58 protein-coding genes (2 of these 58 running past the window's edge) are annotated in these 55,874 nt (G+C 64.6%); 22 read left to right on the forward strand and 36 right to left on the reverse strand.

The window, feature by feature from the left end; all coding sequences use genetic code 11:
* The 3 genes in view from QTI04_RS12455 to QTI04_RS12465 are tightly spaced (at most 8 nt apart) and all read right to left on the reverse strand, a layout consistent with a single transcriptional unit that may run on beyond the window.
* Positions 1-932: the 5' portion of an aminotransferase class V-fold PLP-dependent enzyme gene (locus tag QTI04_RS12455; RefSeq protein ID WP_286615949.1), read on the reverse strand. It extends 256 nt beyond the left edge of the window; 932 of the gene's 1,188 nt are visible here — the first part of the coding sequence; it begins with the start codon at positions 930-932; its stop codon lies beyond the left edge, outside the window.
* A gap of 5 nt (positions 933-937) precedes the next feature.
* A complete protein-coding gene (locus tag QTI04_RS12460) occupies positions 938-1,873 on the reverse strand; it encodes a glyoxylate/hydroxypyruvate reductase A (RefSeq protein ID WP_286615950.1) in 936 nt (311 codons plus the stop codon).
* An 8-nt stretch (positions 1,874-1,881) separates the two neighbouring features.
* Positions 1,882-2,760, reverse strand: a complete 879-nt coding sequence (locus QTI04_RS12465; RefSeq protein WP_286615951.1) for a GNAT family N-acetyltransferase — start codon at positions 2,758-2,760, stop codon at positions 1,882-1,884.
* A gap of 223 nt (positions 2,761-2,983) precedes the next feature.
* Here QTI04_RS12465 and QTI04_RS12470 point away from each other — a divergent pair, with 223 nt between their 5' ends.
* The 9 genes from QTI04_RS12470 (at position 2,984) to QTI04_RS12510 (ending at position 14,511) form a co-directional block, all read left to right on the forward strand.
* The gene (locus QTI04_RS12470; protein WP_286615952.1) at positions 2,984-4,465 is read left to right on the forward strand and encodes an aldehyde dehydrogenase; all 1,482 of its coding nucleotides are present in this window, start codon (positions 2,984-2,986) and stop codon (positions 4,463-4,465) included.
* 210 nt (positions 4,466-4,675) lie between these two features.
* Entirely contained in the window at positions 4,676-5,341 is a 666-nt protein-coding gene (locus QTI04_RS12475) for a haloacid dehalogenase type II (protein ID WP_286615953.1), read from the forward strand.
* Positions 5,342-5,373: 32 nt separating this feature from the next.
* The gene (locus tag QTI04_RS12480; RefSeq protein WP_286615954.1) at positions 5,374-6,666 is read left to right on the forward strand and encodes an FAD-binding oxidoreductase; all 1,293 of its coding nucleotides are present in this window, start codon (positions 5,374-5,376) and stop codon (positions 6,664-6,666) included.
* Between the two features lie 71 nt (positions 6,667-6,737).
* Complete coding sequence (locus QTI04_RS12485; RefSeq protein WP_286615955.1) at positions 6,738-8,360, forward strand: ABC transporter substrate-binding protein; 1,623 nt, start codon at positions 6,738-6,740, stop codon at positions 8,358-8,360.
* Between the two features lie 34 nt (positions 8,361-8,394).
* Positions 8,395-9,351 (forward strand): ABC transporter permease, encoded by a 957-nt coding sequence (locus QTI04_RS12490; protein ID WP_286615956.1) that lies wholly within the window; start codon positions 8,395-8,397, stop codon positions 9,349-9,351.
* A 9-nt stretch (positions 9,352-9,360) separates the two neighbouring features.
* Entirely contained in the window at positions 9,361-10,266 is a 906-nt protein-coding gene (locus QTI04_RS12495; protein WP_286615957.1) for an ABC transporter permease, read from the forward strand.
* Positions 10,266-11,894 (forward strand): ABC transporter ATP-binding protein, encoded by a 1,629-nt coding sequence (locus QTI04_RS12500; protein ID WP_286615958.1) that lies wholly within the window; start codon positions 10,266-10,268, stop codon positions 11,892-11,894. Before QTI04_RS12495 ends, QTI04_RS12500 begins: the two co-directional genes overlap by 1 nt.
* A gap of 11 nt (positions 11,895-11,905) precedes the next feature.
* The gene (locus tag QTI04_RS12505) at positions 11,906-12,994 is read left to right on the forward strand and encodes a tartrate dehydrogenase (RefSeq protein ID WP_286615959.1); all 1,089 of its coding nucleotides are present in this window, start codon (positions 11,906-11,908) and stop codon (positions 12,992-12,994) included.
* Between the two features lie 38 nt (positions 12,995-13,032).
* Positions 13,033-14,511 carry an NAD-dependent succinate-semialdehyde dehydrogenase gene (locus tag QTI04_RS12510; RefSeq protein ID WP_286615960.1) on the forward strand — a complete coding sequence of 493 codons (1,479 nt, stop codon included), beginning with the start codon at positions 13,033-13,035 and terminating at the stop codon, positions 14,509-14,511.
* A gap of 331 nt (positions 14,512-14,842) precedes the next feature.
* Here QTI04_RS12510 and QTI04_RS12515 read toward each other — a convergent pair whose 3' ends face one another.
* The 4 genes from QTI04_RS12515 to QTI04_RS12530 all read right to left on the reverse strand — a co-directional run bounded on the left by QTI04_RS12515 (position 14,843) and on the right by QTI04_RS12530 (position 18,728).
* Positions 14,843-16,357 (reverse strand): FAD-dependent oxidoreductase, encoded by a 1,515-nt coding sequence (locus QTI04_RS12515; protein ID WP_286615961.1) that lies wholly within the window; start codon positions 16,355-16,357, stop codon positions 14,843-14,845.
* A 412-nt stretch (positions 16,358-16,769) separates the two neighbouring features.
* On the reverse strand, positions 16,770-17,792 hold the full coding sequence (locus tag QTI04_RS12520; protein WP_286616120.1) for an alpha/beta fold hydrolase: 1,023 nt from the start codon (positions 17,790-17,792) through the stop codon (positions 16,770-16,772).
* A 68-nt stretch (positions 17,793-17,860) separates the two neighbouring features.
* On the reverse strand, positions 17,861-18,238 hold the full coding sequence (locus QTI04_RS12525; protein ID WP_286615962.1) for a helicase SNF2: 378 nt from the start codon (positions 18,236-18,238) through the stop codon (positions 17,861-17,863).
* A 166-nt stretch (positions 18,239-18,404) separates the two neighbouring features.
* Complete coding sequence (locus QTI04_RS12530) at positions 18,405-18,728, reverse strand: hypothetical protein (RefSeq protein WP_286603062.1); 324 nt, start codon at positions 18,726-18,728, stop codon at positions 18,405-18,407.
* A 355-nt stretch (positions 18,729-19,083) separates the two neighbouring features.
* Here QTI04_RS12530 and QTI04_RS12535 point away from each other — a divergent pair, with 355 nt between their 5' ends.
* On the forward strand, positions 19,084-19,314 hold the full coding sequence (locus tag QTI04_RS12535) for a hypothetical protein (protein ID WP_286615963.1): 231 nt from the start codon (positions 19,084-19,086) through the stop codon (positions 19,312-19,314).
* 42 nt (positions 19,315-19,356) lie between these two features.
* Here the strand turns inward: QTI04_RS12535 and QTI04_RS12540 are convergent, their stop codons facing one another.
* From QTI04_RS12540 to QTI04_RS12640, 21 genes are all read right to left on the reverse strand, one after another.
* Positions 19,357-19,872: an antitoxin Xre/MbcA/ParS toxin-binding domain-containing protein gene (locus tag QTI04_RS12540; RefSeq protein WP_286615964.1), complete on the reverse strand. Its 516-nt coding sequence runs from the start codon at positions 19,870-19,872 to the stop codon at positions 19,357-19,359.
* A 202-nt stretch (positions 19,873-20,074) separates the two neighbouring features.
* Complete coding sequence (locus QTI04_RS12545; RefSeq protein WP_286615965.1) at positions 20,075-20,668, reverse strand: acyloxyacyl hydrolase; 594 nt, start codon at positions 20,666-20,668, stop codon at positions 20,075-20,077.
* 371 nt (positions 20,669-21,039) lie between these two features.
* Positions 21,040-21,711, reverse strand: a complete 672-nt coding sequence (locus tag QTI04_RS12550) for a LuxR C-terminal-related transcriptional regulator (RefSeq protein ID WP_286615966.1) — start codon at positions 21,709-21,711, stop codon at positions 21,040-21,042.
* Between the two features lie 14 nt (positions 21,712-21,725).
* On the reverse strand, positions 21,726-22,220 hold the full coding sequence (locus QTI04_RS12555; protein WP_286603056.1) for an Ohr family peroxiredoxin: 495 nt from the start codon (positions 22,218-22,220) through the stop codon (positions 21,726-21,728).
* Positions 22,221-22,354: 134 nt separating this feature from the next.
* Positions 22,355-23,110, reverse strand: coding sequence for an SDR family oxidoreductase (locus tag QTI04_RS12560; protein ID WP_286615967.1), 756 nt, complete (start codon positions 23,108-23,110; stop codon positions 22,355-22,357).
* A gap of 27 nt (positions 23,111-23,137) precedes the next feature.
* Positions 23,138-23,617 carry a carboxymuconolactone decarboxylase family protein gene (locus QTI04_RS12565; protein WP_286603052.1) on the reverse strand — a complete coding sequence of 160 codons (480 nt, stop codon included), beginning with the start codon at positions 23,615-23,617 and terminating at the stop codon, positions 23,138-23,140.
* 178 nt (positions 23,618-23,795) lie between these two features.
* Positions 23,796-24,803, reverse strand: coding sequence for a bestrophin family protein (locus tag QTI04_RS12570; RefSeq protein ID WP_286615968.1), 1,008 nt, complete (start codon positions 24,801-24,803; stop codon positions 23,796-23,798).
* A 12-nt stretch (positions 24,804-24,815) separates the two neighbouring features.
* Entirely contained in the window at positions 24,816-25,448 is a 633-nt protein-coding gene (locus QTI04_RS12575; protein WP_286615969.1) for a peroxiredoxin-like family protein, read from the reverse strand.
* Positions 25,445-25,669 carry a hypothetical protein gene (locus QTI04_RS12580; RefSeq protein ID WP_286615970.1) on the reverse strand — a complete coding sequence of 75 codons (225 nt, stop codon included), beginning with the start codon at positions 25,667-25,669 and terminating at the stop codon, positions 25,445-25,447. Before QTI04_RS12580 ends, QTI04_RS12575 begins: the two co-directional genes overlap by 4 nt.
* A gap of 36 nt (positions 25,670-25,705) precedes the next feature.
* Positions 25,706-26,698 carry an alpha/beta fold hydrolase gene (locus QTI04_RS12585; RefSeq protein ID WP_286615971.1) on the reverse strand — a complete coding sequence of 331 codons (993 nt, stop codon included), beginning with the start codon at positions 26,696-26,698 and terminating at the stop codon, positions 25,706-25,708.
* The gene (locus QTI04_RS12590; RefSeq protein WP_286615972.1) at positions 26,650-26,958 is read right to left on the reverse strand and encodes a hypothetical protein; all 309 of its coding nucleotides are present in this window, start codon (positions 26,956-26,958) and stop codon (positions 26,650-26,652) included. Before QTI04_RS12590 ends, QTI04_RS12585 begins: the two co-directional genes overlap by 49 nt.
* Positions 26,959-27,137: 179 nt before the next feature.
* Positions 27,138-28,811 carry an electron transfer flavoprotein-ubiquinone oxidoreductase gene (locus tag QTI04_RS12595; protein WP_286615973.1) on the reverse strand — a complete coding sequence of 558 codons (1,674 nt, stop codon included), beginning with the start codon at positions 28,809-28,811 and terminating at the stop codon, positions 27,138-27,140.
* An 82-nt stretch (positions 28,812-28,893) separates the two neighbouring features.
* Positions 28,894-29,313: a cupin domain-containing protein gene (locus tag QTI04_RS12600; RefSeq protein WP_286615974.1), complete on the reverse strand. Its 420-nt coding sequence runs from the start codon at positions 29,311-29,313 to the stop codon at positions 28,894-28,896.
* A 124-nt stretch (positions 29,314-29,437) separates the two neighbouring features.
* Entirely contained in the window at positions 29,438-29,923 is a 486-nt protein-coding gene (locus QTI04_RS12605) for an Ohr family peroxiredoxin (RefSeq protein WP_286615975.1), read from the reverse strand.
* 82 nt (positions 29,924-30,005) lie between these two features.
* Entirely contained in the window at positions 30,006-31,196 is a 1,191-nt protein-coding gene (locus QTI04_RS12610) for a bifunctional alpha/beta hydrolase/OsmC family protein (RefSeq protein ID WP_286615976.1), read from the reverse strand.
* Complete coding sequence (locus QTI04_RS12615) at positions 31,177-31,923, reverse strand: sensor histidine kinase KdpD (protein ID WP_286615977.1); 747 nt, start codon at positions 31,921-31,923, stop codon at positions 31,177-31,179. Before QTI04_RS12615 ends, QTI04_RS12610 begins: the two co-directional genes overlap by 20 nt.
* Before the next feature lie 326 nt (positions 31,924-32,249).
* Complete coding sequence (locus QTI04_RS12620; protein WP_286615978.1) at positions 32,250-32,858, reverse strand: glutathione S-transferase family protein; 609 nt, start codon at positions 32,856-32,858, stop codon at positions 32,250-32,252.
* Between the two features lie 83 nt (positions 32,859-32,941).
* Positions 32,942-33,964, reverse strand: coding sequence for a glycosyl hydrolase (locus QTI04_RS12625; protein WP_286615979.1), 1,023 nt, complete (start codon positions 33,962-33,964; stop codon positions 32,942-32,944).
* Positions 33,965-33,977: 13 nt separating this feature from the next.
* Entirely contained in the window at positions 33,978-36,230 is a 2,253-nt protein-coding gene (locus QTI04_RS12630) for a di-heme oxidoredictase family protein (RefSeq protein ID WP_286615980.1), read from the reverse strand.
* A 274-nt stretch (positions 36,231-36,504) separates the two neighbouring features.
* On the reverse strand, positions 36,505-36,705 hold the full coding sequence (locus tag QTI04_RS12635; RefSeq protein ID WP_286615981.1) for a hypothetical protein: 201 nt from the start codon (positions 36,703-36,705) through the stop codon (positions 36,505-36,507).
* Positions 36,706-36,884: 179 nt separating this feature from the next.
* Entirely contained in the window at positions 36,885-37,364 is a 480-nt protein-coding gene (locus tag QTI04_RS12640; protein WP_286615982.1) for a carboxymuconolactone decarboxylase family protein, read from the reverse strand.
* Positions 37,365-37,611: 247 nt separating this feature from the next.
* Between QTI04_RS12640 and QTI04_RS12645 the strand changes: the two genes are divergently transcribed.
* The 3 genes from QTI04_RS12645 to QTI04_RS12655 all read left to right on the forward strand — a co-directional run bounded on the left by QTI04_RS12645 (position 37,612) and on the right by QTI04_RS12655 (position 39,426).
* Complete coding sequence (locus QTI04_RS12645; protein WP_286615983.1) at positions 37,612-38,367, forward strand: SDR family oxidoreductase; 756 nt, start codon at positions 37,612-37,614, stop codon at positions 38,365-38,367.
* Between the two features lie 130 nt (positions 38,368-38,497).
* The gene (locus QTI04_RS12650; protein WP_286615984.1) at positions 38,498-38,956 is read left to right on the forward strand and encodes a carboxymuconolactone decarboxylase family protein; all 459 of its coding nucleotides are present in this window, start codon (positions 38,498-38,500) and stop codon (positions 38,954-38,956) included.
* Between the two features lie 65 nt (positions 38,957-39,021).
* The gene (locus QTI04_RS12655; RefSeq protein WP_286615985.1) at positions 39,022-39,426 is read left to right on the forward strand and encodes a cupin domain-containing protein; all 405 of its coding nucleotides are present in this window, start codon (positions 39,022-39,024) and stop codon (positions 39,424-39,426) included.
* Between the two features lie 53 nt (positions 39,427-39,479).
* Here QTI04_RS12655 and QTI04_RS12660 read toward each other — a convergent pair whose 3' ends face one another.
* The 6 genes from QTI04_RS12660 to QTI04_RS12685 form a co-directional block, all read right to left on the reverse strand.
* Positions 39,480-40,082, reverse strand: coding sequence for a response regulator transcription factor (locus tag QTI04_RS12660; protein ID WP_286615986.1), 603 nt, complete (start codon positions 40,080-40,082; stop codon positions 39,480-39,482).
* Positions 40,083-40,124: 42 nt separating this feature from the next.
* The gene (locus QTI04_RS12665; protein WP_286615987.1) at positions 40,125-40,826 is read right to left on the reverse strand and encodes a dienelactone hydrolase family protein; all 702 of its coding nucleotides are present in this window, start codon (positions 40,824-40,826) and stop codon (positions 40,125-40,127) included.
* 27 nt (positions 40,827-40,853) lie between these two features.
* Positions 40,854-41,720 (reverse strand): hypothetical protein, encoded by an 867-nt coding sequence (locus QTI04_RS12670; RefSeq protein WP_286615988.1) that lies wholly within the window; start codon positions 41,718-41,720, stop codon positions 40,854-40,856.
* Positions 41,721-41,758: 38 nt separating this feature from the next.
* A complete protein-coding gene (locus tag QTI04_RS12675) occupies positions 41,759-42,586 on the reverse strand; it encodes an alpha/beta fold hydrolase (RefSeq protein WP_286603244.1) in 828 nt (275 codons plus the stop codon).
* A 296-nt stretch (positions 42,587-42,882) separates the two neighbouring features.
* Positions 42,883-43,908, reverse strand: a complete 1,026-nt coding sequence (locus QTI04_RS12680; protein WP_286615989.1) for a LysR family transcriptional regulator — start codon at positions 43,906-43,908, stop codon at positions 42,883-42,885.
* Positions 43,909-44,052: 144 nt separating this feature from the next.
* Complete coding sequence (locus QTI04_RS12685) at positions 44,053-45,213, reverse strand: glutathione S-transferase (protein ID WP_336621885.1); 1,161 nt, start codon at positions 45,211-45,213, stop codon at positions 44,053-44,055.
* A 99-nt stretch (positions 45,214-45,312) separates the two neighbouring features.
* Between QTI04_RS12685 and QTI04_RS12690 the strand changes: the two genes are divergently transcribed.
* Together QTI04_RS12690 and QTI04_RS12695 are read left to right on the forward strand one after the other, a co-directional pair.
* Positions 45,313-46,692, forward strand: coding sequence for an amidase (locus QTI04_RS12690; protein ID WP_286615990.1), 1,380 nt, complete (start codon positions 45,313-45,315; stop codon positions 46,690-46,692).
* A gap of 28 nt (positions 46,693-46,720) precedes the next feature.
* On the forward strand, positions 46,721-47,620 hold the full coding sequence (locus QTI04_RS12695; RefSeq protein WP_286615991.1) for a tryptophan 2,3-dioxygenase: 900 nt from the start codon (positions 46,721-46,723) through the stop codon (positions 47,618-47,620).
* 43 nt (positions 47,621-47,663) lie between these two features.
* Here QTI04_RS12695 and QTI04_RS12700 read toward each other — a convergent pair whose 3' ends face one another.
* Entirely contained in the window at positions 47,664-48,095 is a 432-nt protein-coding gene (locus QTI04_RS12700; RefSeq protein ID WP_286615992.1) for a hypothetical protein, read from the reverse strand.
* Between the two features lie 278 nt (positions 48,096-48,373).
* Here QTI04_RS12700 and QTI04_RS12705 point away from each other — a divergent pair, with 278 nt between their 5' ends.
* From QTI04_RS12705 to QTI04_RS12730, 6 genes are all read left to right on the forward strand, one after another.
* Positions 48,374-49,090, forward strand: a complete 717-nt coding sequence (locus QTI04_RS12705) for a nitroreductase (protein WP_286615993.1) — start codon at positions 48,374-48,376, stop codon at positions 49,088-49,090.
* 59 nt (positions 49,091-49,149) lie between these two features.
* Positions 49,150-50,100: a ring-cleaving dioxygenase gene (locus tag QTI04_RS12710; RefSeq protein ID WP_286603022.1), complete on the forward strand. Its 951-nt coding sequence runs from the start codon at positions 49,150-49,152 to the stop codon at positions 50,098-50,100.
* A 45-nt stretch (positions 50,101-50,145) separates the two neighbouring features.
* Entirely contained in the window at positions 50,146-50,781 is a 636-nt protein-coding gene (gene wrbA, locus QTI04_RS12715; protein WP_286615994.1) for an NAD(P)H:quinone oxidoreductase, read from the forward strand.
* 138 nt (positions 50,782-50,919) lie between these two features.
* Entirely contained in the window at positions 50,920-51,831 is a 912-nt protein-coding gene (locus tag QTI04_RS12720; RefSeq protein ID WP_286603020.1) for a LysR substrate-binding domain-containing protein, read from the forward strand.
* 116 nt (positions 51,832-51,947) lie between these two features.
* Positions 51,948-53,066 carry an iron-containing alcohol dehydrogenase gene (locus QTI04_RS12725; protein WP_286603019.1) on the forward strand — a complete coding sequence of 373 codons (1,119 nt, stop codon included), beginning with the start codon at positions 51,948-51,950 and terminating at the stop codon, positions 53,064-53,066.
* Entirely contained in the window at positions 53,063-53,851 is a 789-nt protein-coding gene (locus QTI04_RS12730; protein ID WP_286615995.1) for a tryptophan 2,3-dioxygenase family protein, read from the forward strand. The genes QTI04_RS12725 and QTI04_RS12730 overlap by 4 nt, the downstream gene beginning before the upstream one ends.
* 13 nt (positions 53,852-53,864) lie before the next feature.
* Here the strand turns inward: QTI04_RS12730 and QTI04_RS12735 are convergent, their stop codons facing one another.
* Positions 53,865-55,058: an MFS transporter gene (locus QTI04_RS12735; protein ID WP_286615996.1), complete on the reverse strand. Its 1,194-nt coding sequence runs from the start codon at positions 55,056-55,058 to the stop codon at positions 53,865-53,867.
* A gap of 146 nt (positions 55,059-55,204) precedes the next feature.
* On the opposite strand from QTI04_RS12735, the gene QTI04_RS12740 reads away from it, so the two are divergent.
* Positions 55,205-55,874, forward strand: partial view of a helix-turn-helix domain-containing protein gene (locus QTI04_RS12740; protein WP_286615997.1) — the 5' portion only. The gene runs 86 nt beyond the window's last position; only the first 670 of its 756 coding nucleotides appear in the window; the start codon lies at positions 55,205-55,207; its stop codon lies off the right edge, out of view.

Genomic DNA, 55,874 nt, shown 5'->3' on the forward strand with positions numbered 1-55,874 from the left:
ACCCAAAAGCGGGTCAACTCGCGCAAGCGAGCGTGCACGGCATGGACGCCGATTTCGCGATGGATCTCGATGGCGGGAGCGATGCCCGCCTGCAGCGCGGAGTTGTAGGTCCCCAGGTTCCAGTGGTCGAACTTGTCGATGCGATCGGGCACGTCTTCGAACGGCGCCATCAAGGGCCAGGTGGATGCAATGCGGTCGCGGCGCGCGATCAACATGCCGTTTCCAACGGGAGCCCCCAGCCACTTGTGGAGGCTGGTGACGAAGAAGTCGCAGCCGAGCGTCCGGAAGCTTACGGGCATCTGCGCGAAGGTCTGCGCACCGTCGACCAGGGACAGCACGCCACGTTCGCGCGCCAACTCGCACAGTCGCTCGGCGGGAAGCACGCGCCCCGTCCAATGCAGCATGTGCGTCAGCTGCATCACGCGCGATCGCGGCGTCAGCGCCTTCGAGTAGGCGGCGACGATCGCGTCGTCATCGTCGAGCGGATCGAAGCGCACCGTCAAGACCCGGATGCCATCCCGAGCGGCGCGCTGCTGCCAGCCGCCGAGAGCACTCGGGTAGTCCCACTCGGAGACCACGACTTCGTCGCCAGGCTGCATGGGAAGGCCGAAGATGACTGTGCTGAGTCCCTCCGTCGAGTTTCGGTTGAGCGCGATCTCGGCCGGATCGCAATCGACCAAGGCAGCCAGCGCGTCTTTGATCGAAGGCAGATTCGCATCGAGCCGGGTCCACATGTTGACGTCCGGGTTGCGGCTGACGAGGCGGAAGGCCTCGATCGCCGCCTGCTCGACGGCGCGTGGCGGCGGGCTGACGGCCGCGTTGTTCAGATTGAGCAGCGGCTCCTGCGCCGGATAGCGAGCGCGCACCTGCTCCCAGCGCTCCTCGTTGGCATCGAGCGCGGCTTGACCGGGCATTGCGTCGGGGTGCGTCATGAGCCTCAGTACCCGCGCGCGCGATCGATGAGGCCGAGCATCGGTTCGCCGTCCTCGAAGCGCCGCAGGTTGTCCAGCACCGCCTCGGCTGCGCTCAGTGGCTGCGTCATGCTCGCGATGTGCGGTGTGAGCTGGATGTTCGGATGGCGCCAGAAGGCATGCGCCGGCGGCAGCGGCTCGGGGTCGGTCACGTCGAGCACGGCATCGCCGATCTGGCCGCTGGCCAATGCGGCCAGCAGGTCGGCCACGACGAGCTGCGGCCCACGGCCGACGTGTACCAGACCTGCATCGGAAGGCAGCATCGAGAACAGCCGCGCATCGAGAAAGCGGCGCGTCGAATCGGTGAGCGGCAGCAGGCACACGAGGATGTCGGTGCGTGCGAGGAAGACAGGCAGTTCGTCGGCGCCCGCATGGCATTGCACACCATCGACTGCGTGCCGCGACCGGCTCCATCCCGCGCAATCGAAACCCATGCCGACGAGCTGCGCCAGTACGGCCTGTCCCAGCGAACCGAGGCCGAGAACGCCGACGCGCCGTTCGCCCGCCGGCCGCACCGGCAGCGGGCGCCACTGGCCCTCTTGCTGCTGGCGCCGGTAGCGTGGCATGTCACGATGCAGGCCGAGCACCGCGTGCGTCACGTACTCGACCATGCCGCGCACGATGCCGGGCTCCACCATACGCACCACCGGCAATGCGGGGGGCAGCGCAGCGAAGTCGAACTGGTCCACGCCGGCGCCGGAGGAGAACAGCACCTCGAGATTCGGAAAACGCATCGCGAGATTGTCCGGCGGCTCCCAGGCCGCAAGGAAACGCACGCGCGTCGGATCACCGACGTCGGGCCAGATGCGAAAGTCGATCTCGGGCGCGCGGTGCCGGAACACCTCGGCCCACTGGCGGCCTCGCACCGGATCGGATTTGTAGAGGAAGGTGGTCGTGCCCATGACCGGCCTCAACCGATGGCCTGGGTCACGATGGCGAACAGCGCCGGTCCGCCAGGCGGCGTGGCGAGTGGCGCGCCGCGCACCATCGTCGTCGGTGCGTCGACGCGCGGCAGGCCGAGGTCTTCGAGCCAGTCGACCAGCCCACTGTCGAAGTCGACATCGATGCGTGTGAAGTGGCCGGCGTTGAGACTGACGAGGTGCGCGATCAGCGCCTTTGCACCCCCCACGTCGGGTGCGACGACGGGGCCGATGGCGTGCCCGCGTCCGAAGCGGCGCAGCATCGCGAAGCCGCGCGGCTCGTTGTCATGGTCGAGCACCACGCAGGCATCGGCGGTGGCCAGCAGGTCGGCAATCAGCGCATCGCGCGGCATGCCGCGCGCCGCCGCATCGAGCGCCTGCAGCGCCTGTGCCTCGTGCACGCCGGCCGGCCGCAGCCGCCAGCCCGGCCGCAGCGCGACGAGCGGCGCCGGCTGCGCGACGCTCTGGTGCTGCCTCAGTTCACCGGTGCGCGCGAAGCCCAGCCGCTCGTACAGGCCCCGCCCTTCGGCGGTGGCGTGCAGCAGCACGGTGTGGTCGTCCAGCCCGTCGAGCAGCGCGCTCATCAGGCGGTGCCCGATGCGGCGGCCCCGGCAGGCCGGCGTCACGATCACGAGGCCAATGGTGGCGTGGCGCTCGCCCCAGCGCCAGCGCAGACCCGTGGCGATGATCTCGCCGTCGCCCTCGGCGACGATGCCTTCGGCGTGCGCGAACGCCTGCGCCCAGTCCGCCGGGCGGTGCGGCCAGCGCAGGTCGGCCGACAGCGCGTGCGCATGCGGAAGGTCGGCCGGGGTCATCGGTCTCAGCGCCACGCCATCCACGGCGGGTGCATTCAGGGTGTGATCGGGCATCGGAAAGCTTTCTGTGCGAAGGGAATGGCGCGTTGATCTTGGACGACATCGGCGCGCTGCACCAGACCGAAATCGACGTTCGCCGCAACTTGCAAGCTTCACCTGCGAAGGGGCCGGCTTTTGCAATTCGCTGCGTTGAGGCGCTCGCTTACGCACACAAATGCTGCGACATCCTGCCTAGCATCGATCGGCATTCCTCCGACCTTCCAACGCCCCTTCCGACATGCAAGTCTTCGACCCCCGACAGATCCACGTGCCCTCGGGCCATTTCATCGGCGGACGCCTCGTTCCCGACGCCGGCCGCATGGTCGTTCATCGGCCCTCCGACGCGCAGCCGCATGCCGAACTCCCGCTGGGCGATGCCGACACGGTGGACGCCGCCGTGCGCGACGCATGGACGACCTGGCGCCGCAGCGACTGGGCGCGCTGCGCGCCGCGCGATCGCGCACGCGTGCTGCGCCGCTGGGCCGACCTGATCGAGGCCGACGCGGCGCGGCTCGGGCCGCTGGAAGCCGTGTGCTCCACGCGCCCTGTGCGCGATGCCATCGCCTGGGACGTCCCCTTCACGGCCGAGGGCCTGCGCTTCTTCGCCGAGTACGCGGACAAGCTCGGCGGCGAGGTCGCGGCGACCCGCCACGATCACCTGGGCATGGTGGTGGCCGAGCCCTATGGAGTGGTCGGTGCCATCACACCATGGAACTTCCCGCTGGTCATGATGTCGTGGAAGGTCGGTGCCGCGCTCGCCGCCGGCAACGCGGTGGTGCTCAAGCCGTCGGAACTGACACCCTTCTCGGCGCTGCGGCTGGCCGAGCTGGCCATCGAGGCTGGCGTTCCGCCGGGCCTGTTCAATATCGTGCAGGGCGATGGGCGCACGACGGGCGACGCGCTCTCGCGGCATTCGCTGATCGCGAAGATGACCTTCACCGGCTCCACGCGCACCGGTGCCGCGATCATGTCCGCCTGTGCCTTGCATGGCCCCAAGGCGGTGACGCTGGAGCTGGGCGGCAAGAGCCCGCAACTGGTGTTCGACGATGCGCCCGATGTCGACCGCCTGGCCGGCATGATCGCCGGCGCGATCGCCGGCAACGCGGGCCAGGTGTGCGTGGCCGGTTCGCGGCTGATCGTGCAGCGCGGCATCGCGGCGGCGCTGGTCGAGCGCATCGCCGCCCGCTTCGAGGCGCTGCGACCGGGCGCGACCTGGGACGACGCGGCCACGCTGCCGCCCATCATCTCGGCGCTGCAGGCCGGGCGCATCCAAGACATCGTCGATCGTGCGCGCGACGCGGGCGGCCGAATCCGCTGCGGCGGCGGCCTGTTCGACGGCGGCCCTGGCGGCGCCTACTTCCGCCCCACGCTGATCGAGGGCGTGGACGCGGCCAACCCGGCTGTGCAGGAAGAAATCTTCGGCCCCGTGCTCACGGTCCAGACCTTTGGCGACGAAGAGGAAGGGCTGGCGCTGGCCGCCCACGAGCACTACGGCCTCGCCGCCGGCGTGCACACCGCGGACATCGGCCGCGCGCTACGCGCGATGCGCGGCATCTCGGCCGGCACCGTCTGGATCAACCGCTACGGACGCAGCGCCGACTTCGTCATCCCCACCGGCGGCTACCACCAGTCGGGCATCGGCAAGGACCTGGGGCGCCAGGCGGTCGAGGCCAACCTGCGCTTCAAAAGCGTGCTCATCGACTTCGCGGCGACGCACTGAGGTGCACGGCCGCACGCATCGAGGGCAGACCGCATGGCATGCCGCCGCACCCCCCGCAAACCGCAGCTTTCGCGCGGCAAGGGCCGCATTTCCCTATATCCCCGAGGCGGCTGCGTGCTGCAATCACTTCGTAATGAGTTTGTCGCATTTGCCGCATAAGGCAGGCGGCCCGCCCCGGTCGGCAACCGGTTTGACACAGGATCAGTGACCATGACCTTCCGTCCCAAGTACGTGACTTTCGACTGCTACGGTACCCTCACACGCTTCCGCATGGGCGAGATGACCCGCGACATCTTTGCCGACCGCGTGCCGGTCGAGCGCATGGAACAGTTCATCGCCGACTTTTCGGCCTACCGCTTTGACGAGGTGCTGGGCGCCTGGCAACCCTACGAGATCGTGCTGAAGAACGCAGTGCGGCGCCTGTGCAAGAAGTGGAAGCTGCAATACCTCGACAGCGACGCGCAGAAGTACTACGACGCGGTGCCCACCTGGGGCCCGCACGAGGACGTGCCCGCCGGCCTGGCCAAGGTCGCCAGGGAGATCCCGCTGGTGATCCTTTCGAACGCCTCGGACGGACAGATCCAGAAGAACGTGGCGATGCTCGGCGCGCCATTCCACCGCGTCTACACGGCACAGCAGGCACAGGCCTACAAGCCGCGCCTCCAGGCCTTCGAATACATGCTCGACTCGCTCGGCTGCAACCCCGAGGACGTGCTGCACGTGTCGTCCAGCCTGCGCTACGACCTGATGTCCGCGGACGACATCGGCATCGTCAACAAGGTGTTCGTCAATCGCGGCCACGGCCCCGGCAATCCGGCCTACCGCTACGTCGAGATCGCCGACATCGGCGGCCTGCCTGGCGTCGTCGGCCTCTGATTCCATTCACTCGACCCGCCCGCCCCCACGCCATGAAGCTCGACTCCTACTGGACCGATTCGGCGCCCGCCTTCGTCCCCGAGCGGCACGACCTGCCGGCGCAGGTCGATGTGGCGATCGTCGGCGGCGGCTTCACTGGTCTGTCGGCGGCCCTGGCGCTGGCCCGGCGCGGCGCCCGCGTGGTCGTGCTGGAAGCCGGCGCGCGCGTGGCGGCCGAGGCCTCGGGCCGCAACGGCGGGCACGTCAACAACGGGCTCGCGGTCGACTACGCGGATGTGGCCGCCAAGGTCGGCGTCGAGCGGGCTCGCGCCTGGTACCGTGCCTATGACGAGGCGGTAGACACGGTGGCGCGACTGGTGCGCGACGAGGCCATCGACTGCGACTTTCTGCGCCACGGCAAGCTCAAGCTCGCCACGCGCGCTAACCAAATGGCCGCGCTCGAACGCAGCGCCCAGCGCCTCGCCGACGATGGCGTGGACACCGACGTCGAGATCCTCGACGCGGCACGAGTGCGCGCCGAAGTTCAGAGCGATCGCTTCCATGGCGGCCTGCTCTACAAGCGCAGCGGCCAGATGCACATGGGCCGCTTCGCCCAGGGCCTGGCAGCGGCCGCGCAGCGCAACGGCGCGCAGATCCACACTGCCACCGGCGTGCGCCGCATCGAACGCCTGGGCCAGGGCCATGCACACAAGCTGCACACCGAACGCGGCAGCGTCACCGCGCAGCAGGTGCTGCTGGCGACGGGCGCGACCCGCCACGGCGCCTACGGCAGCTTCGGCTGGCTGCGCCGCCGCATCGTACCGATCGGCAGCTTCATCGTGGTCACTGAGCCGCTCGGCGCCGAACGCGCGAACGCCCTGCTCGCGGCCCGACGCACGTACGTGACGGTGGCCAACATCCACCATTACTTCCGGCTCACGGCCGACCACCGGCTGGTGTTCGGCGGGCGCGCGCGCTTCGCGGTCTCCAGCCCGCAGATGGATGCCGCGAGCGGCGAGATCCTGCGCGCAGGCCTGGCGGAGACCTTTCCGCAACTGCGCGACGTGCGGCTGGACTACTGCTGGGGAGGCCTGGTCGACATGACGCAGGATCGCCTGCCCCACGCCGGCGAGCGCGAGGGCCTCTACTACGCGATGGGCTACAGCGGCCACGGCACGCAGATGTCGGTCCACATGGGCGAGCGCATGGCCGCCGTGATGAACGGCGATGCGAGCGCCAATCCCTGGCGGGGCCGCAACTGGCCCGCCATCCCCGGTCACTTCGGTCCGCCCTGGTTCCTGCCGGCCGTGGGCCTGTACTACACGCTCAAGGACAGGATGGCCTGACCGCCCTCGAGCCCGCGTCTTCGTTTCGTGTACCTCAATCTTTGCCACCGACCCACAAGGAGTACCCCACCATGAGCGACAGCAGCAACAAGAGGTTCGATGGCCTCGTCGGTCCCGGCGAAAGCCTTCGCGTGATGGAGCAGCTCCAGCGCGGCGCCACGCGACGCGACATCCTGGCCATGCTGATGGCCGGCGGCATGCAGGCCACCCTTGCCGGAGGCCTCGCCGGCATGGCGGTGACCGCCCACGCGCAGACGCCGCGGCGCGGCGGCCGCATCCGGGTCGCGGGGGCGACCGCCGCGGCGACCGACACGCTCGATCCGGCCAAGCAGTCGAACCAGACCGACTACTCGCGCTGCAACATGATCTACAACGGCCTCACGTCGCTCGACGGTAGCCTGACGCCGCAGCCCTCGCTGGCCGAGTCGTTCGCCACCAAGGATGCGAAGACCTGGGTCTTCACGCTGCGAAAGGGCGTGGTGTTCCATGACGGCAAGCCGCTCTCGCCGGCCGACGTGGTGTACTCCGTGATGCGCCACAAGGATCCGGCCACCGCCTCCAAGGCCAAGGTGCTCGCCGACCAGATCGATAGCGCCAAGGCCACCGGCCCCAATGAAGTGACCTTCGTGCTCAGCGCACCGAATGCCGACCTGCCGGTGATCCTGGGCACCTTCCACTTCCACATCGTCAAGGAAGGCACCACCGACTTCAATGCCGGCGTCGGCACCGGCCCCTACAAGCTCAAGGAATTCAAGCCCGGCGTGCGCTCGCTGGTGGTGCGCAATGACGCCTACTGGAAGCCCGGCAAGCCCTACCTCGACGAGATCGAGTTCGTGGGCATCGGCGATGAGAGCGCACGCGTCAATGCGCTGCTGTCCGGCGGCATGGACCTGGTGGGCTCGGTCAATCCACGCTCGGTCGAGCGCGTGAAGGGCACGCCCGGCTTCGGCATCTTCGTCACCCAGTCCGGCCAGTACTCCGATCTCGTGATGCGCAAGGACACGGGCCCCGGCGCCAACCCGGACTTCGCCCTCGCGATGAAGTACCTGTTCGACCGCGAGCAGATGAAGAAGACCATCGCGCTCGACTATGCGGTGGTTGCCAACGACCAGCCGATCGATCCGACCAACCGCTTCTACTTCGCCGGCCTGCCCCAGCGACCCTTCGACCTCGACAAGGCCAAGTTCCACCTGCAGAAATCCGGCGTCACCGGCAAGGTGCCCGTGGTGGCTTCACCGGCGGCCCTGTACTCGGTGGAGATTGCGCTCATGCTGCAGCAGACCGCGCAGCGCGCGGGCCTCGAGCTCGACATCAAGCGCATGCCGGCCGACGGCTACTGGTCGAACCATTGGCTCAATAGCCCCGTGGGCTTCGGCAACGTGAACCCGCGTCCGAGCGCCGACGTGCTGCTGACCCAGTTCTTCCAATCGGGTGCGGCATGGAACGAATCGCGCTGGAAGAACGAGAAGTTCGACCAGTTGCTGCTCGCTTCGCGAGCAGAAACCGACCTGGCCAAGCGCAAGCAGATGTACGCCGACATGCAGACGATGATCCACCAGGAGGCCGGCATCGGCATCCCGCTCTTCCTCGCGAGCATCGACGGTCATACGTCCAAGCTCAAGGGGCTGTCGCCGATTCCACTCGGCGGCCTCATGGGCTACAACTTCGCGGAAAACGTGTGGCTCGAGGCCTGATCCACACGCGCCGGACCGCCTTGGAAGACATCTCATGAACCCCGTGATCATCAAGCTCCTTGGTCAGCGGATCGCGCTGGCGCTGCTGTCCCTGCTGGCGGTGTCGGTGATCGTCTTCTCGATCACCGCGGTGCTGCCCGGCGATGCCGCGCAGGAGCAGCTCGGCCAGGACGCCACGCCCGAAGCCGTCGCCGCCCTGCGCGCGCAGATGGGCCTGGACGTTCCTGCGCCCGAGCGCTACCTCAACTGGCTGCGCGGCATGGCGAAGGGCGACCTCGGCCGCTCGGCCACGACACAGATGCCGGTGGCCGAGCTGGTTGCCAGCCGCCTGCCCAACTCGCTGCTGCTTGCGGCGGTCACGGCGCTGTTCTCGGTGCCGATCGCGCTGGCGCTCGGCATCGCCTCGGCGGTTTGGCGCGGCTCCTGGTTCGACCGCGCGGCCTCGACCTCGGCCGTGGCAGTGGTGTCGGTGCCGGAGTTCCTGGTCGCGACGCTGGCGGTGCTGGTGTTCGCGGTCCAACTCCGCTGGCTGCCGGCGCTGTCCTTCGTCAACGACATCGAGTCGGTCGGTCAGATGCTGCGTGCCTTCGCCATGCCGGTGCTGGTCCTGTGCTGCGTGATCGTCGCACAGATGATGCGCATGACGCGCGCCGCGGTGATCGACCAGCTCGAGGCACCCTACATCGAGATGGTGCGGCTCAAGGGCGCTTCGCCGATGCGCATGGTGCTGGCGCACGCGCTGCCCAATGCGGTGGGCCCGATCGCCAACGCGGTGGCGCTGAGCCTGTCGTACCTGCTCGGCGGGGTGATCATCGTCGAGACCATCTTCAACTACCCGGGCATCGCCAAGCTGATGGTCGACGGCGTCTCGCAGCGCGACATGCCGCTGGTGCAGACCTGCGCCATGATCTTCTGCTGCGCCTACTTGATCCTGGTGACGACGGCCGACATCTGCGGCATCGTCGCCAACCCGCGACTGCGCCACCGCTGAGGCAGCCCGATGGAAACATCCACCTCTACACCGGCCGTGAATGCCACGGCTTCCGTCGCGACTGCCCCGCCCGAGCGGCGCGCCAGCCCGCTGCGCCGGCTTGCCGGCTTCGGCCCATCCGGGCTGCTCGGCCTGGCCGTGCTGCTGTTCTGGCTGCTCGCGGCGCTGCTCGGGCCCTGGCTCCTTTCGCACACCTCGGGTGCCATGGGCGGCAACAACGTCTTCGCGCCCATCAGCGCGGCGCACTGGCTGGGCACCGACTACCTCGGCCGCGACATGCTGGCGCGGGTCATTGAAGGCGCGCGCTATACCGTCGGCGTCGCACTGCTCGCCACGCTGCTGGCCAGCGGCATCGGCACCGCCCTGGCGCTGCTGGCCGCCGCCAGCGGCCGCTGGATCGACGCGGTGCTGAGCCGCGGCCTCGACACCCTGACTGCCATCCCGAGCAAGATGTTCGCGCTCATCATGGTGGCGGGCTTCGGCTCCTCGGTCCCGATGCTGGTGGGCACGGCAGCGATCATCTACGTGCCCGGCGCGTACCGCATCGCGCGCTCGCTGGCCGTCAACATCAACGCGCTCGACTACGTGACCGTGGCGCGCACGCGCGGCGAAGGCACGCTCTACATCATGCTGCGCGAGATCCTGCCGAACATCGCCGGCCCCATGCTGGCTGACCTGGGCCTGCGCTTCGTTTACGTCGTGCTGCTGCTGGCGAGTCTGAGCTTCCTCGGGCTGGGCATCCAGCCGCCGGCGGCCGACTGGGGTTCGCTGGTGCGCGAGAACATCGGTGCACTGGCCATGGGCGGCGCCTCGGTGATCGTGCCGGCGCTGGCCATCGCGAGCCTGACCATCGCGGTCAACCTCGTTATCGACAACCTTCCGGGCCGTTCGGCCCGCGAAAGAGGAGCACGCTGATGGGCACACCACTCACCGTCCAAGGCTTAAGCATCGTGGCTGGCAGCAGCACGCTGGTCGACAGCCTGAGCTTCTGCGTACAGCCCGGCGAAGTGCTGGCGCTGATCGGCGAGTCGGGCTCCGGCAAGACCACCACCGCGCTGGCGCTGATGGGCTATGCGCGCCACGGCTGTCGCATCTCGGCGGGCCGGGTGCAGATCGGCGACATTGACGTGCTTGCGCTCGATGCGGCGCAGCAGCGCGCGCTGCGCGGCCGCACGGTTGCGTACATCGCGCAGAGCGCGGCCGCCTCCTTTAATCCCTCACGCACGATCATGGACCAGGTCGTCGAGCCGACCGTCATTCACCGCCTGTGCAAGCGGGCCGAGGCCGAGGCAAAGGCGGTGCAGCTGTTCCGCGAGCTGGCTCTGCCCGATCCGGAAACCATCGGCGCGCGCTATCCGCACCAGGTCTCCGGCGGCCAGCTGCAGCGGCTGATGGCCGCGATGGCGCTGATCGGCGACCCCGATCTCGTGATCCTGGACGAGCCGACCACCGCGCTCGACGTGACGACGCAGATCGAGGTGCTGCGCGCGTTCCGCCGCGTGGTGCGCGAGCGCCGCGCCACCGCGGTGTACGTGAGCCACGACCTGGCCGTGGTGGCGCAGATGGCGGACCACATCCTGGTGCTGCGCAACGGCCGCATGCGCGAGCTGAACCCGACCGGAGCCATCCTCGCCGCGCCGGTCGACGAGTACACCAAGAGCCTGCTGGCCGCCGCCCGACCGGTGACGCGCGAATCGGGCAAGGCAGCGAACGACGACCCCGAGTTGCTGCTCCACGTACAACAGCTCTCGGCCGGCTACGGCGCGGTGGATGCGCAGGGGCGCCCGGCCAAGCCGATCCTCCAGGACATCGATCTGAAGCTCCACCGCGGCCAGGCGATCGGGGTGATCGGCGAGTCGGGCTCGGGCAAGACCACGCTGGCGCGGGCCGTCGCCGGCCTGCTCACGCCCAGCCACGGCAGCGTGCTGTTCCGCGGCCGTGAGCTCGCGCCGACGCTGCAGCAGCGCGAGCGGGACGAGCTCCGCCGCATCCAGATCGTGTTCCAGATGGCCGACACCGCGCTGAACCCGTCGCAGACCATCGAGCGCATCCTGGCGCGCCCGCTCGAGTTCTACAAAGGCTTGCGCGGCGAGCCGCTCCAGCGCCGCATCCGCGAACTGCTGGATCTCGTCAAGCTGCCGCATTCGGTGGCTGGGCGCTTGCCGGGCGGCCTCTCGGGCGGGCAGAAGCAGCGCGTGAACCTCGCGCGCGCGCTCGCGGCCGATCCTGATCTCATCCTCTGCGACGAGGTGACCTCCGCGCTCGACACCGTGGTCGCCGCGGCGGTGCTCGACCTGATGGCCGAACTGCGGCGCGAGCTCGGCGTGTCCTATCTCTTCATCAGCCACGACCTGCACACGGTGCGCGCGGTGTGCGACGAGATCGTCGTGATGCAGCACGGCCGCAAGCTGGCGCAGGTGGCACGCTGCGACTACGAGCGCGGCCCGCACCACCCCTACTACGAACTGCTGGCCCGCTCGGTTCCCGAACTGCGCCAGGGCTGGCTTGACGACATGGACCGCACGGCCGCGGCAGCAACATGAGGAGAACCGAAATGACGCCCACCTTCCGCATCGCGCTGATCGCCGGCGACGGCATCGGCAAGGAAGTGATGCCCGAAGGCCTGCGCGTGGTGCAGGCCGCAGCGGCGCGCTTCGGCTTCGAGCTCGAGTGCCGCACCATCGACTGGGCCAGCTGCGACTACTACGCTGCGCACGGCCAGATGATGCCCGACGACTGGAAGGCGCAGCTTCAGGGCGTCGACGCGCTGTATTTCGGCGCCGTCGGTTGGCCCGAGACCGTGCCGGATCACGTCTCGTTGTGGGGGTCGCTCCTGAAGTTCCGCCGGGAGTTCGACCAGTACATCAACCTGCGCCCGGTGCGCCTGTTCGAAGGCGTGCCCTGCCCGCTGGCCGGTCGCCAGCCCGGCGACATCGACTATCTCGTGGTGCGCGAGAACACCGAGGGCGAATACACAGCGCTCGGCGGCGTGATGTACGAAGGCACCGAGCGCGAGATCGTGATCCAGGAATCGGTGTTCTCGCGTCACGGCACCGACCGCGTGCTGAAGTACGCCTACGAGCTCGCCCAGGCGCGCAAGAGAAGACACCTGACGGTGGCCACCAAGAGCAACGGCATTGCGATCAGCATGCCTTGGTGGGACGGGCGCGCCGACGCGATCGGCCAGGACTACCCCGACGTGAAGGTCGACAAGCAGCACATCGACATCCTGTCGGCGCGTTTCGTGCTGCAGCCCACGCGCTTCGACGTGGTGGTGGCGAGCAACCTGTTCGGCGACATCCTCTCCGACCTCGGGCCCGCGACCACCGGCACCATCGGACTCGCGCCATCGGCCAACCTCAACCCCGAGCGCAAGTTCCCGTCGCTGTTCGAGCCTGTGCACGGCTCGGCGCCGGACATCTACGGCCAGAACATCGCCAATCCCATCGCCATGATCTGGTCGGGCGCACTGATGCTGGACTTCCTCACGCAGGGCCAGGGCGCCGGGCGCGCTGCGCACGACGCGATCCTGGGCGCGATCGAGGCGGTGCTGCGCGAAGGGCCGCGCACGCGCGACCTCGGCGGCACGGCCTCAACCACCGAACTGGGTATCGCGATCGCCGAGCGGGTCATGGCCTCCTGATGCCTCCTTTGCCCAACGCCACCAAGATTGCGCCGACCATGACACTCACCCTCGAACGCCAGGACCTGATGCCGGGTCGCCAACTCATCGGCGGCGAATGGCGCGATGCGAGCGATTCCCGCCGCCTCGACGTGATCGATCCCGCCACCGACATCGTGTTTGCCAGCGTGCCGGACGGCACCGCGGCCGACGCACGGGCAGCGGTCGATGCTGCGCATGCCGCCTTCCCGGTCTGGCGCGCCGTGCCGGCCAAGGAGCGGGCGCGGATCCTGAAGCGCTGGAACGACCTCATGCTCGCGCACCAAGAGGACTTGGGTCGCCTCGTCTCACGCGAGCAGGGCAAGCCACTGACCGAAGGGCGTGGCGAGGTGGCCTACGCGGCCAGCTACGTCGAGTGGTTCGCCGAGGAAGCCACGCGTGCCAACGGCGACGTGATTCCAGCGCCCGTGCCGGGCCGTCGGATGATGGCACTGAAGGAGCCGGTGGGCGTGGTCGCTGCGATCACGCCGTGGAACTTCCCGGCTGCCATGATCGCCCGCAAGATCGCCCCGGCGCTCGCGGCAGGCTGCACCGTAGTGTGCAAGCCGGCCGAAGACACGCCGCTCACTTCCCTAGCCCTCGTGAGCCTGGCCCAGGAGGCCGGCGTGCCGCCGGGCGTGCTGAACATTGTCACGGCCTCGCGTGAACGCACGCCCGAGGTGGTGGACGTGTGGCTGGCCGACGTGCGCGTTCGCAAGGTCACGTTCACGGGCTCCACGCCCGTGGGCAAGCATCTCGCCCGCGCTTCGGCCGACACGCTGAAAAAGCTGTCGCTCGAGCTCGGCGGCAACGCGCCTTTCATCGTGTTCGACGATGCGGATGTCGATGCCGCAGTGGAGGGCTTGATGGTGGCCAAGTTCCGCAATGGCGGCCAGACCTGCGTCTGCCCGAACCGGGTCTTCGTGCAGGCCCGGGTGCATGACGCATTCGTCGACAAGCTGGCCGCGCGGGTCGGCGCGCTGAAGGTGGGTCCGGCCACCGAGCCTGATTCGCAGATCGGCCCGATGATCAACGCGCGTGCAGTCGACAAAATCGAGCGCCACGTGAGCGATGCCGTCGCCAGGGGCGCGAGCATCGTGGTCGGCGGCAAGCGCCTGCGCTCTGCGCGCTGCGACGGCCCGCATTACTACGCCCCCACCGTCCTGGTGAACGCCGACGCAACGATGGAATGCAGTTGCGAGGAGACCTTCGGGCCGGTGGTCCCCGTCACGCGCTTCGACAGCGAGGCAGAGGTCGTTGCCGCAGCCAACGACACGCCCTTCGGGTTGGCGGCGTACTTCTATTCGACCGACGTGCGGCGCATCTCGCGCGTGACGGATGCGCTGGAGTCGGGCATCGTCGGCGTCAATGAAGGCGCCCTCGCCGCCGAGGCCGCGCCCTTCGGTGGCGTCAAGGAGTCGGGCTATGGCCGCGAGGGGTCGGTGCACGGCTTGGACGACTACATGCACACCAAATACGTGTGCCAAGGCGGTCTCTGAACCCGGGACTGTCGGAGATCCTTGGATAAGCTGCGGTCTCGCCTTCGGCTCGGTCGCCTCGCTGCTTCGCAGCGAAAGCGGTCTTCCGACCCGGCCGATGCGGATGACTGCAAATGGCGGAAGACCTCGATGTGGTCATTGATCGCGGCGCAATGCAGGGCGGTCCGCCGCTGATCGTTGGTTGTTGTGTGGTCGTAGCCGGCGGCCTGCAGCTTGCGCACGATCGCCAAGCTGTCCCCCACCGCGCAGCGCTCTTGGTTCCACATCCGTCGCTACGCGCCGGCCGCTTCCATGACGCTCTTCACATCGGCTCTGGTCCGATCGCAGCGGGCTAGCCGGGAGCCACAGAGGTCTCGAGCTCACGCTCCGCACGCAGGCTGGCCAGGTCACGACCGATTGTCACGACGGCGAGCTCACGGTCGCCTTGACGGTAGGCCACACTGCAGTCGCGTGCCGACAGCGATCCGTCAATCTCGATCGCGTCCCAGCGTTCGGCATGACCCACGTACTGGATGGCAACGTCGTAGTGCTGGCTCCAGAAGAATGGGCTGATGTCAAAAGGTTGGCGCCGCCCAAGCATGTTCAGCGCGGCGACCTGGCCCTGTCGCTGCGCAAGCGCCCAGTGTTCGACGCGAATGCGCTCACCTGAATGCGAATCGGGCCAGCGCGCAATGTCGCCGGCTGCGAAGATGCCCGGCGCGCTGGTCTGCAGGTATGCGTCGACGCTGACGCCCCGGTCGACCGCAAGCCCGGCTTGCTCGGCCAGCACGATCGATGGTCGCACGCCGACACCCGCGACGATCAGGTCGGCCTCGATCACAGTGCCGTCGGCCAGGCTGGCGCGCTTGCCGTCCACGCGCGTCACCGTCGTGCTCAGATGAAAGGTCACGCCGTGTGACGCATGCAACTCGCGCACAAACTCACCGACCTCCGGACCGAGCACGCGCAACATCGGCACGGCGTCAGGGGCCACGACATGCACTTCAAGGCCTCGACCACGCAGCGATGCCGCGACCTCGAGGCCGATGAAGCTCGCCCCGATCACGAGCGCCGAGTGGGCCGACGCTGCCCGCGTAACGATTGCGCGGCTGTCGGCGAAGTTGCGCAGGCTCAGCACCTGGCCCGCTGCTGCGCCGGGCACGGCCAACTGCACTGCGTCGGCACCGGTAGCGAGGAGCAGCGCGCCGAAGGTGAGCCCTTGGCCTCCGGCCACGCGCACCTGGCGTGCGGCCACGTCAATCGCCTCGACACGTGTGTTCAGCCGCAGGTCGATGCGCTGTTCCCGGTACCACTCGTCCGGCTTCAGCGGCATCCAGTCGGCCTCCGCCGTGCCTGCAAGGAAATCCTTCGACAGGTTGGGCCGGTCATAAGGCGGGTCGACGTCGGCGCTGAGCATCGTGAGGCGGCCTTCGTAGCCTTCCCGCCGCAACTTTTCGGCCGCAGCCAAGCCGGCCCCGCCGCCACCGACGATGACCACATTGTCCAACGGCGCGTTGCTGCGCGAACGCGGGGCAGCAACGATTCGCTCGCGGGCGAACACCCGTCCGCCGACCTGCTCAGTGCGCCAGGTGGGCAGGTCGTCGAGTGCCGGGGCGCACAGTGCCGAGCCATCGCGGATGTCGAACTGCGAGTGATGCATCGGGCAATGCAGCACGTGTCCGCAGATCAGGCCGTCGGCGAGCGCCGCGTGATAGTGCGTGCACTGCGCGCCGATCGCGTAGAACGCATCGCCCTGGCGCAGCAGAAGAGCGTCGTCGCCGTCGATCTGCCCGGACAGCATCGCGCCGTCGGCGATGTGTTCGAGCGGAACGCCTGCTTTCAGATCGAGTGGGGTGGAGTCTGTCATGGTTTTGTGTGCGCGCAATGGTCCAGTCGTCAAATGCCTCGAAGCTATGCGGTAGTACTAGCCAGAGGCTCAGATTCAGAAGGCAACCCGCTGTTTCACAATGTCGCTACGCATTCCCGCGTACAGCGCGCGGCCATCCGCATTCATCGATGCGGAGGACTTGGGTGGTGGCTTACGGTGCTTGCGAACAAAAGCATCGTAGGCAACCACGCTGGCCGACGCAAGACACGCGCGGGGGTCCACCGTGTTGCCGGGCGAACACCAATCGCACGCGGCCTAGCCGACCCATGGACTTTGCCATTGCCAGAGCAGAATGCAGCTCGGCAGAGCGAGCACCAATCCCAACATATCCCTAGAGGGCCTGCACCGCGACCTGCCGGTGCTGCATTCGGGTAGCGTCCAAACTTCAGGCTCACAGCCGAGTCACATCCACGACGGCGGCTGCGAGGGCATCGGGTGCCTCCTGAGGCAGGTTGTGCCCTATCCCACCGCCGATAAGCCGGTGCGCGTAGGGTCCCGAGAACTTCTTGGCGTAGCTGCTGGGCTCGGGGTGCGGCGCACCGTTGGCGTCCCCTTCGAGCGTGATCGTCGGCACACGGATGACCGGAGCCTGGGCCAGGAGCAATTCAAAATCGTCGTACCTCGCTTCGCCTTCCGCTAGGCCAAGCCTCCAGCGATAGTTGTGGATCACAATGGCCACGTGATCCGGATTGTCGAGGGCAGCCGCACTGCGTTCAAACGTGGCGACGTCAAAGGCCCATTTCGGCGACGCTGTCTGCCAGATCAGCCGGGCGAACTCTTTGCGGTTCTTCTCATAGCCCAAACGCCCCCGTTCGGTGGCGAAGTAGTACTGGTACCACCATTGCTGTTCAGCTTGGGGCAACAGGGGAATCTCGCCAATCTTCTGGCTGCCGATCAGATAGCCGCTGACGGAGACCAACGCATTGACGCGCTGCGGCCAGAGTGCCGCCATGATGCACGCCGTGCGCGCCCCCCAGTCGCAGCCCGCAACCACGGCCTTCTCGATCTTCAGCGCATCCAGTAGGTCGACGATGTCGAGCGCGATCGCGCTTTGCTGACCGTTGCGGGGCGTCTTGTCCGAGATGAACCGAGTGCCACCGTATCCTCGCAGATGTGGAACGATCACCCGATGGCCAGCCGCTGCCAGCATCGGGGCGACGTCTGCGTACGTATGGATGTCATAGGGCCAGCCGTGCAACAGGATCACCGGCGCTCCGTTTGCCGGGCCGAGTTCGGCGTACTCGACACGTAGCACGCCTGCGTCAACGCTTCTGAGCGCCTTGAGTTGCTTCAAGGGTGATGCCCTGGAAATTGTGGATTGAGCGAAGGCAGCCCCGCCATTGAGTTGTGTCGCCACGCCGAGTGCCGCAGCGCCCAGGAATGAACGTCGCGGCAGGGATGGCCTGTCTGACATGCGGAACTCGTCGCGACGCTGAAGGATCGAGTGTGCCGGCGCGCCCGGCAAGGTGGTCAGCGGCGTTCTCACTGGGTGCTCTCAATCACGCACCGTGCCGCGGTGGCACCCGCTTCGGCGCGAACGGCCTGGCGGTCTAGAGAAGTGCCAGTGACGCGAGCGACGCCGGCGCCCTCACCATACGGGTTGCCCGCACGCGTCGCACCCAGAGCCAGAGACCGCACCGTCTCCTTGTCGGCTTGACCGCGGAACGCTGGCGCGACACCTGAATGAGCCCCCTCTCGGAAGGGATCAGCTGCGTGGGCCGCGGCAAGCGCTTGGCTGCGCACTTCGTCGCGGTCTGCGTTCGATTTGAATTTCAGTACTCCCTGGTACTGCTCGGCGCTCGCACTCATCGCGCAGAGGGAGGAAAGCGCGGTCGCGCCAATGACGAAAGAGAGTTTCATGGCAGGTTCCTTCAGAGGATCGACAAATGGGAAATGGAAAAGGCCGCAGCGCGCGTGGGATGCATTCGAGCACCAGCGAGATCATCTGTTCGGCTGCGCACGGCCCCGGGGGCGGGCGTGTGTATGCACCGAAAGTCGACAAGAAGATCGTCCGGCAACACGCTCATCACCGGGAAGGTATCGAGGATTCCAAATAGCTTGCGGCCTCATCGCGGTCATAGAACCGCCCGTTCAATGTGAAGCCGGACTGCACCGAATCTTTCACAGAGATGACCCCACCAGCCGCGGATCTCGAGACGACCAGTTCGTCGGGCAATCCACCAATCATGTGAATGGGGGCCAGCCGGCCATCTGCGAAGCGCGACGGATAGACATGGCCCGTCTCTGTGTTTCGGAACGCTGGTCGAAATCCGTAGCACCTGTTGTCGGCGCTGACACCTCCACATCCCTGATAGGCCATGTTCTCTTCCTTAAGAATCAACTGATTCATTTGTTCACCTCGTGGTCAATCTCGGACTGGGCCGCACTCTTTTCAGAACTCTCAGAAGAAGCAATGAACTGAGGCAATGCTAGGAATTCAATGCGCTTGTCGGTAGATCTCTCTCTCGCAACTTGGTGTATCCCGGTGGGCACCAACGCAAAAGCGTCCATAGGGATTGGTGTTGGACCTTCAACACCGTGATCCCCTGCACATCTCTACCGCGCTTCCCGACACGCCCCTACGCTTTGAGCACGCAACGGCATGGCGACGACAAGAGCAGATTTGCTTACCCAAGCAATTGCGGATCACATCTGCCCGAGTACCACCGAAGGCAGCCGCTTCAATCAACTGGTGACTACGAATCATGACCAAGATCTTTGCGTCCGCATTGCTTTCGATCCTCGCTGCTATGACGGTGCTCTACGCTATGCAGCCAGTAGACGCTGCCGTTCGGGCTCCGGCTTCAGTCGACCGGATCACAGATCCCTTCGCCTCCACAATGAATTTGACAATGCCGCCGCCACAGGAGCCGTACGACGCCACACCGATCACTCCGGTCGAAACCGTTGGAGCTGCAGCCTACGAGCCCTTCTAAACAGATCGCCCCCCGTGCCAGGCGAGTACTGCGGGAGGATGCTCAACCCCTCGCGGCAAATCGGTCGGCGCGCGCGGCGTCGAGGACTGCATCAAGATGCGTATCCATCCGTTCGAGGGGGATGCGGTCCCCAAGCCATGCATTCGGGGCAACGAACCATTGCGTGGCCGACCAGCCGTCGAAGACTCCTGACAGCTCGGCCAACACACGCCGCGTCTCGGTTCTCGCTCCAAGACCTCTTCGTTCAAGCTGAAACGCTGGCACCCAAACGGATTGATTCCATTCGAAGCACAGGATCTCTCCCGAAGCGATCGAGCGCGAGAGGCTCGCGTGGTCACCGGTACCACGTCCGGACTGCAGTTGGGCCAAGTCATGCCAGCGCAAGAGACCGCCCGTCGCTCGATAGGCGTCAAGCAGCGCGATGAATGCGACATCGCGCTGAGACTCTTGCACTCGTTCGACAAAGCTGCAGCGTAGTGGGTGCCCAACGGGGCCCGTTGGCGCGCCGTTGCGAACCCCGTTGGAAACTTTCTCAAGGCTGACACTGAGTTTGACCATCGATTGCCCCTTCGGAAGCATCACCGACCGTGGTTGACAACGTCGAACAACCAAAGCAGCCTGCTCAGGTATGTCGGCCTGATGCGCACGGCGCACCCCGTAGGACGCGCGCGCACGAGCGGCGCCGGCCGCGATGAAGGTCGCTTTGGCACAGGGGGCGAAGTGGGCATGGACAGGTTAGACATGGCCTATTTCCTTCGCCTCAGAATCTGTACGCGTAGCGCAGTTGCACGAAGTTCTCGCCAGGATTCGGATGCTTGATGCCAGCGTTCGAGAAATGCTGCAGGCGCAGCGTCACCTCTTGCTCACCCGCCGCACCGAATTGCCAGCCTAAGGCCAGGTGGTCGCCGAAATTGAACTCCGTACTGAATCGCCGCGACCCGTTGCCATAGATCGGGAAAATCCAGTTGGCTCCGATGCCTGCCTCGAAAAAGAAATGACTCCAGCCCCGCGGTCGCAGCCGGATCACCGGCGTAACGCCAACCTGCGTCACTTCATGGCGCCCGGACCACGCCGCGCCCCTCGAGATGCGCCAACGTCCCAGCGAAAAGTCCAGGTACCCCTCCCAAAGTCCCCAATCGTTCTCATGGCGCCACGGCAAGTCCCATGTGACGCCGATCGTTGCCGATGCGACGTCATCTCCTGCGCCAGCCTGCACGTAGGCCGAGTTGAGATTGCGCAGCAATGCCTCACCGGCATTGGCGGATCCGGACAGCGCCACCGCGCTCAGGAGAATCGATTGAACAGCGCGACCCCGCCAAGTAGCGCGGATCAAAGATGGCAGGCACGATTGCATGAAGCCCCTCTTGTTGGATGAAGCGACGATCAAGATGGAGGCATCCCAACGACGAAGTCGTCCGACGCCTGCGCCGCAATGCATCCAATGCTAGGCACCGGCTTCTCTGCTCGGAAGACTTCCTTGGGGTACTACGGTGTTGTCGAAAAGGCATCAACAATGCGACTGCCTTTGAAGGAAGACACTGAGCTCTCTCCTGAGCGAGAGCGAGTTTCTGCGGGCATGACTCACCTTGAGCAGAGAGCGCTTCTGAGCAAATGAACGTCGCGGAATACCGTCATGGACGGAGCGGATGGTTCGGCGCCGATCGGGCGCCCTCAAATCCCGAACATCTGGGATTTGACTGTCCTCAGTGCCTTCGCACGGCCCGGTTACAGCAGGCCGTCGCGTTGGCTGCGCATCGAAGCACGCGGGCCGGCACTGGACATCGGTGGCCGCTCCTCCGTGAGCAAGCCCCGACGACGCGCTTCCCGCAATGCGGCAGTCCGCGTCGGCTCTCCGAGCTTCCCCAGAATGGCTTTCACATGGCTCTTGACCGTGCCCTCGCCGATGCCCAGGTGGCGACCGATGTCCTTGTTGTTCAATCCGCGGGCAATGAGATGTAGAACCTCCAGCTCGCGGCCCGTCGGCACGACAAAAGTCAGACTATCCAGCAGTTGCTCCGCCACCGAATCGGAAAGGTACCTGCGGCCCACCGCGACGCAGCGCACCGCTTCCGAGAGTTCATCGGCCGTGCAGTCCTGCAGCACGTAGCCGCGGATTCCCGCATCCACGGCCCGGCGAATCTGCAATCCCGCGTTCTGGTCAGTGACGATCAGCGACGAACTCGCGGTACTCCGGCGACTTCGAACGGTCGCGGTCGCACCATGCAGGCCTGTCGCGTAGTCGGTCACGAGGACGTCGGCAGCGGACGCGTCGGTCTCACCCATTTGCACCGCAAAGTCCGCGCGAGAGCGAAGCAGCGCGGCGATGCCGGCGGCGACATAGGTGTCGCGATGCGTGACTGCCACGCTGATCTTCGAGGCTCCGGCCTGAGCGGTCATTTCGGCTCCAATCTCTACGTCGCCAGTGCGACGATGCTGTTGAATCCGTTCCTTGCCATCTTTGCATAGGGACAGAATCGTTCGGTGCTGCGCACCAGCTCTTCAGCGATGCCCTTCTCGACGCCTGGCAAGGAAATACGAACGTCAGCCGAGAGAGCGAAGAGTCCATCGACCGGATCCCGCCCGAGTGCGACAGAGACCTGAACGCTCGAGCCGCGAAGCGCGATACCGCTCCTGGCTGCAAGCAAGTTGAGCGCGCCGTGAAAGCACGCGGCGAACGCCGCTGCAAACAGCTGCTCGGGATTCGTTCCGCCGCCTTCGCCGCCGAGCTCAGGCGGAAGCCGCAACTGCACGTCGAGGTTTCCATCCTCGGCGCGCACGATACCCGAGGCACGCGCGTGTTCTGCCTCTCCGCCGCTGGCCGTGACCTTCGTCGAATAGAGCGCGAGGAAGTTCGGCCCCTGGTACTTGTTCAGCAGCGTCACCGGCGGGGGTTGCAGCTTGGACACGTTGAGCGGCTCCGCCGCAACTCCTTGAGTTGGCGGCCCCTGACGCGAAGCCCGCTTCGACGGTCCTCGCGACGCAGGAGACGCCGGGTCTGGGCACATCGTTTTCGTGACCGGTTGCGGCGGAGGCGCTGGCATCAGCGAGGCGCCTTGGGCAGCGCGAACCAGGCGTCGAAGTTGAGCGCACCGATGCGCGGGTTGGCGCCCGGCACGAGCGTATCGTCCTTGAGCTCCGCTCCGAAGTAACGCGCATGCACGTCCGGCACCACGGTGCGCGAGTCGCTCGAAGCCTTGAGAAAGCGTTGAACGAGCTCGGACAGGCGCACACGCTCCGGACCCGCGATCTCGACCACCGCGTTGAGCGGCGAGCCCAAGGTGTAGTCGGCCACCGCCGCTGCGACATCGTCCGACGCAATCGGCTGCACGAAGGCCGGCGAAAGATGGACGGTGTCACCTTCCGCGCCGGATTGCGCGATAGAACCCAAGAACTCGAAGAACTGGGTTGAGTGGACGATGGTGTAGGGCATCTTCGATTCGCGGATGAGCCTCTCTTGCTCGATCTTGGCGCGGAAGTAGCCGCTTTCGGTCAGCCGGGCCGTGCCGACCACCGACAGCGCCACATGGTGCTTGACGCCGGCCTTGGCCTCGGCGGCCAGCAGGTTGCGACCCGAGGTCTGAAAGAAGTCGAAGACGGCCTTGTCTTCAAACGACGGGGAGTTCGCCACGTCCAGCACCACCTGGGTGCCGACGAGCGCGGCGTCGAGGCCCTCGCCCGTGATCGTGTTGATGCCCGAAGCGGGCGAAGCCGCAATGACCTCGTGCCCACGGGCACGCAACCTGTTGACGACCTTTGAGCCGATGAGCCCGGAGCCACCGATGACAACGATTTTCATGATCGCTTTCCTTCGCGAGTGAATGAATCAGGAGAGCTTGGCCTTGTCCAGCCCGAAGACCTTGTCGGAAGCGCCGGGCACACTCTTGAAGCCGATGTTCAGACGACTCCACGCATTGGTGGACATCACCAGGAAGGTGAGGTCGGAAATTTCCTTTTCCGACAGTTGCGTGCGCACACGGTCGTAGATGTCGTCGGGCACGCCTTGCTCAGGCAGCTTGGTCAGCACCTCGGTCCACGCCAGTGCCGCGCGCTCACGCGGAATGAACAGCGCCGAGTCGCGCCATGCCGCGAGATGGTAGAGCCGCAGTTCGCGCTCCCCGTGGATCTTCGCCTGCTTGACGTGCATGTCCAGGCAGAAGGCGCAGCCGTTGAGTTGGGATGTTCGGATGGACACGAGATCGCGAATCGGCTCTTCGATGGAGCTCTCCTTGATGGCGTTGAGAAACTCGACGAACTTCTTGAACAGTTCGGGAGACTGCTCGACGTAGTTGACGCGTTGGGTCATGACAGATTCCTTTGAAGAGGCGGCAGATGCCTTGGCTCAGAGCGGCTGAGCAGCCCGTTTTGCGAAGATCGCGAAGAAGCGCCTTGATCGTAGGTTTGGGGCTTCGCCCGCGGTAGCCATGCACACGAGCGCACCATGTTGAGCGCCACGCACCAATCGAGCGGCCCAGCGAGCCCGCTCAAAGAATGATGTCGTTCGTCGGCTCCGGCAGTGCGGGCAGATCGGCATCACCGATGATTTCCTTCAACTCGCGCTCGATCATCTTGGCAATCTGCGTGATCGGCACGTCGTTGGCGCTGCCTTCGAAGGGGTTCTCCGTGCTCTCGCCCACCTGCTCCAGCGACGTGTACATCCACGAGATGGTTGCGCTGAACGGGATGACGAGCCAAACCATGCTGCCCTGCATGAAGCCCGCGATGCCTTCGTTGAGCTTGTCAAACTCTTTGAGCAGGCCGAACGGGAGCAGCGCGCAGAAGGCCCATACGAAGATCGTGTTGATGATTGCGTACTGCCGCGGGTACGGGAAGTTCTTGAGGCGCTCCGCGCGTCCCTGTTGTTCGATGAACTCTTTGAGAATCTTGTTCAGCTCGATGTAGGAAGTGAGCGATATGCCATCCTCGTCCAGCAGTCGCCTGAGCGCGCGCGCCTGAAGCCAGAGCACTTGGGTGGCCTTGTTGCTGACCTTCAGGATCTGGCGCTGCTCCTCCTCCGACAGGTACTTGCACAGCTCCTCGTCGATGGACTTCTCACGTTCGGGAATGCGATAGGCGCGGCGATACTCGGCATGCGAGGCCTTTTCCATCGACTCCCACACCCTGGGCGTCCTGAGTTCGTAGCGCAGGCAGGTCAGCCATGCCGCATGCCGCTCGACGAGGTCGCGGGTGTCGGCAGGCTTGGCCACGAAGCCACGGACGCAGATGCCCCAGAACCTGCTGCTGTTGAGGATGGAAGTCCACACCTGCTGCGCGTCGGCCGTGCGGTTGTAGGTCTGGACGTTCTTGAAACCGACGATGAACGATGCTGCCGTTCCGAGAAGTCCGACCACGGTCAGCGGAATCGTGAGCCATCGCAGGCCGAGTACCTGGTAGAGGATCACGGGGATGCCGCCTACCGCAAGCAGCACGTAGATCTGGCGCCGCGTCCAGACGAGAAACTCGGAAATTCTGTAGGTCTTGCCCAGGTGCATGATGGATGTTCGCTAGGCGTGAAGCGCCAGTTCCTCGATGGCTGCGATGACATCGAGCGGTTCGGCGCGTTGACGGGCGTCCTCCTCGATCAGGGCGAACCGGATGCAACCGGTGCGGTCAACCACGAATGTCGACGGAACGGGAAGCACCCACAGCCCGTTGCCGTTCAACACCGGTATGTCGGTTCCGACTGAGCCATAGAAGTCCACCAGATCCGGATGGAGGGTGAACGCAATACCGAAGCCGTTTGCCGCTTCCAGGGAAGAGTCGCTCAAGACCGTGAACGAGAGCTCATTGTTCTCGGCGGTACTCAGCGAGTTGTCGGGTGTCTGCGGCGAAATCGCCAGCAGCGTGGCGCCCAGCCGCGCCAACTCGCTCTCCTGCTGGCGCCATGCGCGCAACTGCCAGTTGCAGTAGGTGCACCATCCGCCGCGATAGAAAACGATCACCAGTGGCCCCTTGCGCCAAAGCTTGGAAAGGCGCACCGGATTGCCGAACGCGTCAGGCAGGACCACATCGGGTGCGGGATCCCCGGCGCGCTTGGCGCGCGCCGCGATCCCTGTCGCATCGAAGACGTCGTCCGCACCATCGGTCAGAGCACCCGAGGCGACGGAACCGCGTCCGTAGAGGTCGGCACGCGTCATGGCAAGCTCCCGTCAGCGCTCGCTTCGCCTGCATCGAGCGATGACGCATGCGGCGCGCCGTGCGCCTGGCCGAACGCATCGCAGAATGCACGTATCGCACCTCCAGGCGTTTCCTGCAGCGCCTCCGAGGCAGCAAGCACGGAACTGGCCGCGATCGTCATGACGATCGCAATGCTGCCCGCGATGCCTTGGAGCCGGCGCGCCCGTTCAGATGTTTTCATGAATGGTCCTCCTGGATCGCATACCTCGGGATCCGCTCAAGGCTGCACCGCGTCCGCCTCAACGGCCTCGGCCGCCGCGACGATGAGGCGACTCACCGCGTTGGGCTTGGAAATCATGACCACATGCGACGCTCCGTTCACAACCACCGTTTTCTTCGACTTCGCTCGTTCGGCCATGAATGCCAGCGCAGCAGGTGGAATGTTCTTGTCACGATCGCCGTAGATGAACCACGACGGAATCGTCTTCCATGCCGCCGCAGGAGCCGCCTCGACCAAGGCACTCTCGGTGATGGGCCGTTGCGAGACGGCCATCAGGTAGCCGGCCGCCGCCGGCACGTCGGCAGCGAACTGACTGGAGAACTTGTCCTGGAGGATGTAGAGGTCCTTGGCTCCGTCGGGCAACGAAACGGGCGGTGCAAGCGTCGGACCGAGGGTGCTGCCTGGAAACTTGCCCGAAAGATCGACCGCTGACTCCCCCGCGTCGGGGGCGAATGCCGCGACGAAGACCAAGGCCTTCACGTTGGCTTTTCCATCTGCGGCGGCAGAGATGACCGAACCACCGTAGGAGTGGCCAACCAGCACGACCGGCCCTTTGACTGACGCGACCAGCGCGGCGACGTACGCCGCATCGGACTTGACTCCCCGAAGCGGATTCGCAACCGCAATAACGGGAAAGCTCCGGGCGCGAAGGCTTCGCGCCACATTGTTCCAGCTCGACGAATCGGCGAAAGCGCCGTGGACCAGCACGATGGTTGGTCTTGCCTGCGGCGCGACGGGCGTCGCCGCGCCGACAGGCGCTGCGAGATGCAAGGTCATGATGCCGACGGCTGCAATTGCCAGCGCCAGGCGCGAGATCTTCTTCATTTTCAGATTCCTTTGATTGCGGGTTGAGTTGAGTTCTTCGCACAGGGATGCGAACTTCATTTCGAGCGATCGGTACTCACGCATTGCCTTCGCTCTCACGAGACCGGTTCGCAGTGTCAGCACAGGGCTGGCGCCGCTGCTTGGCTCTCCGGCGCCTTCGCGCACGCCGAGTCCGGCGGGGTACGACGTTGATCTCCGCTTGCGCTGCAGATGTCCTGGAAGACAGGTCTTGCCTTGATGGCTGCCGTGGCGAGTTCCAGTTCCGCACGGGCCGCGCCACCTTTTGCGATCACACCCGCGGCAGCGATGGCAATCAGGCAGATCGCCAGATAGCCCCAGCGCCAGGCCGCTTCCATGGCGTCTCGCGGCGTGGAAGCGGTACTTGGAATCTGGAGGGAATCGGACGAAAGGTTCGGGGATTGCATGCGCTGCGTCATGGTGATACCTCAAAGGGCTAAGCCCTAGGCCTCAGAACGACTGAGGCACCGTTTCGCGAACATCGCGACTACGGCTTCAATCCTAGAAATCACCCTCGAGAAGCGGTAGACCTGCGACGGGTACCGCCGTGTTGACCGTTCAGCATCAATCTGCTTGCTCGCCAGGCCTACATCGAGTCATAGCCTGGACCGTCACCGCCCTGCGGTGCCACCCACACGATGTTCTGGGTCGGGTCCTTGATGTCGCAGGTCTTGCAATGAATGCAGTTCTGAGCATTGATCTGAAGCCGGTCCTCACCCTTGTCATTCCTCAGAAATTCGTACACCCCCGCGGGGCAGTAGCGGCTCTCAGGCCCGGCGTAGGTGCGCAGGTTGACAGACACCGGCACCGTCGCGTCGCGCAAGGTCAGATGCACCGGTTGGTCCTCGGCATGGTGGGTATTGCTCAGGTAGACAGAACTCAGCCGATCGAACGTCAGTTTTCCGTCTGGCTTGGGATAGGCGATTGGGTCGCACTGGTGAGCTTGGCGCAGGCTCGAATGATCCGGTTGCTTGCCGTGCAGAGTCCACGGCGGCGTGCGGATGCCGAGCTTTGGCATGAGCCACTGCTCGACGCCCGTCATTACCGTGCCGACGACGGCGCCCTTCTTGAACCAGAGCTTGAAGTTCCGAGACTCGTGCAACTCGGCTTGAAGCCAGCTTCGCTCAAACGCCTCTGGATAGGCAGTCAGCTCGTCGCTCGAACGCCCTTCGCGCAGCGCGGCACACGCGGCCTCGGCTGCCAGCATGCCAGTCTTGATCGCCGCATGACTTCCCTTGATGCGTGCCGCATTCAGATAACCAGCATCGCAGCCCACCAGTGCACCACCCGGGAACACGGTCTTCGGCAGGCTTTGCGGGAAGCCATTGTTGATGGCACGCGCGCCGTATCCGAGGCGTCTGCCGCCTTCGATGTGCGCGCGGACGGCAGGATGCGTCTTCCATCGCTGGAACTCCTCGAAAGGGCTGAGCCATGGATTCTGGTAGTCCAGCCCGATGACGAAGCCCAGCGACACCCTGTTGCCATCGAGATGGTAGACAAAGCCGCCGCCGAATGTGCCGCCATCCATCGGCCACCCCGCTGTGTGAACGACGAGACCCGGCTTGGCTTGCGCCGGTGCGACCTCCCAGGTCTCCTTCAGCCCAATGGCGTAGCTGGTCGGGTCACGCCCCTCGGCCAGATCGAAGCGCTCGATCAACTGGCGGCCAAGCTGTCCCCGTGCACCTTCGGCGAAGATGGTGTACTTGCCGCGAAGTTCAACGCCCGGCTGGAACGCGTCCGTCCTTTCACCATCACGCCCGAGCCCCATGTCGCCAGTGGCCACGCCCTTGACGCGGCCCGCTCTGTCATAGAGCACCTCTGTCGCGGCGAAGCCCGCGAATACATCCACGCCCAGGCCTTCGGCTTGCTGCCCCAGCCACTTCACGACATTGCCGAGGCTGACGACGTAGTTGCCGTGATTGCGAAAGCACCTGGGTACCAGGAAGCTCGGCGTCCGCATCGAACGCTTTGCACCGAGAAAGAGGAACTCGTCAGCCGTCACAGGTTGAATCAAGGGCGCGCCTAGTTGCTTCCAATCGGGCAATAACTCATCGATCGCCCTGGGATCCATCACTGCGCCAGAGAGAATGTGGGCGCCGGGCTCGCTCCCCTTGTCCAGCACGACGACCGATGCCTCGGGCTGGACTTGCCTGGTCCTGATGGCCGCGGCCATGCCCGCCGGCCCGCCGCCTACGATGACGATGTCGTAGTCGAACTGTTCTCTCGCGTCGACAACGGAAGAGGCGACATGATCGGCCATGCGGATTCTCTATGGAGCTACGTTTCAAGGGCGATCTGATACCCGTCGACTTCGTGGCGACGGTCGGAGCGCAGGAAATCGATCACTTCACCGGCACAACCGCATTGACGCCTCGGTTCCTCACCAGAACAACAAGGGACTTCGCAGGCCAAACCTTGCTGGCGTTGCGTGCTACGGTGTGGATGTCGTTCGGGCCTTCGTGGAACGTCTCCCCGGGGTGCAGGGTCACGACCCTTCCGTCCTGCAAGCCCATCTCGATCGAGCCCTCGAGCACATAGATGGACTTCTGCGCATGAAGGCGATCAAGAGCGTCGACGTCCCGCGCCGCATAGTCCACGGTCATGACCACGACTTCGCTGCCCGGAGGGTCGGAAATCGTCCTGACCAGCAGCGGCGTGACGACCGCGTCATGCGCTGCGCCGTGTGCGGTCGCCTCTTGCGCTAACAGCGCACCCAAGGCGACCACAAGCGATGCGCCAATATGTCTTGTCGTCGTGATCATGGTTTACCTCTGAGATGCCCGAAGGAGACAAATCGTAGAGATCGAAGATCCTTCGCGGTAGGTACCAGGGCAGGTTCACGATGTTGCCTAGGAGGCACCAATGTCATTTGCGCTAGGCGACGGTTCACACCAAGCTGACGGTGCAGCGCATTCCCTCTTGCGCCATCTTCGCGTACGGGCAGGCTTTCTCAGTCTCCGCCACGAGCGCGGCGGCGTGCGCCACGTCCATATGTGGCAGGCTGACTGTGAGCTCGGCCGTGATCCTGAACAGGCCGTCCGAGGGCGCCCGTTCGAACGAGACCGTCGAGGCAATGTCGATGTCCCGGGGCAGGTGCATCTCCTTGGCGGCGGCCACCCGGGTCATCGCGCCATGGAAGCAGGCGGCGAAGCCTGCCGCCAGGAGTTGCTCCGGATTCGCTCCTCCACCGTTGCCCCCCAACTCTTCGGGGAGGCGAAGGGCCAGGTCGAGATTACCGTCGTCGGAAACCGCCCTGCCCGCAGCCCGCGCATGACGGGTTGAAACGCCCACAGTGGTGGTGTAGAGCGGCACGATCGCATGGCAGGCCTGCGGCGCGGCTCCCTTGACAAACAAGGCTGCAAGTCGGGTCATGGCGGAACTCTCCTTTGAATGAGATGAGGCTTTCGATGCAGTGCGCCAACGGGCGCGCATGCACAACGATATGACTTCGGGCTCACGTCGACGGCTCCAGCGTTACGCTTTCAAACCACGCACCCAGCTCGAGCGTCCGGTGCACGGGGCATCGTTGCGCCACCTCCAGCAACTGCCCGCGCTGCATGTCATCCAGGGAGCCTTCGATAGAGATCTGGCAACTGAAGACATCAGCGGGAGAGTGCTGCCTGTCCTTACGGTGATTCACCGCCGTACGGATGCGCGTCACTGCCCAGCCCTTGCTATCAGCATGGTGACGCAAGGTCATCGTGGTGCAGGCAGCCAGAGCCGACGCCAGCAGGTTGTACGGCGTCGGACCCGACCCCAACCCGCCAGCCGGCTCTGGCTCGTCCGCCAACCACAGCGCGCCTCCGGCGCGGAGCGTGAGTTGGAATTTCCCGAGCCTCGTCTCCTCCGCCACGGCGTCCGCGTGAGCCGGCTCGGGCGAAGACTCGGGCAGGTAGCGCGAGGCCCACGCCGCGATCAGTTTGGCCGCGTGCTCCGCGTCGTTGCGGCTCGAAAGCAAATGATCGGCCTCGTCCAGCGATACGAAGCTCTTGGGATGCCGAGCGGCAAGGAAGATATGCGTGGCGTTCTCGATGTCGACTGTCTGGTCGCGCGGTGAGTGCAACAGCAAAAGCGGTCGTCGCAAGGCCGCGATCCGAACGCCCTGGTCGAGCCCACGCAAGTCATCGACGAATTTCTTTCCCACGGTCAGGGGGCGTCCGACAACCTGCACCAGCGATTGCGCCTGGGTCTCGAGTCGTGCCAGGCCCTCGGGGTCGAGCAGGTGCAGGAGATGCGCAACGTCGAATGGCGCGGCGATGGTGGCAACCGCCCGTGCGCTGGCAATGTCGCCCTTGGCCGCCAGGATGGCCGCACCGCCCAGGCTGTGTCCTATCAGAATGTCTGGCGGCATTCCTGCCGCCTGCATGGCGTGGGCAGCCGACACCAGGTCTCCCACATTCATGCTGAAGCTCGAGTCAGCGAAGTCGCCCTCGCTTTCTCCCAGCCCCGTGAAGTCGAAGCGCAGCACACCGATCCCCGCACTTGCGAGCGTTCGTGCGATGCGCACGGCGGCCAGGTTCTTCTTTCCGCAAGTGAAGCAGTGCGCAAAAAGAGCCCAGCCGCGCTGAACGCCCTCAGGCATTTCGAGGCTGCCGGACAGGCGCCGGCCCTCGCGGTTGCGGAAGTCAAAGGGACGCGTCGGCATGATGTTGTCCGCTATGCGCTGGCGCCGCAGATGGGTGCAGCGGCAGCCAGACGCTGAACTCCGCACCTTGGTTGATTCCCGCGGAAGTGGCCTTCAAGAACCCGCCATGAGCGGCTGCCAGTCCGTGGACCAGCGCCAGTCCCACGCCGAGACCGCCGTGCAGCCCTTCACCGACGGAGGCTCCAGCCTGGCTGAACAGGCCAAAGACATTCGGCAGGAAATCGGGAGCAATGCCGCGGCCGCTATCGGCCACGGAAATCCTGGCAAAGCCACCTTCCGAGAGCAAGCGCACGAGGACGCGCCCACCTGCAGGTGAGAACTTGACGGCGTTGTCCAGCAAGTTCCCCACGATCTGCTCGAGCCTGAGCGCGTCTGCGTAGCAGACCAGTGGACTGGAAGCCCGCACTTCCGTGGTGACGCGTCCCGGCGACCAGTTCGCGCTCAGCGCGGCCACAAGATCCAACACCAGCTTGCCGAAGTCCACCTCGGCGCGATGAAGCGTGGGCTTGCCCGTACGTACCCGGGAAACGTCGAGGGGGTCGTTGATGATGCGCGCCTGACTCTCGATGGCACGCTGTATCGCATCGGCGATGCGCCGCAGGTGTGTCGGTGCCGTCGATGCCGGCAACCGCGTCAAGAGCTTCGCGTTCATCTGGACGACGTTCAGAGGTTGCCTGAGCTCGTGCGACACGACGGCCAGCACCCCGTCTCTGGTGGCGCAACGCATGTTCATCCGACGTGCGCGTCGAGCGCGTGATAGTTCTTCATTGGTGTTCCGTGTCTTCGATGCAATGTCCCGCGTTCATCGAAACGGAGCTTCGATGGATCGGGATCGAGGTGCTTTCAACGTTGGAGTGATCCTAGGCAGGCCTCTGGGCCGCCGGAAGGCCCGCGCAACGGCGCACCGTGTTGCCACGCGAGCACCAATCTTTCGCGGCATGCGCCCTCGCCTTCAAGGCATCGTGTACCGGATCCTTGGATCGAACGAGGAAGCGGACGACGCCGAGCCAAGGCTCAGGTGGCGGACAAGCGCAAGCGCTTCGCGTTGATCAACTAGCGGGCGTCTGGCACCAGTTCCACCCATGCCCGCTGGCTCTTGACTCGTTCGATCCACTCATGAATGGAGGCAAAGCGCTCCATGTCGTAACCGCCTTGCGAAGCCAGCGAGACATAAGCGAACACCGCCGTGTCCGCGACGGTGTAGCGCTCGCCGACCAGCCAAGCCCGACCGCGCAGCCATTGGTCCAGCTTCTCGAGCGCCGGATAGCCCTCCGCATGAAATCGCTGGATCTCCTGCTGCATATCGCCCGCAAGGCCGCGCAGATGCAGGACGCGCGGAATGGCGATCGCCTTTTGCAGATCGGCCTGTTCGAAGAACAACCAGCTCAGCACCTCCGCGTGATCATGGGAATCGTCTGGCAGCAAAGGCGTGCCCTGCGCAAGGTAGAGCAGGATCGCCCCGGACTCCACGATCGTGCAGCCGTTCTCGAGCTGCAGGACAGGGACGCGGGCGAAGCGGCTGATCGCGCGAAACGCGGGCTCCTGCGCTTCGCCCTTCGCGAGATCGAGCGTGATGCGCTCGTACGGCAGTCCCAGTTGGCTCAGCAGGATACGGACCTTCCACGAGTTGCCGGAAAGGCGACTGTCATAGAGGCGCAGCATCTGTTCACTCCATCATCGATTGGGCAGTGACGATTCTCACACCAACAGCGCAACCAAGAACAACTCCGGCCCGTCGAGTCGAGTCAGGTTTTGAACGGCAGCGAAATGTAGTGCTTGCCAAGGTCAGTCAACTCGCCGGGCGCGCCCAGCAGGCTCGTATGGTGGAGATCCGTGCTCCAGCGGCCGGTGAACCAGGCGTAGCGAAACACGTCGGCGCGCGACTCGCAGATGGCGACCATCTCGCTCATCTGTGCCTTCTGCTTTGCGACAGAGTCGATCTGCGCGCCGTCGGCCTGGCCATGCCAGTTCGCGAACTCGGTGATCCAGAAGGACTTGCCGTATTTCGCAAGACGGTCGAGTTGCGCGGCCAATCCATAGTCATACCAGTGAAACGCCAGGTAGTCGATGTTCGGATCGCGGTTGTTGTTGGACGCCCGGTACGCGCCGAAGAACGCGTCGAGCCACACCACAGGATCGGCAAAGCCCGGCATCGTGCCCCACGTGATGGCCGGGCCGACCAGCTTCACCCCCGTGCGCTTCGCGAGCGCTTCGAAGCGCGGCCAGACTTGTGCCGCTTGCGACGGCGTGAGGTTGGCCTGATCGGTGAGATTCGGTTCGTTGAGAAGCAGCAGGTGCCGGATGTCTGCCTGGCTCAGCAGGAAGGATTCAACTTCGGCTGCGTCGAAGTCTCCATTCCACAGCATTGGATGAAAGTCCATGCCATAGCGCGAGCGGAAGTCAGCGGGAACCTTGCTACTGGGCCGCAGGCCCCAGCCGTACCACCAGCTCACACCAGGCGACAGCGCCGCGAGGTCGGCGGCGTCGGCGACATCGTAGGCGACGCCACGTTTGGTGCTCTTGGCGGCGGGCACGGGTCCGCCCGGCATCGGGTCGGGAACAGGCGCACCGGCACCGGGATTGGAATCTTCGCGACCGGGTCGCACACCGCCTGGCGGTGGGGCGCCGCTGGCATCGGCGGAGGGGCCGCCGGCATTGCCGCCTCCGCCGCCGCAGGCCCCTAGCGCACCGACTGCCGCAGCGGACGAGAGTCCGAGACCGAGAAGCTGCCTGCGCCGCAGGCTATCGAAGTTGCGAGGAGTCTTCACGCGTTCTCTTTGCTCACAGCGACTTGATGAAGTCGATCACCTTGCGACGGTCATCTGGGTTCATCGTCTTGAAACGCTCGCGACTGGCCTTTCCTTGACCCCCGTGCCAAAGGATGGCTTCCTCGACCGTGCGTGCACGACCGTCGTGCAGATAGCGAACCTTGGCGTCGATGCGTTCGAGCAGCCCCAGACCCCACAACGGCGCGGTCCGCCATTCCTGCGGAGAAGCGCGGCCCTGCGGATAGGTGTCGGCCAGTTCCTCGCCCATGTCGTGAAGCAACAGATCGGTGTAGGGGCGAATGGTCTGCCTTCTCAGCTCGGCAAACCTGTGTGCGCCACCGGTCTGCAGCGTCGCCACGTGGCAGGCCGTGCACCGCGCCTCGACAAAAAGCTCGCGGCCGCGTGCCACGCTCACCTGCATCGCATTCTCGGCCTGCACCTGCGCTGTGGTTTCAGCCGGCGACTGCGCCAGGATCTTTTCAGCGTGAATTCCCAACGGTTGCTCCCCTTCGAAGTGGCGTGCGGCAGGCACCGCGAGGAGGCTTGTGTAGCGCACCAGCAGCTCGAGGTCCGCGTCGCTCAACTCGGGACCCTTGCCGTCCTGAGTTCGGCAATCGGAGCCGGACGACGCTTTTCCGCAGATGTGAGTGGGGAGCATGCGCGTGGTCACTCCCATGTCCGCGTTGAGCGCGACCGCCGTCTGATCCATCACGGACGCACTGGTGCCCCTCCAACCGAAGCGCCCGACACGCTTGACGCTCGGATCCGCAAGGTCGGTGACAATCTGCAGCTTGCCGACCGCGCCATCCGGATCCCCCTTGCTCGCCGTGGCCAGCGCCTCCAGCGTCGATTCGGACACGGCCTCGAGCAGGCCCATCCCGGCAAGATGCGGCGCCGTTCGCACCGACATGCGCGGCGGCAGTTCCAGTGGCTTGCCGGACGTGTCGGTCAGGGTGTAGTGCGGCTTCTGCAGCGTGTACGGCGTGCGATCGGCAAACTGCCCGCCCACCTCTTCGTAGCGATCGATCTTCAGTACCGCCTGGCGGCCGTCGTAGGTCTTGCCGCCTTCCGCCACCTGGCCTTGTGCCAACCGCCCCCCGAACCGTCCATCGGTGATCAGGTTGCCAGCGCCGTCGCTGTCGCCGGTCAGCACGACCATGGTATTGAGGGGCAGACCGATGCCTGGCGAGCTCTTGGCGTTGCTTGTATGACAGGCAATGCATGCGGCCTGCTGGAATCGGGGACCGGCCTTGCCGGCCTGCGAGTTGAAGAGCGTCGGATTGCCTGCCTCGGCGTGCGTGCCGGTCAGGAATGATGTGTGGAACAGTCGACGTCCTTCGACGAAAGGCTGGATGTTGATGCCGGCGATGTTGGTGCCCGCCTGCAGAAAGAGCATGTCGGGTTGGTTGGACGTGTCTTCCTGCGAGGTCATCATCGCGCCGCCAGCCATCGCCTCGGTCGGCAACACGCGCGAATCCCAGGGGATCAGCGGATTGCCGCAGCAAGGGCCGCGGTACCACGGTTGCACCCCGGTCTTGCCCACCTGGTACACCATGGCCTCGGCGTAGTAGTTGAAGCGGCCCAGGGCATCACCCTGCTTCCCGGCGAGAAAAATGCCGAGCTCGAATTCCAGCAGGTCGCCCTGGCGCAGTGGGCGATTCAGCGCCGCGGACCGCGTGATCTGCTTGACTAGCACGAACTCCCCGTCCTTGGGCGGAACGCTCAAGTCGGTGTCGTAGTTGTCGTTCGGATCTTCGGGCAACGATTCGTAGTTCGCGACGGGTGTCTTCAGTTCTTGCCCCGCACGCAAGAATCCCTCCGGGAGCCGCCTCATCCCGCCGTTGTCACCGTAGAGTGCAACCGCGGCCGGACCATAGGGATCCCCGTCGCGGCGGCCGATGTAGCTGTGCCTGAAATTGGTCCCGTACATCCACCATTGCGGCCGCATCACGATCGTCAGGATGCGGTTCGCCGGGTCCGTCGGCGACGCGTTCTCGTAGATAGTGAGTTCGTGCGTCCGGCGCTCGAAGTAATGAGGCGCGAATGTCAGATACGGGTCATCGCCCGGCGTGCCGTTGCCCACTTCACGGGCATGACGATCGCGTGTTCGCCCACCGACACGGGTGACCAGCGTGCCATCGGACAACGTGTACTGGGTGACCGGCTGCACATCTGCCCAGGCGAGCGGCTTGTACCCGTCGAGGTTGTCCGGGCCCAGGGCTTCCACCGGCGCGGCCGGTGCAGTGCCCGTTCCGGTTCCGGGCATCGCGCCGCCGCCTCCGCCGGACCCCCCGCAGGCAAAGAGACTCAGGCAGGCAGGCGCGACGAGGCAGACTCGCAGCCATCTCAGCAGACGCTTCGTTCGAGGTGAGGAAAACATCAAGCAACTCCAATGCAGTGTTGGAAAGGGACAGGATTCGCGGGAATGCATCGCAAAACGGGCGCGCGCGGCGCATGCCTCGGTCGAGGCGGGCACGGATGGCAAAGGGATAGCAGCGAGTCTTCGGCCGGCACCTCAGTGCCGAGCCGGCGCTAGGGCGTCAACAAGCGCCTGACAGCGCAAGAGCCGCTGGACGAACGGACCGCAGGAGGCCGCTTGCATGGCGGAAGTTCTGGAGGTTCGCTCGTCGGGCCGCTTCGTCCAGGGCCTGGTGATGCGGGATGCCCTGGGCGGATTTGATCGCCTTGGCGAGACGCTTGATGCCGACCAGCGTCGTCGGGCGAATATCATCGTTGGACATGCAGTTCCTTCGGTTCACTGCGAGACGTCACCCGTCGACCGTCCCTCGAACCAGGACATGACATGCATACGAAGTGGATGCAAAGGCAGCGCTGATCAACAGCTTTACGAAGACGGGTGGAAGGGGCCTGCCGGGAACCTGTATCCAAATACTACAACAACTTCGTGTCGCCGTGGCAACTAGGCGAGCTGTGCTTGGTCCAGTCCGAAAGCCACGTCCGAGGAACCCGGCACGGTCCTGAAGGCGACGTTGATGCGATTCCAGGCGTTGATCGCGACAACCAGGAAGCTCAGGTCCGAGAGTTCCTTTTCCGAAAAGTGAGCGCGGGTCGACGCGTAGATCGCATCAGGCACGCCCTGCTCGGACAGCTTGGTCAGGGCCTCGGTCCATACGAGTGCGGCACGCTCGCGCGCAACGAACAGGGGCGACTCGCGCCAAACCGCGATGTGATGCAGGCGCAATTCCCGCTCGCCGTCGAGCCTCGCCTGCTTCACGTGCATGTCTAGGCAGAACAGGCACCCATTGAGCTGCGAGGCTCTGATCGAGACCAAGCATCGCAATGTCCGATCGATCGAACCTTCCTTGGCGGCTGCATGGAATGCCAGGAATCTCTCGAAGAGCTCTGGCGACTGTTGAACATAATGAATGCGCTGGGTCATTGCGTCTGGGCTCCCGAAGGTCGATGAAGAAAGGGCAAGAGACGCACGGACGACTCCGCAGTCCATCACCACTCGCTAGACGGATGAGAGCGCCGGTTTGTGACAACGCGCCGCGTTGGATCGCCCCCCTCAAAGGGGCAGGGCTTTGTCGGCCCAACAGCCGCTGTCCTCCGCGCCCTGAGTTCCTAAGCTTCACCCAACGGCGACCCCCAGAGTTTCCATGGACCATCGAACGAAAGGATGCCCTGTGAAGATCGCAGTCATCGGCGGAAGCGGGCTCATTGGCATGAAGCTGGTCCACAAGCTTCATCAACGCGGCCACCACGTCATCGCCGCTTCGCCCTCAACAGGCGTAGACACTCTGGCACGAGAAGACCTGGCCGACGCCCTCGCGGGTGCGATGGTCCTGGTGGACGTCGCCGATCCGTCCCCGATCTCGGATGCAGAAGTCATGCACTTCTTCGAGACCTCGACTCGCAACGTACTGGCCGCTGGGCAGGCGGCCGGCGTGCGCCACCACGTGACGCTGTCGGTTGTGGGCGCGGAGCGCCTTCATGAAATCGGCTACCTGCGCGCCAAGCTTGCCCAGGAGAAGAAGATCAAGGCCGCGCTCGTCGCTTACACCATCGTGCGCGCCACGCAGTTCTTCGAGTTTGCGGGAAGCATCGCCGACGCCGCCACTGAAGGCGATGCAGTTCGGCTGCCTCCGGCACGGGTGCAGCCCATGGCCGCCGACGACGTTGCGGAAGCGCTCGCAGAAGTCGCCGCACAAGCGGCCGTCAACAGGATCATCGAGATCGCAGGCCCCGTGGCCATGGGTCTCGACGAGTTCGTCGGTCAGTTCCTGCGCGCGAACCAGGACGCCCGCAAGGTGGTCGTCGATCCCGATGCGCCCTACTTTGGCGCTGCGCTGGACGATCAGGCCTTTACACCCGGAAAGAGTCCTCGTCTTGGCAAGACTCGCCTGGCGGATTGGCTCGACCGCACAGTCGAGAAGCGCTGAGTGCCCGTGTCCCCTCCGGGGCTGCCGCTCAAGCTTTCGAAGGCTGTCACAACACGAGGGACTCCAACGTCTTAGGTATGTGAACCCGATCACCCCCTTTCAACCTCAACTCCCACCACAAGGAACTCTCATGAACCAAGCCCGACTCCCCTGGACCCAGATCGCACCGAAGTCCTACCAGGCCATGGCCAGCGTCAATGCATCGATCGCCAAGTCCACCCTGGGTCCAGCCCTCTCCGAGCTCGTGCAGACCCGCGTCTCCCAGATCAATGGCTGCGCGTTCTGCCTCGACATGCATGCACGCGACCTGCGCAAGCACGGAGAGACCTGGCAGCGCCTCAACAGCCTTTCGACGTGGCGCGAAGCCGGCTTCTATTCCGACCGAGAACGCGCGGCGCTGAACTGGGCCGAGACCATGACCCGCCTCTCCGATCAGCACGGCGACCAGGACGGCGCGTTCAACCAGCTCAAGGAAGTGTTCAGCGAACAGGAAATCGTCGAGCTGAGCTGGACGATCGCTCTGATCAACGGGTGGAACCGGATGGCCGTCGGCATGCGCCAGCCACCGTCCGACGCGCCGATCGAGTGAGCGGCGTTCGACCTTCTGCAACCCCGCCCTGCAAGACAGGGCCCCTCCAAGGAGAAATGATGTCCATGTCCATCTGGCACACCGGCAAGCACCTGCTTCTCGCATGCGGCCTGCTGATTGCGCAACAAGCCGGCGCAGCACCGGAAGCCGTCGTCACACCTCTGCTGACGCAAGACCTCTCCAATTTCCCGGGCAAGGAGGTCCTGATGATCAGCGTGGATTATCCGCCGGGCGCAGTAGATCCGGTGCACCGGCACGATGCACACGCGTTCGTCTACGTCCTCGAAGGCTCCATCGTGATGGGCGTCAAAGGCGGCAAGGAAGTCACGCTCACCAAGGGCCAGACCTTCTACGAAGGGCTCAATGACGTCCACACTGTCGGACGCAATGCGAGCAAGACGCAACCGGCCAAGTTCATCGTTACGCTGATCAAGGACAAGGGCGCCGAGTTCTTCATCCCGGTGAAGTAGCGACGCGTGCGCGCGCCAACGCGCGCGCACGGCCCCTCGTCGGTGGCAGTCGATCAGAATGGATGCACCAGACCGCGTCCGGTCGCCTCGATCGCCACCTGAGTGCGCGACATGGCCTGAAACTTGGTGCACAGCGTCGCTACATGCGCCTTCACGGTGTGCGTCGAGATCTCGAGTTGGCGCGCGATGCCCTTGTTGCCGTCGCCTTGCACCACGAGGCGAAGCACCTCGCGTTCCCGCGCCGTGAGCTTCGCGGGCGGCGGACCACTGGCGAGCAACGCGGACGCGGCGCGACACAGATAGCGACTGCCACCGCGCGCCACGTGCCGGATCGCATCAATCAACTCGTGCGCGTCCGAACTCTGCAAAAGACACCCACGCGCTCCGCTTTCCAGTACCTGCAGCATTTCGCCTTGCCGCGCCTGCCGAGCGATGACGATGACTCGAGATCCACGGGTTGTTGCCGCGCCAGCTTTGAGAAGCGCGAGCGCATTCACGGCATCCGCCACGATGACGTCCGGGGCGCCATCGCCGCGGTCATGAAGAACACCTGCCTCGACGCCGGAGGCTGACGCAATCAGCGCCAGCAGACCCGCGGCTAGCAGCGGTTCGTCGTGACAGACGCGAACGGAGATCGTGGGCGATGGGTGGTTCATGGTCCTTCTTTCAGCGCCGTGCGGCATCACGTTGACAGGAGCTCAGCCCTTCTTCAGGTACCGCGCCAGGAATGCGTCAGTCCTGCTGTTGGCCAGGGCTGCTGCTTCGGCGTCGTAGCTCATGCCGCGGTGACGTGCAAATGCGTGGTGGCACCCCGGATAGCGATGGACCTCCACTTGCGCATGGTTCACCAGCGCCGCAACGATTTGCTGTTGAGTCTCCTTCGGGATGTACTCGTCCTCTCCCGCGAGATGCACGATCAGCGGACTTTCGATGCCGGCTGCCTCCTCGAGATGCAGGTGGGTGTTGCCCGGGTAGTACGCGACCGCCACGTCCGCCCCGACACGCGCGGTCGTCAGATAGGTCATGAGGCCTCCGAGGCAGTAGCCCACCAGGCCCACCTTGCCGGTGGCGTCCGGCATCGCGCGCGCCGCTTCGATCGTTGCGGCGATGTCTCTCACGCCTGCGTCGAGGTCGAACGCGGTGTACAGCGCCAGAGCCTTCGCACGCTCGGCCTCGGTCCGATCGGACAGGTCAAGGCCGGGCTCTGTCCGCCAGAAGAGATCGGGGCAGATCGCCAGGTAACCCTGCGCTGCGAGTTCATCGCAGGACTGGCGCATGTCGGCGTTGACGCCAAAGACTTCATGGATGACGACGACGGCCGGCGCAGGGGTCACGACTGGACGCGCGACGTAGGCCGACAAGGTGCCGTCGACGGTGCTGATCTGGATCTGGTTGTGCATGTTGTTCTCGATCAAGGTCTGCGCGTTTCAGGCATTCAACCAGAAAGCGAGGTTGCGAACGTACTGTTGGGTGGAGCGAAGCGCCTCGGGGAATCTGCTCATTGCGTCGCCGGGCGGCTCGCTCACGAACGACGGACAGCCCGCCGAGGGATCCCAGTTGTAGTCTGCGAAGTGGTGAAAAGTCGACTGGGCAATGGCCCGCCCGCCGCCCCCGCCGGTGCGTTCGAACGCCACCGCGATGTTGAAGCGCCGACCGGATGCGGTGCTCGCTGCGTCCATGACCACGCGGGCGCTCGCGTCATCCGACGGCGCACTCACTGCGCCTTCGTGCGGATGCGCCGGCAGGTACTGGATGACGCCGGTCGGGGAATGTCTGTCGCGCATCACCGGATGAATGCTGCCGACCGACTGCACTCGCTGGAAATCGCCGTTGGCGCCGGAGTGGTAATTGGGCCAAGAGATGCTGGCCGCAGAGGGGTTGTCAGGACGATGGCGGGCTTTGTCGGGTTCCAGATTGCTGCTGTGGAAATGATGTGCAGCACCGACGCCGTCGAGGTCGCAGATCGAGCATCCCAGATCCATGTGGTCCCGAGTGACCATCAGACCGCCGCCCCGTCGCCGAAAGCGACTGATGCCCATGCAATCCTCGGTGGTCAGGCCATCACCGACATCCACGGCGAAGAGCCAGAGTTGATCAACCTCCGAGTCATGCAGATTCGACAGCACGGGATCCGGAACGCCGCGCCGCGTTCGATTGCGAGCCACCACGCGGAACGCAGCTTGCCCATCGTTGTCCTGCAGACCGGACAGGAATGAGCGCAGGCGACTGAAGCGGTCGATGTTCCAGTCATCCGGATCGCCCTCGATCGTGGTTTGCAGCAGCAGGTTCAGCATGGCGTGTCAGTGACGTGGTGACAAGTCGTTGGCCGGGCTCAACCTCGCAGGAAGGCGAGCAGGTCCGCGTTCACCCGGTCCTGCATCGTGGCCGTGAGGCCATGGGGTGCGCCGGGGTAGTAGATTTCCTTTGCCCCCTTGATGAGGCGCGCGGACTTCTTCGCGGAGTCGTGGATCGGCACGATCTGATCGTCTTCGCCGTGCATCACCAGCGTCGGGATGTCGAACTTCTTCAGATCGGCCGTGAAGTCGGTCTCGGAGAACGCCTTGATGCATTCGTAGGCGTTCTTCTGGCCGCATTGCATGCTCCAGAGCCAGAACGCGTCCAGGATGCCCTGCGACACCTTCGCGCCCGGGCGGTTGGCGCCGTAGAACGCCTTCGCAAAATCCTTGTAGAACTGCGAGCGGTCCCCTGCGATTCCGGCGCGGATACCGTCGAACACCTCGATGGGCAAGCCCTCCGGATTCGTTGCGGACTTGACCATGATCGGTGGTACGGCCCCGATGAGCACGGCCTTGGCCACGCGCTTTGTGCCATGTCGGCTGATGTAGCGCGCGACCTCGCCGCCACCGGTCGAATGGCCGACCATGGCGACGCTCTTCAGGTCGAGCGCATCGAAGAGCGTTGCGAGGTCATCGGCATAGCCGTTCATGTCGTTGTTCGATGACGACTGGGTCGAGCGGCCATGACCGCGGCGGTCATGCGCGATGACCCGGAAGCCGTTGCGCGCGAGAAAGTGCATCTGCCCGTCCCACGCGTCCGCATTGAGCGGCCAGCCATGCGAGAAGGTGACCACGGGGCCTTCGCCCCAGTCCTTGTAGTAGATCTGCGTGCCGTCTTTGGTGCTAATGGTGTTGCCGGTCATTGTTGAGCTCCGTTCGGAATGGGTGGTATGTTGCTGGGGAGAAGCGTCGGCCGCGTCGTGCATGCCGAACGCAAGCGTGCTGGTGGCCACGGCTGCACCGGTTGCAATGAGGTTTCGACGCAATGGGTTTTGCAGGGATTTCATGAGATTCCTGGTTGACGAGGGAGAGGTTGAGCGCACGCGTTTCGGAGGTCCGTCACGTTGCGCCGTGGAACAAATCGTAGGTTCGGCCTCTCGACGCCGGTAGATCCGCGAGAGGACCCAGACTGTTGTTGAGTGCGCACCAATGGTGGCCGTCAGGCCACGGCCGCTGGCATGCCAGTCCCTATGCCGAGGTCTGTCAGGCACTGAAGGTCGGACGCACGGATCTGAGTCGTCATGAAGTCGATGAAGACCCGCATGCGCGAAGGCAGGTGCTGGCGACTCAGGTAGCAGATGTAGTGGCCGCGATCGTCAGGTGCATACCGCACCAGGCACGGAACGAGAGCGCCGGAGCGCAGTGCATCGCAAACCAGGTAGCCGGCCATCTGTGCGATGCCATGCCCGTCGAGCACGGCCTGCAGCACCAGGCTGGGGTCGTTGTAGGTGACCTTGGCCGGCGGCTGGAACTTGCGCACCTGCCCATCCACCTTGAACTCCCACTCGTAGAGCCGGCCCGACCCATAGCGAAAATTGACGCATTGATGATGGGCCAGGTCGTCCACGCTCTCGGGTAGGCCGTGCGCTTCCCGATAACCGGGTGAGGCACAGACCAGCATCTGCATCGGGATGATCTGCTTGGCGATGATCTGGGCATCCTCCAGCCGTCCATTGCGAAACGCGATGTCCACACGGTCCGAGATGAAGTCGGTCGGCTTATCGTCGAGGACCAGGTCGATCGACACGTCGGGATAGGCCGCTCGAAACGCGCCAAGCAAGGGCGCCACCACTCGCCGGCCAAACCCAACCGGCGAACTGATCCGCAGATGGCCACGCGGAGGGCCTTCGCGAAGGTCGCGCATCTCCTCGACCGCCTGCACGATCCGGTCCACTCCGGTATGACAATTGGCGTAGAAGAGATCGCCTTCGCGGGTCAGGGTGGTGCTTCGCGTCGTCCGCAGGAAGAGTCGTACGTTCAGTTGGTCTTCGAGCTTCTGGACGCTGCGGCTCACCGCAGAGCGGCCGATACCCAGGCGGTCGGCAGCCCGGGCGAAGCTGCCTTCGGTGACCACGGCAATGAAGGCGACCACCCCGGCGTAGGTCGTGGCAAAACTCGAGGCCAGGGGATCCGCGCGCGACGCAAGCGGGGTCGTTTCGGAAGACAGGACGGCAGAGGATGTCATGTGAGCGGCTCCGTGGGCAGAAGGAGACCAGGGGTTCGATCTCGCGAAAGCCAGTGCGGCTACTTTGCTCGCCGGCTCCTGCAATGACCAGTTAATGCCGGTCAAGGTGTGTTATGGCCCGCTCCTGTCAGTTCTCCCGACGTCTCACAACGCGGCCAAGGCCTCGGAGTGCGGCAAGCTGTCGATCGAGGCCCGGATCGCTTCCTTGCGTAGGGAGGGCCGCTCGGCAAGTGTCTCGAAGTAACGAGCGACGTTGGGGAACTCGTCCCACATCGGCGCCAGGCCGAGATATGCCAGGCGCACCAGGTTGACCCCCCAGACGGCATCCGCAAGGGAGAATGAGTCACCGTCCAGGTACATGGATCGTCCGTTCAGCGCACCGTCCAGGTCTTTCAGCAATTCGCCCACCTGGTTGCGAGCGGCTCGCTGGAATGCCGCGTCATGGCGCACGCTCTGGCCACCGGCTTCCTTCGCGATCTTGGCTCGATAGGCGGCGATCAGTTCAGGCTCATGCGCATTGGCAGAAATCATGGCCTCCAATGCCATGAGCTTGTGTTCGTACACCGTTGCCATCGTCGTCCTGAGTGCATCCGGTCGCCTGTCGTCATCCGGATGGAAGCCGTAGAGCAGCGCGGTGTTCGGGATCCGGTCGACGATGCCGACCTGGCGCATCACCTCGGCCATCGCATCCGGATCCTGCGGAACAAGCTGGATCGTCTCCCGCGACAGAGCATCGAGATAGCAGCAGATCCTCAACGAATCCGCGATCACGCGTCGGCCCTGGTGATCGACAAGCAGTGGCACGACGCACGGATCAAAGCCTTCGGTCTCAACCGAGGTACGCCCGCTGTAGCCCGCGACGAACGGCCGATCCAGTTCCCGGCCAGCGATCAACCGAAGGCGCACATAGGCAGGTGCGTAGTGCTCGGCAGGGATGAGGCCCTCCGATCCCATTGAGCCCAGGATGATCATCTCGTTCGATCGATAGGACAGACGCTTCTCGTGGAGCACCGTCCGCACCTTCTGCGAGCACAGCGAGCTCGCGGCATGGAACAACTCGAATCGCGGATCTGCTTCATCGCCCACGATGGTGGCGCGAGCGGGATCAACCATCGCGGCGCGAGCCGCAGCAGTCATTTCCATCAACGGCCGATCGATCGTCATGACATCACTCTTGATCGCTTGCATGGCAGGTACTCCATCAGGTTCGATGAGCGGCACTCTAGGTTCGCCCACTTCCCTTGAGAAGCCGGCAATCCTTAGACGCAGGTTCCGAGGACGGCGAACGGTCTCACTCGACTTCATCGTCCACGTTCCTGAACGCTGTGTTCCGCAAAGACCTGCACACAGCCTCTGCGCGATGGCCTATCTTTTCGCTTCAGATCTGCCTCGAATCCACAACCTATGCGCCACACCCGTCCGTCCCCCGTCGCAGCCCTGCGCGCCCCCGGCCTTCGCGAGGCGCTCGGCGCGCTCGCGACCCGACGCACAACGACCGTCGGGTTGATCGCTCAGGCGCTCGAATCGGCCGAAGCGTGCAAGCGGAGCGTCAACGCCTTCTCGGTCATCGACTGGGATCGCGCCCTGAAGGCGGCGGCAGACAGCGATCTTCGCTATGCGGAAGGCAGGCCACGCGCGCTCGAAGGGCTGCCCATCGGCATCAAAGATCTGATCGACACGAAGGATGTCGAGACCCGCTACGGTTCGGCGGCCTATCTGGGTCACGTCCCTAGCGCCGATGCGGAAGTCGTAAGGCAGCTTCTGGCGCAAGGCGCCATTCCCATTGGCAAGACCACGACGCATGAGTTTGCGTGGGGTGTCACCACGGCCAGTATTGTCTATGGAGACACGCTCAATCCGCTCGACCGTACGCGTTCGCCCGGTGGATCGAGCGGCGGAGCGGCAGCTGCCATCGCCTACGGTTCTGTCGCGGCCGGCCTGGGCACGGATACGGGCGGGTCCGTCCGGATTCCCGCTGCGCTGTGCGGGGTCGTCGGGTTCAAGCCGACGTTCGACACACTCTCCACGCGCGGCGTGTTCCCGTTGGCCCCGACCCTGGACCATCCCGGCGTCCTCGGGATGAGCGTCGACGATGTCGTGATCCTCGCGCAAGCGTTTCAAATCGAAGTTCCTGACGACGATGCATGGATCTCCGCGCGGTTGGGAGTCCTGCGCGAAATCCCGCCCATTCCCTTGAGCCCCGACATCGCATCCACTTTCGACGATGCGGTGGACTGCCTCGCTGAGGTGTTTGCGTGCGTGAAGGTCAGCCCACCGGGTCTCTTCGATGACGTCTATGGCGCGTTTGCCAGCATCGTCCTGACCGAGGGAACGATCGAACACTTCAGGCGGAACGACTGGGATCGCATCGTCAGCCACTACGGTTCGGAGACCGTCGAAAGGCTGGAACGCGCGAAGACCGTGAACCTTCGCGACTACGCGTGGGCCCAGCAGGCCCGGCGCCGCTTTGCGGCGAACCTGCACGAGCTCATGTCGACGATCGACTATCTCGTCCTGCCGACCTGCCCTTGCACGGCGCCGCTGATTGGCGCGCACGCTACAACGATCGGCGGGTGGTCCGGCAGCGTCCGAGAAGCCTTGATGACCTACACGGCGCCATTCAACGTCGCCGGATTTCCGGCGATCTCGATTCCCCTGGGGTGGTCGGGCACCGCCCTCCCCGCGGCGCTGCAAATCGTCGCCAGGCCGGGCCAGGACGGGGCCCTGTTGCAGATCGCGCAGCAGATGGAGTTGATCCTTCGCGCCGCACCTCGAATGAACTGACACCAAAGCAATCCACAGGAGAGCCATGATGAGCGATACCCCCACCAATGTCGTCGAGAGCCGCGCGTCCACCGGTTCGTTCACCGGGCAGACGCCCTACAGCGCATGGATGCAGACCGACGCACTCCATTCGCTGCAACGCACCGTGAGCGATCACCCCGGCGAGCACGCGTGGATCACGCATGTGCAAGTGTCCGAGCTCTACTGGATGCTCATCATCAAGGAGATCCGGACGGCGCAAGGGTTCCTGCGCGCCGACAACCTGCGCCAGGCTTACCGGACCTTGCTGCGCGTGGTCGCCCATCAGGAGCCGCTCCAGGCCATCTGGCGATCGATCGACTGGATGACGCCAACCGACCTGTTGGCCATCCTTTCGCGCGCGGTGGCCACCTATGGCAAGGACACCGCACTGCAGGGATGGACGTACCGGCAGATGGTTTACCTGCTGGGGATCAAGCAGCCCCAGCACCTTGAGCACTTCAAGCCGCAACCCCAGCGCTGGGCCCAGCTCAACCAGGCGCTATCCGAGCCAAGCCTCTACGACGATGTTCTCGCTTGCTTCAGCCGCATCGGCATGAACGTGCCGAAGGCACTGCTCGAACGCGACCTGAGTGCGCCCTACACGCCCAGCAAGGAAGTCGAGAAGCTTTGGCGTGACATCTACGCCGATCCGGACGGGAACGTCGAGCTTCAGCAACTCGGAGAGACGCTGGCGGACATCGCCGAGGGCTTCAGCCAGTGGAAGCATCGCCACCTGATGGCGACGCGTCGGACCTTCGGCGCGCGGCCGGCCTACTTCGGCACCGAGGGCGTCGCGTGGCTGGTGCCCACGATGGACGAGATTCCGTTCCCGGAACTCTGGTCGGCGCGCACCTTCATCGGAGATCCGCCGCCCGTGTGCCCGCACATGGCCGGTCGAAGAAGCTGACAATGCGAGATGTCGCCACCCTCTTCGCACGTCAAGGCCCTGCTCATCGAGTCTTCGACTCCGTGCGCCGGGGAAGAAACCCCTTCGCGTGGGCCAAGTCCGGCCAGGGCAGCACCGTTTCCCCGGACACCAGCCACTTGCCATTGGTCCGCCGAAGCCTGAGTTCATAGAGCGCCGGGTCCGCGTCGTCGCTCATGCGTCGAAAGAGGATGGCGGTTGCCTCGTCGCCTTGCTCCTCGATGTGCAGGATTCGCTTCTCGGTGGACAGCGGCTTCTCGCCTGCATCGCGGCGGCTTCTGAACTCGTCCATCATCTGCGGCTTCGAGAAGCGGGCGACTTCGCCCTGCGGAGTGAGCACCAGAAAGCCGAGATCCTCGGTGTAGAGCTTCTCCATTTCATCCATCCGATAGTGGCTTCCGGTTTCGGCGAGCACATCGATGAACGCAACGATCTCTGGGTTGTGAGATGGGGACATCACTTTTTCCTTTGCTGAAGATGGGGTGCACGAAGCTCAATTCGCGAGCTCGCCTGAATGATGTCGGGCGTGCAACAAGGTAGACACGCCGTTTCGCGCCACGTGCCCCTCTCTCTTTGGAGCTAGTGCCGCCATCAGCACTGCAGAGCCCGAAGCGGCATGGATCGTTCGCCATTCCCGGACCCTGCGTACAAGCATTGCCGCCTTCTCAGGCGGGCACCGCGTCCCTACGATTTCCTCGCCTTCATCAAAGCGCCACACACCACGAGGAACCCACCATGTCAGCGAACCTACGGATGGAAGATTTCGAACTGAATGCGAGCCCGTTCATTGATGACCTGATCCGCGAGCGGCGCACCAAGCGCGGCTTCCTCGATCGACCCGTCTCGCTCGACGTGGTCCGGGACATTCTTTCGATTGCGAAGTACGCGCCCAGCTCCAGCAACACGCAACCCTGGCGCTGCTACGTCGTGACGGGAAACGCACGCAAGCGCCTCACCGCGGCAGCGGTGGAGGCATTTCGCGCCGGCCCGGAGAAACTGGAGCCCGAGTACCCCTTCTTTCCACAGCCGCTTCACGATCCGTACTCGACCCGCTTCAACACCTTTCGCGGCCAGCTCGGCGATGCGCAAGGCGTCCATCGCAGCGACAAGGCTGGACGCATGCGTGATGTCGAGCGTCAATTCCTCTTTTTCGACGCGCCTGTCGGCATCATCTTCACGATGGACCGGCGCCTCGAATGGGCGAGCTTCATCTGCTATGGCTGCTTCTTGCAGAACATCATGCTGGCCGCCAGGGGCAGAGGCCTCGACACCTGCCCTCAACAGATCTGGTCGCTGCAGTATCCCGTGCTGCGCACCGAGCTCGGAATTCCCGAAGACCAGATGGTGATCGCCGGCATGTCGCTCGGTTGGGCAGACAACAGCATGCCCGAGAACCGGATGTCCTTGCACAAGGTGCAGATGGACGAGTTCACCTCGTTCATCGATGCATAGGCGCGAGCATCCGAAGAGACGCTCCATCGAACAACCCGCTTCATCCAAAGGAAACTCCCATGTCACTCATCAAAGGCTTCCACCACCTGACCGCCTGCGTCAGCGGCGCACAGGAGGACGTTGATTTCTACGTCAAGCTGCTGGGACAAAGTCTCGTCAAGAAGACCGTTCTGCTCGACGGCGAAGAGCCTGTCTACCACCTCTACTACGGCAACCCCCAGGGCGATGCCGGCACCCTGGTGACGTCCTTCCCCTTCAAGCAGAAGGGCGTGAAGGGACGGCGCGGCTCGGGCCAGATCAAGGTGATCAATTATTCTGTGCCCAAGGACTCCCTCGACTTCTGGCGCGAACGCTTCAGCGCCAAGGGGATCGCCTTCGACAAGGACGTCGTCGAGCGCTTCGACGAACGGCGACAGCGTTTCCAGCATCCCTGCGGTATCGAGTTCGATCTCGTCGCATCGGACCGGGACACCCGCCCTCCCTGCTCGGCCAGCGACATTCCGCACGAGGTCGCGATCCGCGGCGTTCACAGCATCACGTTGTCGCTTCGCGAGGTGGCCGAATCCATCATCTTCATGCAGGACGCGCTGGAGTTCCGCTACGCCGGCGAGTCCGGCGCCTATCACCGTTTTGAAACCGCCGACGGCACCCCTGGCACCGTCGTCGAGTTCCTTCACGAGCCCGATCGCTTGCAAGGATCGTCCATCTACGGCGAAGGCACGATCCATCACGTGGCCTTCGCGGTGGACAACGTCGAACAGCAAATGATCATCAAGGAGAAGCTGATGTCGATGGGCCACATCGACACGTCCGAGTCCGTCAATCGCAATTACTTCCGTTCGATGTATTTCAAGATGCCCGGCGGGGTCATGTTCGAGGCGGCCACGACCGACATCGGGTTCGCTATCGACGAGGAGCCTGGTCACTTCGGCGCGGAGTTCCAGCTCCCGCCGTGGCTGCGCGACCGCAAGCAGGAACTTCTCGGACGCCTGGAACCGATCGCGGTCTGAATTCGTCGCCGCGTTTCCACCTATCATCAAATACAGGTCATTCCCATGTCCAAACCCAAAGTTCTCATCGCTTTCTATTCCCGCAACAGTTCGACCGAGCTTCTGGCCAAGGCGGTCGCCGAAGGTGCCATCGCAGAGGGCGCCGAGGTCCGGCTTCGCCGCGCCCGTGAATTCGTCAGCCATGAAGTCATGCGGCAATCTCCCGGCTGGTCGGAGCGCGCCACCGAGATGAACACGAAGTACGAGGCTCCGACGGAAGCAGATGCCGAATGGGCGGATGCCATCGTCTTCGGAACACCGACGCGATTTGGATCGATCTGTGCAGAGCTCAAGGCTTACATCGACACCCTCGGTGGCCTCTGGTTCCAGGGCAAGCTCAATGGCAAGGTCGGCTCGGTCTTCGGCTCGACCTCCTCGAAGCACGGCGGCAACGAGTCGACGCTCCTGTCGATCTACGCGCCGATGGCCCACCTCGGCCTGATCATCGTGCCGCTCGGATATGCCGATCCCGCGATGTTCAAGGCGGGCACGCCCTACGGAGCGACACATGTCTCCCAGAGAGATTCCGTCATGCCCGACGCTGACCATCTCGCCGTGGCCAGCTTCCAGGGAAGGCGCGTCGCATCGGTCGCCCAGGCGCTGGTCCGCGCGAGCGCACGCACTCTGGAGACCGTCGCCTGATCGAGAGTAGGACAGACAGGCCGGGCCCGCTGCCGGACGCGGCCTTGCAGGTCTTGGCGCAGAACGGGACGGTCCATTGACCGCCGCGCCCTTCCGGCGTCATGCTGCGGCCATGCGCCACCTTTCATCAGGCTTCACATGCTGGATCTGAAGGATGTCTACTATTTCGTGCAGGTCGTGGACCGCGGAGGCTTCACCGCCGCCGGCGTCAGCCTTCGCCTGCCCAAGTCGACATTGAGTCACCGTGTTCAAGAGCTCGAAGCGTCCCTGGGTGTTCGCCTTCTCAACAGGACCTCCCGCCAGTTCGGGATGACCGACATCGGCAAGGAGTTCTATCAGTACGCCATCGCGACGCTGCAGAGCGCGGAGGCCGCTGAAGAGGCGGTCCGGCAGAGACTGACGGAGCCGAGCGGCGTGATTCGACTGACCACGGCTGTCGAGATCGCCCAGTTCGCTCTTCGGGATCTTCTTCCCATTTTTCTCAACCGGCACCCGAAGGTCCGTATCACCGAGATTGCGACCGATCGCTATGTGGACATCGTAGGCGAAGGCTTCGATCTCGCGATTCGCGGTCATACGACACCGCTGCAGGACTCTACGCTGGTGCAGCGGGCGATCGCCCACGTTCCGTGGTATCTCTTCGCCGGGCCCAAGTACCTGGAGCAGATGGGCGTGCCCGAACGTCCGGAGGACCTCGCGCAACATGCCACCATTTCCATGGTGCGCAACGGACCGCTGCAGTGGCGCTTGCGGGGACCCGATGGCGCGGAGATCGACATGCCCATCGACCCCAGGTTCCAGAGCAACAACATGGTCGCGCTCAAGGAAGCGGCATGCGCCAACCTCGGCATCGCCGCACTGCCCGGCTACATCTGTCGATCGGAACTGCAGGGCGGTACCTTGCGGCATCTTTTGCCCGACTGGGTCGCTGCAGACGCCCGCATGTCCGCACTGATACCCTTCCGGACAGGATTGCTTCCGGCTGTGCGTTCGCTGGTGGATTTCCTCGCGGTCGAGATTCCTGTCATCACGGCATTCGATCCGCCCTGAACACGCCGGACTCGCATCGTCCACCGGCATGGACGCTACGTCTGAGTTTCGACGGCTTGTGAGCGGGTACTCGAGGCTCTATCTTTTCGATCCTGTTATCGAAAAGGTCGATCGAAATGAATCAGTACAACTGCTTGCCGCAGGACGGTGTCTTCTGGGGCGAACATATTCTGCAAAGCACGGTGGCGCGGCTCGCGGACTATGGGATCGGCCACGCGATCACGTTCACCGTCGAGCCGTTGGCGAAGCTGAACCAGACTCACGTGCAGCCTAATCTGAAGCAAGGCGTCGGCACCTTCACGGACCTGCCCGCGCACGCTCCCGACAGCGCCATCCAGCAAGGGCTCGATGCCTGCGAGCGGGCCGGGGCCGAGTCGATCATTGCCCTCGGCGGCGGATCCGTCCTCGACGCTGCCAAGGCCGTGTCCCATCTCCACCATGAAAGGACCGGGCGGTTCCTTCCGATCGCAGCATTGCCCACGACGCTGTCCGGCTCCGAGTTCTCGCACTACTTCGGCATCACCGAAACGGACGGCGCGCAAAAATTCAAGCGCAGCTACGCTGTGCGCGAGACCACGCCGAAGGTCGTCGTGATCGACCCCGTACTCGTGCTCGATACGCCCCGTGCGCTGCTTCTGTCCTCGGCCGTCAAGGGGATGGATCATGCGGTCGAAGGCATGCGCAAGGTCACCAAGGAGCATCCGCACGCGATCATGGCCGCCAGCGGCGTGGCACGATTCCTCAGAGTGCTCGAGAAATGGCCGAAGGCCACGCAGACCCGAGAGGCCATCGAGAAAGGCCTGGTGACGACCGATGACCTACTGCAACTGCAATTGGCCGCCTGGCAGTGCTACTTCTCCCCCGCCTCGGTCATCTATGGACTGAGCCACCGGATCGGTCACATCCTCGGCGGAACCTACGGCCTGCCGCACAGCGCGACATCCTGCATCACCCTCGCGCCGGTGATCCGGGCCTGCGCGGACTTCTATGGTGAGAAGCTGGAAGTCTTCGCTGCATCGGTCGGAGAGGATGATGTCGCGACGCAGTTGGCAGAGAAGATCTCGGGCGTGGTGAAGACGCTGGGGCTGCCCGATCGTGTCAGTGCGTTCGACCTCGACAAGGCCCGGCTTCCGGAAGTCGCCACGCTCCTGAAGAAGAACTATCCCAACGAGGTTGCCGACCTTGGCGCCGGCGCCTCGGCCAAGCTCGACGCGCTGCTCGAGAGTCTGTGGTGAATCTCGGCAGTCCCCTATCGCAGGGTGACCCGGGAGAATTCGGGTTGATTGTCGCCGCGCAAGTGTCCGAGCTCTGGTGGGCGCTGATCGTCAGGGAACTTCGAACCGCCCAGGAGCAGCTTCGCGCCGACAACCTGACCGAAGCCTCCCGATCGCTCCGACGCGCGGTCACCCATTTCGAGCCTCTGAACGCCACCTTGCGCTCGATCGCCTGGATGACGCCGAACCGCTTGTTCGTCTTGCTGTCCCGGGTTTCAGCCCAGCTTGGACAGGACACGGCCTTTCAAGGCCCGATCCATCGTCAACTGATCGATCTGCTGGGCCTCCAGCAGGTAGACCAGCTGCAGCCGGCACCTTCTCGGTCCCGACGTCGCGAGCGACCGAGTCCAGCGCTCGCCGCCGAGCCCAGCCTTTACGACGATGTGCTCGCCTACCTGAGCCGCATCGGGTTGACCGTGCCGGCGCATCTGCTCGAACGAACAGCGGGGACACCCTATGTGCCCAACGAGACGATCGAGCAAATCTGGCGCGAGATCTACGAGGATCCCTATCCGGACGTTCCGCTGCAGCAACTCGGCGACACGCTCGCGGAGATCGCCAACGCATTCACGGACTGGACCGGCCGGCTCCGAAAGACAACGCGCCGAGCGTTCACCGGTCGTTCGCCAGTGGCCAAAGGTGGCGAGACCTCGGCGCCTACTTTCGATGAGCTTCCGTTTCCGGACCTCTGGCTGGCGCGCGGCTTCATAGGAAGCGCTCCCGAGGCACACCCCCTCCCGGCCTGACGCGCGCGCCCCTTTATCCGTCGACGCGAACGGCTCGCCCCACGGACGCCCCCAGTGCGCACATCACGATGCAGAGCACCACGCAGGCCACGAGCGGTGCGGTCCAGTTTCCCGCGAATTCGTGCAGGACGCCGACGAAGATCGGTCCCACAGCCGCCATCAGATAGCCGATGCACTGCGACATGCCGGAGAGCGATGCAGCGACCTGCTGAGTGCCTGCGCGCAGCCCGACGAAGGCGAGACTCAGGATCAGGGCGGCCCCCATCCCCATTCCGAAAGCGAAGACCCAGAACCCGGCCCACGCGGGCAGCGCCAGCAGGCCCACCAGTGCGCAGCCGCTCAATGCCGGCGAAGCAACGGCAAGCCAGCGCTGGTCAGGCAATCGCTGAAGCAGCGGCACCAACAGCATTGCGGGCACGGCCCCCGCCAGTTGCATCCATCCATGGAGCGTTCCGGCGCGTGCGCTCGAATAGCCTGCGTCGTGCAGCAGCGAGGCCAGCCACGCGATGGCAGCGAAGTGAATGAAGCAGGTCAAACCCAGATAGCCAGCCACCTGCCACGCCAGGCTCGAACGCCATACCGATTCACGCGGCGCTGGCGCCGAAAGAACGGGACTCGAGCGCGTCTGGCTGCGCAACTGGGGAAGCCAAACAAGGGCCGCGATCAGCGGCAGCCCTGCTACCGTCGCCAGCGCGCTTTGCCAGCCGGCGTGCAGCGCGTGTTCAAGCGGCACCGCAAGCGCGGACATTGCGCCCGCGGCGGCGATCATCGCCAGCGCATAGCAAGCTGTCAGCGCGGCCACCTGCCGCGGAAAGTCTCGCTTCAGGAGACTGGGCAGCAGAACGTTGGCGATCGCAATCGCGCCACCGATCAAGCCAGTTCCGACAAACAGCGCCGAGACGGTCCCGGCAGACCGCAGCACGATGCCGCAGATCAACAGCGCCAATGCGCCAAAAATTGCTCTTTCCAAGCCGTGCCGACGCGCGATCGCAGCCGCCATCGGCGAGACCACGGCGAACGCAAGCAGCGGCACGGTCGTCAGCAATCCAGCCTGCGAGGCATTGAGCATGAAGCTGTCGCGGACAGGATCAATAAGCGGCCCGAGCACGGTGATCGGTGCACGCAGGCTCGCGGCAACGAGCAGGATGCCAGTGATGAGAAACGTAGGACGAAGTTGGACGCGCAGCGGGGAAGTCGAGTGAGGCATGCGTTGAAGCTGTTCGGAACGAAACCTCACTCTAGTGATTGCCCACGAGTCTGAATCTGCATGCATCGACGCAAAGTCTTCAAATCCGGTCAAATTGAGTGATGTCGTCGTCAGGTCGGAGCCCATGGACTTTCGAGTTCGATGCGATGGACGCGGCCATCGCTGCAGTTCAGATTCGAACGCAACATGTCGTCGAGGAGTTGGCCACGCATAGGCACCGGCAGGGCCAGCTGGTGATGGTGTTGCACGGCGCCGTGACCTGCGAGGTACAGGGTGCGCTGTGGATGGCGCCCATGCACGGCGGGCTGTGGATACCCGGGGGCGTTCCGCACAGCAATCAGATGACCGCCAACGGCAATGCCTGCTTTCTCTTCGTCGAGGATGGCGCCGTGCAGATGCCGACGACCTGCTGCGCACTGGCCATCAGCCCCTTGCTGCGCGAACTGATCCTCCATCTGGCTACCTTGCCGACAAGGACGCAGCGAAATCCGGAAACCGTGCGGTTGCACGCCGTGCTGCTGGATCAGCTCGTGCGCATGCCGACCGAGACGATGCACCTGCCCGTCTCCGACGAGCCGCGCCTGCGACGGCTCATCGACGCCCTGATGCGGGATCCGTCCGATCGCACCACCGCGTCCCAATGGGCGTCGCGCCTTGCAATGAGCGAGCGCACATTCAACCGGTTCCTTCAATCGGAGACCGGCCTGACGTTCGGACGTTGGCGGCAGCGGCTGCACCTGGTATTGGCCCTGCAGTGGATGGCATCCGGTGCGTCGGTGCAGCAAGCCGCCGATCGCCTGGGCTACGAGACCGTGA

This window comes from Variovorax sp. J22R115 (genome assembly GCF_030317005.1).
Lineage (GTDB): Bacteria > Pseudomonadota > Gammaproteobacteria > Burkholderiales > Burkholderiaceae_C > Variovorax.

Excerpts from the sequence above, each read along its gene's own strand:
- QTI04_RS12460 (WP_286615950.1), bottom strand. The coding sequence starts at position 1,873 with ATGGGCACGACCACCTTCCTCTACAAATCCGATCCGGTGCGAGGCCGC.
- QTI04_RS12465 (WP_286615951.1), bottom strand. The coding sequence starts at position 2,760 with ATGCCCGATCACACCCTGAATGCACCCGCCGTGGATGGCGTGGCGCTG.
- QTI04_RS12470 (WP_286615952.1), top strand. The coding sequence starts at position 2,984 with ATGCAAGTCTTCGACCCCCGACAGATCCACGTGCCCTCGGGCCATTTC.
- QTI04_RS12475 (WP_286615953.1), top strand. The coding sequence starts at position 4,676 with ATGACCTTCCGTCCCAAGTACGTGACTTTCGACTGCTACGGTACCCTC.
- QTI04_RS12480 (WP_286615954.1), top strand. The coding sequence starts at position 5,374 with ATGAAGCTCGACTCCTACTGGACCGATTCGGCGCCCGCCTTCGTCCCC.
- QTI04_RS12485 (WP_286615955.1), top strand. The coding sequence starts at position 6,738 with ATGAGCGACAGCAGCAACAAGAGGTTCGATGGCCTCGTCGGTCCCGGC.
- QTI04_RS12490 (WP_286615956.1), top strand. The coding sequence starts at position 8,395 with ATGAACCCCGTGATCATCAAGCTCCTTGGTCAGCGGATCGCGCTGGCG.
- QTI04_RS12495 (WP_286615957.1), top strand. The coding sequence starts at position 9,361 with ATGGAAACATCCACCTCTACACCGGCCGTGAATGCCACGGCTTCCGTC.
- QTI04_RS12500 (WP_286615958.1), top strand. The coding sequence starts at position 10,266 with ATGGGCACACCACTCACCGTCCAAGGCTTAAGCATCGTGGCTGGCAGC.
- QTI04_RS12505 (WP_286615959.1), top strand. The coding sequence starts at position 11,906 with ATGACGCCCACCTTCCGCATCGCGCTGATCGCCGGCGACGGCATCGGC.
- QTI04_RS12510 (WP_286615960.1), top strand. The coding sequence starts at position 13,033 with ATGACACTCACCCTCGAACGCCAGGACCTGATGCCGGGTCGCCAACTC.
- QTI04_RS12515 (WP_286615961.1), bottom strand. The coding sequence starts at position 16,357 with ATGACAGACTCCACCCCACTCGATCTGAAAGCAGGCGTTCCGCTCGAA.
- QTI04_RS12520 (WP_286616120.1), bottom strand. The coding sequence starts at position 17,792 with ATGTCAGACAGGCCATCCCTGCCGCGACGTTCATTCCTGGGCGCTGCG.
- QTI04_RS12525 (WP_286615962.1), bottom strand. The coding sequence starts at position 18,238 with ATGAAACTCTCTTTCGTCATTGGCGCGACCGCGCTTTCCTCCCTCTGC.
- QTI04_RS12530 (WP_286603062.1), bottom strand. The coding sequence starts at position 18,728 with ATGAATCAGTTGATTCTTAAGGAAGAGAACATGGCCTATCAGGGATGT.
- QTI04_RS12535 (WP_286615963.1), top strand. The coding sequence starts at position 19,084 with ATGACCAAGATCTTTGCGTCCGCATTGCTTTCGATCCTCGCTGCTATG.
- QTI04_RS12540 (WP_286615964.1), bottom strand. The coding sequence starts at position 19,872 with ATGGTCAAACTCAGTGTCAGCCTTGAGAAAGTTTCCAACGGGGTTCGC.
- QTI04_RS12545 (WP_286615965.1), bottom strand. The coding sequence starts at position 20,668 with ATGCAATCGTGCCTGCCATCTTTGATCCGCGCTACTTGGCGGGGTCGC.
- QTI04_RS12550 (WP_286615966.1), bottom strand. The coding sequence starts at position 21,711 with ATGACCGCTCAGGCCGGAGCCTCGAAGATCAGCGTGGCAGTCACGCAT.
- QTI04_RS12560 (WP_286615967.1), bottom strand. The coding sequence starts at position 23,110 with ATGAAAATCGTTGTCATCGGTGGCTCCGGGCTCATCGGCTCAAAGGTC.
- QTI04_RS12565 (WP_286603052.1), bottom strand. The coding sequence starts at position 23,617 with ATGACCCAACGCGTCAACTACGTCGAGCAGTCTCCCGAACTGTTCAAG.
- QTI04_RS12570 (WP_286615968.1), bottom strand. The coding sequence starts at position 24,803 with ATGCACCTGGGCAAGACCTACAGAATTTCCGAGTTTCTCGTCTGGACG.
- QTI04_RS12575 (WP_286615969.1), bottom strand. The coding sequence starts at position 25,448 with ATGACGCGTGCCGACCTCTACGGACGCGGTTCCGTCGCCTCGGGTGCT.
- QTI04_RS12580 (WP_286615970.1), bottom strand. The coding sequence starts at position 25,669 with ATGAAAACATCTGAACGGGCGCGCCGGCTCCAAGGCATCGCGGGCAGC.
- QTI04_RS12590 (WP_286615972.1), bottom strand. The coding sequence starts at position 26,958 with ATGCAATCCCCGAACCTTTCGTCCGATTCCCTCCAGATTCCAAGTACC.
- QTI04_RS12595 (WP_286615973.1), bottom strand. The coding sequence starts at position 28,811 with ATGGCCGATCATGTCGCCTCTTCCGTTGTCGACGCGAGAGAACAGTTC.
- QTI04_RS12600 (WP_286615974.1), bottom strand. The coding sequence starts at position 29,313 with ATGATCACGACGACAAGACATATTGGCGCATCGCTTGTGGTCGCCTTG.
- QTI04_RS12605 (WP_286615975.1), bottom strand. The coding sequence starts at position 29,923 with ATGACCCGACTTGCAGCCTTGTTTGTCAAGGGAGCCGCGCCGCAGGCC.
- QTI04_RS12610 (WP_286615976.1), bottom strand. The coding sequence starts at position 31,196 with ATGCCGACGCGTCCCTTTGACTTCCGCAACCGCGAGGGCCGGCGCCTG.
- QTI04_RS12615 (WP_286615977.1), bottom strand. The coding sequence starts at position 31,923 with ATGCGTTGCGCCACCAGAGACGGGGTGCTGGCCGTCGTGTCGCACGAG.
- QTI04_RS12620 (WP_286615978.1), bottom strand. The coding sequence starts at position 32,858 with ATGCTGCGCCTCTATGACAGTCGCCTTTCCGGCAACTCGTGGAAGGTC.
- QTI04_RS12630 (WP_286615980.1), bottom strand. The coding sequence starts at position 36,230 with ATGCCCGGAACCGGAACGGGCACTGCACCGGCCGCGCCGGTGGAAGCC.
- QTI04_RS12635 (WP_286615981.1), bottom strand. The coding sequence starts at position 36,705 with ATGTCCAACGATGATATTCGCCCGACGACGCTGGTCGGCATCAAGCGT.
- QTI04_RS12640 (WP_286615982.1), bottom strand. The coding sequence starts at position 37,364 with ATGACCCAGCGCATTCATTATGTTCAACAGTCGCCAGAGCTCTTCGAG.
- QTI04_RS12650 (WP_286615984.1), top strand. The coding sequence starts at position 38,498 with ATGAACCAAGCCCGACTCCCCTGGACCCAGATCGCACCGAAGTCCTAC.
- QTI04_RS12655 (WP_286615985.1), top strand. The coding sequence starts at position 39,022 with ATGTCCATCTGGCACACCGGCAAGCACCTGCTTCTCGCATGCGGCCTG.
- QTI04_RS12660 (WP_286615986.1), bottom strand. The coding sequence starts at position 40,082 with ATGAACCACCCATCGCCCACGATCTCCGTTCGCGTCTGTCACGACGAA.
- QTI04_RS12665 (WP_286615987.1), bottom strand. The coding sequence starts at position 40,826 with ATGCACAACCAGATCCAGATCAGCACCGTCGACGGCACCTTGTCGGCC.
- QTI04_RS12670 (WP_286615988.1), bottom strand. The coding sequence starts at position 41,720 with ATGCTGAACCTGCTGCTGCAAACCACGATCGAGGGCGATCCGGATGAC.
- QTI04_RS12675 (WP_286603244.1), bottom strand. The coding sequence starts at position 42,586 with ATGACCGGCAACACCATTAGCACCAAAGACGGCACGCAGATCTACTAC.
- QTI04_RS12680 (WP_286615989.1), bottom strand. The coding sequence starts at position 43,908 with ATGACATCCTCTGCCGTCCTGTCTTCCGAAACGACCCCGCTTGCGTCG.
- QTI04_RS12685 (WP_336621885.1), bottom strand. The coding sequence starts at position 45,213 with ATGAAGTCGAGTGAGACCGTTCGCCGTCCTCGGAACCTGCGTCTAAGG.
- QTI04_RS12690 (WP_286615990.1), top strand. The coding sequence starts at position 45,313 with ATGCGCCACACCCGTCCGTCCCCCGTCGCAGCCCTGCGCGCCCCCGGC.
- QTI04_RS12695 (WP_286615991.1), top strand. The coding sequence starts at position 46,721 with ATGAGCGATACCCCCACCAATGTCGTCGAGAGCCGCGCGTCCACCGGT.
- QTI04_RS12700 (WP_286615992.1), bottom strand. The coding sequence starts at position 48,095 with ATGTCCCCATCTCACAACCCAGAGATCGTTGCGTTCATCGATGTGCTC.
- QTI04_RS12705 (WP_286615993.1), top strand. The coding sequence starts at position 48,374 with ATGTCAGCGAACCTACGGATGGAAGATTTCGAACTGAATGCGAGCCCG.
- QTI04_RS12710 (WP_286603022.1), top strand. The coding sequence starts at position 49,150 with ATGTCACTCATCAAAGGCTTCCACCACCTGACCGCCTGCGTCAGCGGC.
- wrbA (WP_286615994.1), top strand. The coding sequence starts at position 50,146 with ATGTCCAAACCCAAAGTTCTCATCGCTTTCTATTCCCGCAACAGTTCG.
- QTI04_RS12720 (WP_286603020.1), top strand. The coding sequence starts at position 50,920 with ATGCTGGATCTGAAGGATGTCTACTATTTCGTGCAGGTCGTGGACCGC.
- QTI04_RS12725 (WP_286603019.1), top strand. The coding sequence starts at position 51,948 with ATGAATCAGTACAACTGCTTGCCGCAGGACGGTGTCTTCTGGGGCGAA.
- QTI04_RS12735 (WP_286615996.1), bottom strand. The coding sequence starts at position 55,058 with ATGCCTCACTCGACTTCCCCGCTGCGCGTCCAACTTCGTCCTACGTTT.